This window comes from Agrobacterium sp. SORGH_AS_0440 (genome assembly GCF_031453135.1).
Classification (GTDB): Bacteria; Pseudomonadota; Alphaproteobacteria; order Rhizobiales; family Rhizobiaceae; genus Agrobacterium; species Agrobacterium pusense.
The window spans coordinates 802,954-856,836 of sequence record NZ_JAVIYR010000002.1 but is presented as its reverse complement, the minus strand read 5'-3'; the positions used below and the strand labels follow the sequence as shown (position 1 = coordinate 856,836).

The window sequence follows — 53,883 nt, the reverse complement described above, 5'->3', positions numbered from 1 at the left end:
CGCCGATATGCGGAATGAGCGAGATTTCCACCGGTCGCGCCTCACCGGCAATGGCGCTTGCCATGGGTGTCGAGATGTAGAAATGCGCGATGCCGGAGAACAGAGCGATGGTCAGCCCCTTCAGCGCCAGAAGCGCCGGGCCGAGCCAGAGCAGCAGCGGGCCTTCATGTGCATGTTTCGGGGTCTTTACCGGCTTGCCGAGAAAGGGTTTCAACGCCACTGCAAAGGCGACGGCAAACATCAGCCCGTTGCCGAGAATGGCAATGCCGGTGAACAGCACGGCACGCGGATTGCCATGCGCGAGCGCATAATAAATCTCTTCCTTGGCAAGAAAACCAAAGAAGGGCGGCAGGCCGGCCATGGAAATCGCGGCCGCCAGCGCCGCCGCAAAGGTGACGGGCATGGCTCTTCGCAGGCCGCCAAGCTTCGTCACGTCGCGTGTGCCGGTCTCATGGTCGATGATACCGGCGACCATGAACAGTGCGCCCTTGAACAGGGAATGCGCCACCAGATAGAGCACCGCCGCCTCGATGGCATGGTCGGAGCCGAAACCCGTCAGCATGACCAGCAGGCCGAGCGACGACACCGTGGTATAGGCGAGCATCAGCTTGAGATCGGTCTGGCGTATGGCAAGCAGCGCGCCGGTGAGCATGGTCAGCCCGCCGAAGAAGGGCAGCAGTATCTGCCAGGCGGCGGTATTGCCCAGAACCGGATTGAGCCGCATCAGCAGATAGACGCCGGCCTTCACCATGGTCGCGGAGTGCAGATAGGCCGAAACGGGGGTAGGCGCCTCCATGGCGTTGGGCAGCCAGAAATGAAAGGGAAACTGCGCCGATTTGGTGAAGGCACCGCCGAGCACCAGCAGCAGCGCGGCCAGATAAAACGGGCTGTCACGCAGGATGTCGCCGCTGCGCACCAGCATCGACAGCTGCGTCATCCCGCTCATGTCCCAGATGAAGATCAGCCCGGCAAGCAGCAGCAGTCCGCCGCCGCCGGTCACCACCAGTGCCTGCAATGCGGCGCGGCGCGAGGCGGCACGTTCATGGTCGAAACCGATCAGCAGGAAGGAGGTGATGGAGGTCAGTTCCCAGTAGACGAACAGCATCAGCAGACTGTCCGAGACGACGACGCCCAGCATCGCGCCCATGAACAGCAGCAGGAAAGACAGGAATCGGCCCTGCTGCGGATGCCCCTTCATGTAGCCGCCGGCATAAAGCACGATCAGCAGGCCGATGCCGGTGATCAGCAGCGCAAAGGTCAGCGACAGGCCGTCGATGAACCAGGAAAAGCTGAGATTGAAACTTGGGACCCACGCATAACCGCCCGTCACCACGCCGCCAGCCGCCACCTGCGGCAACATCAGTGCGAAATGGACAAAGGAAAGCGCCGGCGCAATCGCCAGTATCCAGGCGGCATTGTGCCCGAATCTCTTCACCAGCGCCGGTGCGGCGAGCGCCGCGAGAAACGGCAGAAATAGCGACAGAAATGTCATCGGCGTGACATCGGACGTCATTCATATCTCCCGGGGTGTCCCCCACCCCTGCGCGCCATGGCTGGCGTTCTTGTTTCAAAATCGGATTTTTCAGTTAAGGCATAGGCAATGCCTTCTCAACCCAAATCGACTCCCGGTCCCGCATCATAACGGAGTCGTTATGGGATATGTCCTCTTTCAATCCGTCATGGCGATGATTATCTGAGGCATGAACAGAAAGGATCATTCCATGAGCGATCTGACATCCCCAAAAGTGAAGAAGACCGACGCCGAATGGCGTGAGCAGCTGACGCCGGAGCAATATCGCATCCTGCGCGAGCACGGCACCGAGCGCGCCTTTACCGGGCCGTATTGGGACACATTCCAAAAAGGCCTCTACCGCTGTGCGGCGTGCGACGAGCCGCTGTTCCTCTCCGACACGAAATTCGACGCCGGCTGCGGCTGGCCAAGCTATTTCGAACCGGTGAAGCCCGGCGCAGTGACGGAACATCGCGACGCCAGCCATGGCATGGTGCGCACTGAAATCCGCTGCGCCAATTGCGGCGGTCATCTCGGCCACGTCTTCCCCGATGGCCCGCCGCCCACCGGTCTGCGTTATTGCATCAACGGCCATTCGATGGTGTTCGAGCCGGTCTGAGCCATGCCGCGTATTTCTTCTCCCCGGCGGGGAGAAGGTGGCCCGAAGGGTCGGATGAGGGGCTACGTTAGCGATATTCGGAGAGCTTGCCCCTCATCCCGCTGCCGCGGACTTCTCCCCCTCGGGGAGAAGAGACTCGTGACACTCGACCGATCAAAAGATGGCTTAAGCTTCTTGGCTTAACCTAATTTCAGTTCCATACACGTCAGATCCAGCCAGCGCCCAAACTTGGTGCCGACTTCAGAGAACCGGCCCGCGACCGTGAAACCGAGGCTTTCATGCAAGCGGATGGAAGCGGTGTTTTCCGACTCGATGGCGGCGATCAGTACGTGCACGTCGTTGCCGGCGGCATGATCGATGAGCGCCTGCATCAGTTTTTTGCCGATGCCGTGGCCGCGGGCGTCCTTATGCACATAGACGGAATGTTCGCGTGTATGGCGATAACCGTCAAAAGCGCGCCAGTCACCATAGGAAGCGTAGCCCGCGACCTTGCCGTCCAGAACCGCGACGATGACGGGAAAGCCGCGCGACTTGCGGGCGGCGAACCAGTCCTTGCGATTGTCGAGATCGACCACCACCTCGTTCCAGATCGCCGTCGTGTTCACGACAGCGTCATTGTATATCTCCATGATGCCGGAGAGGTCATCAACGGTCGCGTCGCGAAGTTCCACGGTCATTTTCTTAGCTCCGCCTGGTTTGCGAGTACGCGGCTTTGCCGCGCCTGCGCCGAGCCTTAAGCGATGAGACGGAGACATGTCCAGCGCCGCGCTCTCACGATCTTTACGAAGCCAGGGGAACGAGGCTGAAGGCGGTGACCACGGCAAAATAGTGAACCGCAGCGGCTGCGACCACAAAACCGTGCCAGATCGCATTCTGGAAGCGCAGCTTTTCCCAGACATGGAAGATGACGCCGAGCGAATATATGACGCCGCCGGCGACGATCAGCCAGAGCGTGACCGGCGCGAGATGCGACGACAGCGGCTCGACCACCATGACGCCGCTCCAGCCCATGGCGAGATAAAGGCCGATGGCGACCCGGTCGTAACGGCCGGGAAACAGGCATTTGAGAAGGATGCCGCAGATCGCAGCGAGCCAGATCAGCCCCAGCATGACCGCGATCATGGGATCGTGGATACCCCGCATCAGAAACGGCGTATAGGTGGCTGCGATGAGAATGAAGATCGCCGAATGATCCAGCCGACGCAGGAACCATTTCACGTTCGAGTGCGGCCAGATATTATAGGTGAAGGAGACGGATAGGCAGACGACGAGACCGAGGCCGTAAATCCACGCCGCTGCAATGGCGCTGAGCGTACCCCATACCATCGCGTAGAAAATCAGCGCCGTGGCGCCGATAAGCGCCAGCACGATGCCGACCCCGTGGACGATGCCATCGGCGACAATCTCGTGAAAATCATACTGGCGTCCGAACCGCCACAAATCACTCATAGTCCAATCCTGTCTGCGTGCTTTCACCAAAGCATGAAGACAATATTAGACAGGAACAAGACAGCAGCCGGTTAATGGCGATCAAATTGCGTTCGGTGCTGTTGCGAAAGGAGAGGTCCTGGGTTGCCCTGCGACCAGACCAATTGCCTGTGGAGCGAGCGGTATACACTTGTTTCTTCTCCCCGCCGGGGAGAAGTCCGCGGCAGCGGGATGAGGCGGCAGGGTAGATGCATTCGGAGAGCTTGCCCCCTCATCCGGCCCTTCGGGCCACAGTCACGCTTTCCCTGCCGTCACAACGCCGCAGCACATTTCTGACAAAACGGCGTATAGGGAACAGCCTTCAACCGATCCTCCGAAATCTCGCTTCCGCATTTGACGCAGGTGCCGAAAGTGCCCTTGGCGATACGCTCGAGGGCGGCGTCGATAGCGCGCAACTCATCCTGTCCCACCTGCCCCAGCTCGTCCAGCACCTCGTCATTGCTGCGTTCGGTGGCCCTGTCATCGTCATCAGGATTGCGCGGCTCTTCGAAGTCGGCCTCGATCTTATGCAGGCGGCGATAAAGCTCGCGCTGCCGGTCACGCAGGATTTTCTCGTAACTTTCGGTATTCATGGACTTTTCCTCCAGCCGATCTTCTTGTTTTGTCGCATTTCCGGATGGAAAACCGGATTCCACTTTTCCTGGAAATGCTTGGAGGGGCGGGAAACCCGCCCGCAACCCTAAAGCGTCAAACCTTAGCGATCCACCAGCACAGAGCATTTGGCGTGGCGCACCACGCGGTCGGCGGTGGCGCCGATGAAATAGTTGCTGAAGTCAGGCGTGTGCGACGCGATGATGATGAGATCAGCCTTGTGTTCCTCTGCCGCAGCGATGATTTCCCGCGCCGGCGCGCCACTTCTGATTTCATGGCTGCCGTTGAAACCGACCCTGGCCTTGAGGTCCGAGAGTTTTGCCTTGGCGTCCTTGATCGCGTTTTCGATGAGGTCGACAGGAAGGTCGATCGCCATATAGCCCGGCAGTTCCTCGACAACGTTGATGAGAACGATCTCGCCGTCGGGGTCCAGCAGTGCCTTGGCCTTTTCGAGAATCTTTTCTCCCTTGTCAGTGGCGCTGAGGTCTACCGGTACGATGATCTTCTTGTACATGGCTGTCTCCTTTGACGTGATCCGCCGTTGTGTCGGGCTCAAGCTCATATTTGCCGGCCGGCGCAGCCTTCACCTTGATCGAAGTCAAAGCCGAAGCCATGCCGGAACAGGGCATTGTCAACGAATAGTGGACAGTCAATCGCCAGCTGGTGATCTTTGCTGAACGACGAAACCAGCCCATATTCGCCTTCGACAAACGCCGCAAAGCGGCGAAGCCGATCTCGTCGGCAACCGGCCCACCCCTTGGCGCGTCGGAATCAATATGGAGATGATGATGAGTGAAATCAAACAATTCGCCCTGACGCGGCCGGCCTATGTCGGCCAGGCCCATCTCGTCGTTCACGATCTGCCGCGCGTCTCGGATTTCTATCAAAAGATCATCGGTCTTTCCGTTCTTGAAAAGAACCCGAGCGGCGAGGTGCTTGGCGTCGGAGGCCAGCCGCTGCTCACACTTTCCACCTCCAGCACGGCGGAACGCGCGCCGCGCAATGCCGCAGGCCTGTTCCACACCGCGTTTCTGATGCCGAGCCGCGATGACCTCGCGCACTGGCTGGCACATGCCGCTCAGAAAAATGTTCAGCTTCAGGGTGCGTCTGACCATCTGGTCAGCGAGGCCATCTATCTCGCAGATCCGGAAGGCAACGGCATAGAGGTCTATCGCGACCGGTTGCCGGAAGAATGGACCTACCAGCCGGATGGCACGGTGGAGATGGCGACAATCGGCCTCAATCTTCAGGCGCTTTACGACAGCGCTCCGAAAGCGGCCTTCACCGGTGCAGCGGAGGGAACCGCCATCGGCCACATTCACCTGCAGGTCGGCAATATTCCGCAGGCGGATGAGTTTTATCAGGATGTGCTGGGGCTTAAGATCATGGCGCGGTATCCCGGAGCAAGCTTCTTCGGATCGGGCGCGTATCACCACCACGTGGCCGCCAATATCTGGAACAGCCGTGGCGCCGTGGCCCGCAGGGAGAACATGACGGGGCTTTCCGGTTACTCGCTGAAATTCAACGAGCCGGCCGCGCTTGAGACGGCTCTTGCCGCACTCGACCGGCTGGAAATCTCCACCGAAAGGCAAAGTGACGGCATCTTTTTGAAGGATCCGTGGGGCATAGGGCTAAAGCTTTCCGCATAAACGCTGAACGGGGCGGCAGAAATTTCAGCCGCCCCGGAACCGCCGGATTTGTCGGACGTTAACCTCGTTATTGGGGGATAGTCCGATGAATGAGAATGCCAAGCCGGATCTTTCCGGCACTGCGGCCTTGCCAGTAGACAAGGCCGATCCGCTTGCGACACCCGCCTCTGTTTCACAGCGGGATGACGCGCGCAGTCAGCAGCCGCTGGGGCGGGAGGCGCTTGACGTTTTCGTTGCCTGGTCGGTCATCGGCATTTTCCTGATCATGTCCATGGCGGTGATTCACGAATTATCGATGATTCTGATGCCCGTCGTCATGGCTGTCGTCGTTGGCATGATCCTGGGCATCTCCGCCGAAAAACTGGCCTCCTACGGCATTCCGGGTGCCGGTGTCGCCATCATCCTGTCCACACTCGTCGCGGCGGTCATTTTTTTCGTGGTCAATTCCCTGATCGACCCGGTCTCACAGCTGGCATCGGAAGGCCCCGCCCTGATCGAGCGCAGCATCGACCGCTTCCTTCCTTACCTCGAAAATCTGCGGTGGCTGAATATTTCCGCGGCCACGTTCAGCATGGGCTCCATGTCGATGGAATCGCTGCTGTCGCGTAGCGGCGAAATCATTTCCCTGCTTGGCGCGAATGTGACGCCGGCCATCGTTCAGGGACTGATCTTCCTGGCGGCTCTTCTAATGTTTCTCTACAGCCGGCTGCGACTGCGCAAGGCTCTCATCATGGCCTTTCCGGCGCGCCATCAAAGGCTCAGAACCATTCGCATCATCGGCTCGGTGGAGAAGGTGCTGGGCACCTATTTTGCCACGGCTAGCCTCATCTACGCCGCGCTGGGTGTGACGATGATCGTGATCGCCTATCTCGGTGGCCTCGCCATGCCGCTTCTTTGGGGGCTTTTTGCCTTTCTTTCGAGCTTCATTCCGTTTCTCGGCATCACGTTGATGACAATATCGCTGACCGTCGCCGGTATCATCACGCATGACAACATGATCCTCGCGCTGCTGCCGGCGGGAGTGTTCTTCACCATTCACCTCTTGATGGAAAACCTCGCCTTTCCGGCGGTGGTGGGTCGCAACATGGAGATCAACCCTTTCCTCGTCTTTGTGATGATCATCTTCTGGACGTGGATGTGGGGCGCGGCCGGCGCCATGCTGGCCCTGCCGTTGTCGCTCATCGTCATGACGGTGACGCGCGAACTCTTCCCCTCCCGCCGGGTCGTGCCGAACCTGCCGGATTGAACGGCGGATACAGAGGCGGAGGGCGCGACGCGCCTCCGCCAACGGAAAATCTCCTGAAACCCCACAACGAGGCCGCTCAGGAAGCGAGCGGCATCTCGCGCACCTGCCCTTGCGCCATGCGACGCTCATGCTCGATCAGCCATTTCTTGCGCCACAGGCCGCCGCCATAACCGGTCAGACTGCCATCCGCACCGAGCACCCGGTGGCACGGCACGACGATGGCGATCTGGTTGGCACCGTTGGCGCGCGCCACCGCGCGCACGGCGGATGGCCTTTCCATGGCGGTTGCGAGTGCCGAATAGCTGACGATTTCACCCACCGGGATCTGCCGCAGGCTGCGCCAGACATCGCGCTCGAAGGGCGTGCCGTGGCCGGCAAGGCGCGTTTCGAAGGAGGCTGACTGCCCGGCGAAATAGGCCTTGAGCTCGGCTTCGATCTGACCTGTTACCGCCGTTCGGCCGAGCACCATGTCCGCGCCGGTGCGGCTCTTCAGCCGCTTCAGTTCGGCCGGAAGCGCCGGCCGGTCCGCGAATTCTAGCAGATGCAGGGCATGATCGTCGGCAATGGCGAGCATCGGACCAATCGGCGTATCGATCCAGTCACCCTTCAGGAACCCCCTGCCCTTCATGGCGGCGGGAGAGGAGCCGAAGAACTGGTTGATGGCGGCGCGGAAGCCGCTGCCGGAGTCGTAACCGGCGTCGATCTGCGCGCCGATCACCGCTTCGCCGGAAGCGATGCTCTCCACCGCATCGCCCAAGCGGCGCAATCTGGCGATTTCCAGAAAGCTCATGCCGAAACGGCGCTTGAAGGTGCGCCGCACGGTGGAGGGATCATGGCCAAGCGCCACCACATCCTCCTCACGCCAGCGCCGCGCCGGTTCGTTTTCCAGCACCGTCAGCAGTTGCGTTACCGTTTCATCGGCCGTGCCATAGGAGAGCATCGGTTTGCAGCGCTTGCAGGGGCGGAACCCCGCCTCCAGGCATTCGGCGATGGTCTCGCGGAACCGGCAGTTTTCGATCTTCGGTTTGCGCGCCGTGCAGGTGAAGCGGCAGAAGATTTTGGTCGAGGTCACACACACATAGGCCACGCCTTCATAGGCGGGGTCCTTGTTCACAAGGGCGGAATACAGGGTTTCGGTGTCGGGGCGTTTGAACAGCATCATGACGAAGATGCTAGCGCAATTTCGAACGGCACGCCGCCGAAAAACGGGCGTAGATGTGGGGGATTTGTCAGCTCTTTTCCTCCGCGCCGTTTGAAGGAAAAGTCTGCGGCATATTTCTTCTCCCCGCCGGAGAGAAGGTGGCGCGCAGCGCCGGATGAGGGGGCAAGGGCAGAGATATGCGGAAAGCTTGCCCCCTCATCTGCCCTTCGGGCATCTTCTCCCCGGCGGGGAGAAGAAACGGGCGGCAACCTTGGAGATCAATTCCCCGGCGGCGCGAATGACGGGTCGTCCAGCCGCGTGAAAATCACGCCGCGTGCCTTGAGCGCCAACAGGCCCTTCACCACGCCCTCGCCCGCCTCGTGGGTGGGCTGGTTGATGTGGGAGATGATGACATCGCCATTCTTCGCCGCAGCGATATGTTTGGCCGTCGCGGCAGCGCCCAGCAGCGAGCCGCCATCGCCATTGACGGAGTAACCCGCCACGCGCATGCCGAGCCGGTTGATGGTGGCCATGGACGAGCTTGTATATTTGGCCGTCGCACCCCGAAACCATTGCGGCTGGATGCCTGTGGCAGCGACGATGGCCTGACGACCGCCTTCCACTTCCTGCACGACCGCAGCTTCCGATCCCGCAGCAGCGATACCGTAAATCGAAACGGGCTTGTCCACCGCCGGCACATGGTTTTCGCCGTGATTTTCGATCTCGAACAGGTCGGGATTTGCCATCAGCACCGCGAGTGCCTCGCTGTTATGCTTCAGCCATCGGGCGGTCACGAAGATTGTTGCGGGAATACGTTCGCGAACGAGCGTATCGAGAATGCGGTGGTCGGTCTTGCCCATGCAAGCGTCGAGCGTCATCGCCACCCGCACCTTGCCATCATGCTGCGGCGACATTTTCAGCGACGGCTCGACAAGGCCGTTCGCCGCAAAGGCGGTCGCGGCGGCAGAGGCAAACAGGGCAGCGAGGAGGAGACGACGTATCATTTCTGGTTCCGCAATTTCATGCAGTCATGGTGTGTGGCAATCCGCCCGCAAAGCGCCCGAATTATGGCGCGGTTTCCAGCGCGGAGAGCGCCTCCAGCGCCTCTTCCACCCGCTGGCGTTCCGCACTCGTAAGCGGCAGGATCGGTCGGGGCGGTTCGCTGACCGTCAGCGACAGGATATTGGCGGCTGCATAGACTACGCGGATGCTGCCGAATTCCCTAAACAGCGCCCAGAGCGGCTGGAAGACCGCATCGAGCCTTTTTGCCTCCTCCGCATTGCCGGTCTGTGCCGCCCGCATCAATTGCAGCGCCGGAACCGGCAGCAGGCCGCCAATAACACTGTACCAGGTGTCACCGCCGGCGAGTGTGGCCTCGGCGCAGCCCCAGTCACCGCTATAGCCGATGGCGAAATCCTCCGACAGTTTGGGCCTGAGCCGCGCAAGCTCGCCGGCATAATCGGAATCAGCGGGCAGCGGCATCTTGATGGCGCGGATATTGGGAATATAGGCGAGCCGCACCAGAAGTTCGTCGCTGAAGGTGAAGCGGGTGGTCGTCGGGTTATTATAGATGGCGAGCGGCAGGGCCGTCGCACCCGCCACGGCGGCGAAATGGTGATAGGCCTCTTCCTGCGTCAGCGGCGTGTAGGAGACCGGCGCGAGCAGCAGCGCATCGGCACCGGCCGCTTCCGCATCCCTTGCCAGCGCCACGGCTTCATCGGTGCGCAAGGCGCCGACGCCCGCCATCAATATGCGCCTGCCCTTGAGGATGGCGGCGGCCGCTTCGATGGCGCGGCGTCTCTCCTCGCGGGTGAGATACATATAGATGCCGGTGCTGCCGAGAATGCCGACCGAATCAACTGCCGCGACATCCAGCCGCTCGATCAGGGCGGAGAAGGCTTCAACATCGACCCGCCCTGCCTCATCTGCCGGCGTTATCGGAAAAGCAGAAAGTCCCTTGAATCGTCTCGCCATGTCTGTGCCCCTCACTTCGATCAGATGTCAGGGTTACAGAGCCGGTTGCGACGGGGCAACAAAGCGGCGGCTAAACGCCGGTTCGAAACCGAAAAATTCCGTGATCAGTCATAAAGATACAACTTCTTCCACTGCTCCTCGGGAATTTTGTCGCCCACACGGTAGTCGAAGGACTGGATGCTGAGACTATCGCTCTTCAGCTGACACTTGTATCTGAGCTTGTACCATTCGCCCGAACTTCTGAAGACCGCGCCCGGCGCCTTGATGGAGTTTTTTCCCACTTCCGGATCACCGAACGTATAGGCGATCACCTTGTCCGGCTTCATGCCCTTCTGCTCGGTTGCTATCCGCTCCATCGCCTCAATGTCGCAACGCTGCTCCAGACGCTCCTCGGGAGCAAGCGCGTTCAACTGCCGCATGACGCTGGCATCAATCGCAAAAGCGGGGGTAAGGGTCTGCAAGCCAAGGAAAAAGGCAGAAAGGGCAGCGGGAAGAAGCTTTCGCATGGGGTCCTGTCAGTTTTTTCGTTTGTTCTTGACGATGGATGGCCTGCCAGCGGGTGGCACGCATCATCGCTGATTTGCCGGATATTGCCAAAATGTGATCGAAAGCTGACGAAATTGTGCCCGAACGCCATTCCGCCTGTGGAGATTTGAAACTTGATCGGCCGCAAGCCCCGCTCTACATCTTGGTGCCGCTCAAGAATTTTTACAGGAAAGCGAGTTTCCATTGCCGATTTTCAAGAACCTGCCCGCCGCCCCGACCGCCGAAAAACGGCCCGTTCAGGATACGCATCACGGCATTACCCGCACCGACGATTATGCGTGGTTCCGGGCCGATAACTGGCAGGCCATGTTCAAGGACACCTCCATTCTCGACCCGGCCATCCGCGCCCATCTGGAGGCGGAAAACGCCTATATGGAAGCGGCTATGGGCAACACCAAGGCGCTTCAGGAGAAGCTTTTCGAGGAGATGAAGGGCCGCATCAAGCAGGATGATTCCTCCGTGCCGGTCAATGACGGGCCTTATGCCTATGGCACGCTTTTCGTGACCGGCGGCGAGCAGCCGCATTATTTCCGCACCCCGCGCGGCGGCGGTGAGAAACAGGTGCTTTTGAACGGCGACAAAGAAGCCGAGGGCAAGGATTATTTCCGTCTTGCCGGTCTCGACCAGTCTTCCGATCACACACACGGCATCTGGGGTTATGACGACAAGGGCTCGGAATATTTCACCCTGCGCATCCGTAACCTCGAAACCGGCGAGGACCTTGCCGATATCGTCGAAAACACCGGCGGCGGCGGCGCATGGGCGCCCGATGGCAAGAGCTTCTTCTATACGCTGCAGGACGAGAACCACCGCCCTTCCAAGGTCTTCCACCATATTATCGGTGAGCCGCAATCGGCCGACCGGCTGGTCTATGAGGAGAAGGATCCCGGTTTCTTCATGGGTGTCGGTGCGTCCGTTCTCGATGATTTCATCTTCATCGACATTCACGATCATGAGACCAGCGAATATCGCATTCTCTCCACGAAAGACCTGACCGCGGAACCGGCTATCGTGGCGGAACGCGAAGAGGGCATCGAATATTCGATGTGCGAAGGCGGCGATGTCTTCTTCATCCTCACCAATGACGGCGATGCCAAGGATTTCCGCATTGTGGAAGCCCCGGTCACGGCGCCCGGCAAGGAAAACTGGAAAGAGGTGGTGCCGCATGAGCCGGGCCGGCTGATCCTCTCCGTCGATGCCTATGCCCGCCATCTGATCTGGCTGGAGCGCCGTGACGGCCTGCCGCGCATCGTCATCCGCGACCGCCGCACCGGCGAGGAACATTCCATCGCCTTTGCCGAAGAGGCCTATTCGCTGGGCCTGCATGGCGCGGCGGAATATGACACCGACGTCATCCGTTTCTCCTATTCCTCGATGACGACGCCGAGCCAGCTGTTTGATTACGACATGGTGACGCGCGAACGCACGCTTCTGAAGACGCAGGAAGTGCCCTCGGGCCACAATCCTGATGATTACATCACCCGCCGCATCATGGCCCCTGCGCATGATGGTGAGCTGGTGCCGGTCTCTCTGCTTTACCGCAAGGACGTGGCGCTCGACGGTTCCGCCCCCTGCCTGCTTTATGGCTACGGCGCTTACGGCATCACCATTCCCGCTTCCTTCTCCACCACGACGCTGTCTCTGGCGGACCGTGGTTTCATCTATGCCATCGCCCATATTCGCGGCGGCAAGGACAAGGGTTTCGAGTGGTACGAAACCGGCAAGATGGAGCACAAGCAGAACACGTTCAGAGACTTCATTGCCGCTGCCGATCATCTGGTGCAGGAAGGTTTCACGTCTTACGAGCGCATCATCGCCGAGGGTGGTTCTGCCGGCGGCATGTTGATGGGCGCCGTCGCCAATATGGCGCCGGAGAAGTTTGCCGGCATCATCGCCGCCGTTCCCTTCGTGGACGTGCTGACAACGATGCTGGACGACACGCTGCCGCTGACGCCGCCGGAATGGCCGGAATGGGGCAATCCGCTGGAATCGGCAGAGGAATATGGCTGGATCGCCGCCTACAGCCCCTATGACAATGTCGGTGCGAAGCCTTACCCGCCGATTCTGGCGCTTTCCGGCCTCACCGATCCGCGTGTGACCTATTGGGAGCCGACCAAATGGGTGGCGAAGCTGCGCGAAAAGACCACGGGTGAAGCGCCGATCCTGCTCAAGACCAACATGGCGGCCGGCCATGGTGGCAAGTCGGGCCGCTTCCAGCGGCTGGAGGAAATAGCCTTCGAATACGCCTTCGCGCTGAAGGTAGCCGGCAAGGACGCCGTCTGATGCCCGATGCGGGCGGCGTAGGCTGCCGCCCGTATCGTTTCGCACAAAAATACCTCTCGAAAAAAGATTTCAGATTATTTTTTTCACAAATTGCGGCAAAAATTTCTTATTTAAACAAAACTTGAAATTATTGGGAATTTTTATTTCGATCTACTGTATAGTCGATATTTTCTACTGAATAATAAAATACACGCCATGTATTACCCGAACAGGAAAATCGCTCCATAGATCACCTGCATGGCTGCCCTGCGCATTGCCGCGTTGCAATATCACTTTTTGGCCGTATTATGCACGGCGTTGACATATTCATGCGCCTTTTCGCCGCAGTTTCCGCGGCAATCTCGCGGCTTGTTCTGCGGATATTCTCTCGCCGGATTTTCGGCATCTCCACGCGCCATGTCAGTTCGCCCTTGGCAATCCGGGCTTTGCAGTGCTCCCGCTTTGCCAAATGAAAACACTGCATCAGACTTGGAGGTCTCCTCATGAAGAAACTCCTGGCCTCGACCATTCTCGTAACGGGCTTTACCATCGCTGCCGGTGCAGCATCTTCCGCCAATGCCGCAGACAGCTGTGGCAGCATCACCATCGCCGAAATGAACTGGGCATCCGCCGGTGTCGCGGCCTACGTCGACAAGTTCATCATGGAAAACGGCTATGACTGCACGGTCAATGTCGTCAGCGGCGACACCACCCCCACTTTCACCTCCATGAATGAAAAGGGCCAGCCGGATATGGCGCCCGAAATGTGGGTGAACACACTTGGCACCCCCTACGAGGAAGCCGTCAAGAGCGGCAATCTCATTCAGGAAGTCAAAATCCTGAGCGAAGGCGGCGTTGAAGGCTGGTGGATTCCGAAATATCTCGCCGACGAACATCCAGACATCAAGACCGTCGAGGATGCGCTGAAGCATCCTGAACTGTTTCCCGCGCCTGAAGACGCCAGCAAGGGCGCCGTGTTCGGCTGCCCGCCGGGCTGGGGTTGCCAGCCAACCACCGCCAACCTGTTCAAGGCCCGCAAGGCTGATGAGAAGGGCTTTGCATTGATCGATACCGGCTCCGCGGCCGGTCTGGATGGCTCTATTTCCAATGCCTACGAAAAGAAGCAGGGCTGGCTCGGCTATTATTGGGCTCCGACGGCCATTCTCGGCAAATACGATATGGTGAAGCTGGACGATGGCGTTCCGCTTGACCGGGCGGCTTACGACAATTGCATCGCCAAGGCGGACTGCGCCGATCCCAAGCCGAATGCCTATCCGGTGGCGGAGGTCTTCACCGTCGTGACCAAGGATTTCGCCGAAAAGGCGGGCCCTTCCATCGACTACATCCGCAAGCGGCAGTGGGACAACGACACCGTCGCCAAGGTTCTGGCGTGGATGGATGAAAATCAGGGCACCAATGAAGATGGGGCCGAGTATTTCCTCGAGAACCATGAGGAACTCTGGACGAAGTGGGTTTCGCCCGAGGTGGCTGAGAAGATCAAGGCTTCGATGTGACGGGAGGCGGGGTTGGCGCAAGCCGCTTACCCCCCTCTGCCCTGCCGGGCATCTCCCCGGGGGAGATCGACCTGCGGCGGGGGTCTCGCCCATCGCTTACGTTGAGATTTTGGAAAGGGTGCGCCCTGCCGATCTCCCCCTTGAGGGGGAGATGTCCGGCAGGACAGAGGGGGGTGCCCGCACGCACCAACCTCCGCCGCACCATTCCCCAACAACCCAAAGGGAAAACAACAATAATGGCCCTCTGCACCTACCTGCCGGACCTGCTCTGCAAGTTCCCGGCAATCGACAACTCCACCATGCGCGTGGCTCGCAAAACCATCGATGACGGGTTTCGCGATATCGTGCGCAATTACGGCGATGCGATCGACGTCGTCGTTCACCCGCTGCAGCTTTTCCTCAATTCCTCGGAGCGTCTGTTCATCCAGACGCCGTGGATCATTACCATGCTGGTCATTCTCGCCATCGTGCATCTGGCCGGACGCAGCTTCAAGATCACAGGCGGCACCGCCATTTCCCTGCTGATGATCGGCGCGGTCGGCCTCTGGCGCGATGCCATGACGACGCTCTCCATCGTCGCCATCGCTACCCTGATCGCCATCGTCATCGGCCTGCCGCTCGGCATTCTGATGGGTCGTTCCGAACGCCTGCAACGTCTCATCAATCCCGTGCTCGACGTGATGCAGACCCTGCCAAGTTTCGTTTATCTCATCCCCGTGGTGGTGATTTTCGGCATCGGCAAGGTTCCGGGCCTGATAGCAGTGGTGATCTATGCCATTCCACCCGTCATTCGCCTGACCAGCCTCGGCATCCGCCTCGTTGATCGCGAAGTGCTGGAAGCGGCAGACGCCTTCGGCTCCTCCAACGGTCAGAAGCTGTTCAACGTGCAGCTGCCGCTGGCGCTGCCGACCATCATGACCGGCATCAACCAGACCATCATGATGGCGCTCGCCATGGTCGTCGTTGCCTCCATGGTCGGTGTCGGCGGGCTTGGCAAGAATGTGCTGCAGGCCATCAACAACCAGTTCTTCACGGTGGGCTTCCTGAACGGTTTCGCTCTGGTCGCCATCGCCATCATGTTCGACCGGGCGAGCCAGGCTTTCGGCAAACGCCTGCAGAAATACCGCGAGGTCTCCCATGGCTAAAAGCATCGAAATCAGGAATCTTTACAAGATCTTCGGCAAGCATCCCGAGAAGTACCTCGAAGCGGTGCGTAAGGGCATGGACAAGGTCGAGCTGAACGACCGGCACAACCACGTTCTCGGCCTCAACAACATCAACATCACCATGCCGGGCGGCAAGATCACCGTCGTCATGGGGCTGTCAGGCTCCGGCAAATCGACACTGATCCGCCACATCAACCGGCTGATCGACCCGACCGCCGGCGAAGTTCTTTATGACGGCGAGGATATCTGCGGCATGAGCGCCTCGGCGCTCAGGCAATTCCGCCGCCACAAGACGGCGATGGTGTTCCAGAAATTCGGCCTTCTGCCGCATCGCACGGTACTCGAAAACAGCGTCTACGGCCTCGATATCCAGGGCGTACCGCGCAAGCAAAGCGAGGAAAAGGGCCGTTACTGGCTGGAGCGTGTCGGCCTTGCCGGTTACGAGGATTATTATCCGAACCAGCTTTCCGGCGGCATGCAGCAGCGTGTGGGCCTTGCCCGGGCGCTTGCCAATGACGCCGATATTCTCCTGATGGACGAGGCCTATTCGGCGCTCGATCCGCTCATCCGTGTGGATATGCAGACCATGCTGCTCGATCTGCAACAGGAGCTGAAGAAGACCGTTGTGTTCATCACCCATGATCTCGACGAGGCTTTGCGGCTGGGCGACCATATCGCCATCCTGAAAGACGGCGAAGTGGTGCAACAGGGCGACGGCCAGAGCATCATCCTTTCGCCGGCCGATGGTTACGTCACCGACTTCGTGCGCGATGTCAATCGTGGCCGCGTGTTGCAGGCAAACACTGTCATGGAGCCGCTGGAGAGCAAGCCCGAGGGTATGCCGGTCCCCGAGACCGCAACGCTCGAAACCATCGCCCGCGACATGTCGGAAGCCAACGAGACGCAGGCCCATGTGGTGGACGAGGACGGCAAGCCGGTCGGCAGCATCGGGCTCGACACACTGGTGGCTGCGATGGTGACGCCCGCACCGCAGGAGGTTGAGGCGGAGGTGAAGGCGGAGGAGCCGGAAAAGCTCCAGGAAACGGTTATGTCGGTGGAGAAGGAAACGGCGTAATCCGGCACCGGACGGATTGGCCGCGTCCGCGAGATTTCCTCTTTCCGTCATACCGGCCTTGAGCCGGTATCCAGCCAGCCCAAGTCCTTGGGCTGAAAGGACTCTCTCGCCGCGCAGACGCGCGTCGGCTGGATTCCGGCTCAAGGCCGGAATGACGGGAGTGAGGTATTCACGGCGCCAGAAATTTAAACTGGACTGCAATGCCGCGAGGGGACAAAGCTGGCAATTGCCTCCTGCCCCGTCTTCACTATGCCAAAACGAAGCACTACTTCGCCGGCTGTCAACCCTCGACAGTCGCTGCAGCGCAGCAAGCGCAAGTTTCGGACAAGTCGCCGCCGTTAACCATTCGTTAACTTTTGAACGCGGAATCACCGACATGCAGATCGAAAGCAATATTGGCGGATATAACTATCAGGGTCGCATCCGCGACATCGAAAAAGCTGGCAGCGCCCAAAGCGCGCCGGAGGAGCAGGCGGTAAATCGCGGCCCCGGCAACCCCACCGTTTCCAGCACCATTCTTTCCCAGTCGCTGGCCAATGTTCTATGGGCCGTCGGCAACGGCAGCGCGCCGGCCTATCAGGATGCGGCCACCGCCTCCCCCGAGGACAAGGCGGAAGCGCAGGCTGAATGGGTACGCAGCGCCTATTCGGAATATACCGAATAGGCGATTCCAATCAGCCTCTTGCCGGGCTGACTTCCACCGTCACATGCGAGAGTTCATGTATGGCGGCAAGTTTCTGCTTATAAAATGCCGGTGCTTTGGGCGCCTGCGAAAGGATCGCCACGATGGCGGCGTGATGCCCCGGCCCCACCTGCCATACATGCAGATCCGTAATGCGATCCTCTTCCGTCTCCACGCTTTCACGGATTTCCTGCGGCAGATCCTCAGCCGGCGGCAGCGCGTCAAGCAGGGTTGTCGCCGTGGAGCGGATCAGGCCCCATGACCAGCGGGCAATCACCAGACCGCCAACGATACCCATCAACGGATCAAGGAACGACCAGCCGTTCCACTTGCCGAGCAGCAGCGCGACGATTGCCAGAACCGAGGTCAGCGCATCCGCCAGCACATGCAGATAGGCAGCGCGCAGATTATTGTCCCGGCCGCCCTTTGCGCCGTGCCCGGCATGGTGCCCGGCATGGGACCCGTGATCATGGTGGGCGCGGCTGCCGTGCCCATGGTGGGCATGTGAGCCGTGGGCATGACCGTGGCCGTGGCCGTGGCCATGATCGTGGTGATGGTCATCCTTCAAAAGCACGGCGCTGAGAAGATTGACGGCAAGGCCGATGATGGCGACGAGGATGGCCTGGTTGAAATCGATCTCGACGGGACTGACGAGGCGCATCCCGCTTTCCACGGCAATCAGCAACGCCACCACCGCCAGCACGATGGCGCTGGCAAAACCCGCGAGATCGCCGAACTTGCCGGTGCCGAAGGTGAAGCGTGGGTTGCGGGCCTCGCGGCGGGCATAGAGATAAGCGAGTGCCGAAATCAGCATCGCGCCCGCATGGGTGGACATGTGCCAGCCATCCGCCGTTAGCGCCATGGAGCCGTACCAGTGACCGGCGACGATTTCCGCCACCATCATCGCCGCGGTCAGCGCGATGACCATCCAGACGCGCCTTTCATTACGCTCGTGGTTCTGGCCAAGGAAAACATGGTCGTGACCGGCTGCTGCGCGGTATTCGGATGTCGTCGTCATGTCGCTTAATCCTGTCGGTTTTACCGGATGTAGGTCTTCAGCACCTGGGCCAGCTCTTCCGCCGCCCGCGCCCGTTCGTCTTCATTTTCGGCATGCACCACGTGCTCGTGCAGATGCTCCTGCATTACCTCCCCCGTCAGGCCCGAAAGCGCGCCGCGTACCGAAGCGAGCAGCTGCAGCACCTCGCCGCAGTGCTTGGCATCATCGAGCGCACGTTCGACCGCTTCCATCTGCCCTTTCAGGCGGCGGATGCGGGCGAGAAGCTTTTCCTTGTTGCGGATGGTATGGGACATGGCCGACCTCATATACTATAGGGGGGTATAGTATATTTCCCATGTTTTTTGCGCAAGTCGTGTGAGACGCAATCCTCGCGAATGTTTCAGGCATTAAAAAACACCCATCAGAACTTAGGGGACTCAGTCATGACGACTATTGCAGCAACCAGCAGCATCAATTTCACCTCTCCTGCCCGGAGCATCGAGCCGGCGCGGAGCAGGGAGACACAGTCCACCACCGAGGCTTTGCAGGAGCTGACGCGGGCGGCCCATCGCGCCATTTCGGTGGCCGGCAATGTCGCCACGTCCGTGGCTCCGCTCGCCAGCGCTTCCGCGAGCCTTGCTGCGGCCCTCTGGAACATGGATAGCGGCGCCTCCGCCGCAACCGGCGTCAACGCTGATGTGGCCGCCTCCACACAGCCCGATATGGCAAGCCTCGAATCGCAGGTTCTGAAGGCGCTTGCCCAGGCACTCGGCGTGGAGGACGCCGCCTGACCCCATTGAACGACGGGCCGAAAAGCCATATCTCTAGAGACTGGAGATATGGAGAAAGCCATGCTGTCCATCGGTGAACTGTCCAAACGCACCGGCGTCAAGGTGCCGACGATCCGCTATTACGAGCAGATGGGCCTCATCCGCGAGGCGGATCGTTCGGAGGGCAACCAACGCCGCTACGAAAAATCCGATCTCGAACGGCTGGCCTTCATCCGCCACGCGCGCGATCTCGGCCTGAACATAGACGCCATTCGCGAGTTGATCGCGCTCAGCCAGCACCGGGAAATGCCGTGCGAGGGTGCAGACCGCATCGCCGCCGAACATCTTGCCGATGTGCGGGAAAAAATCGCCAGCCTGAAGAAGCTGGAACACGAACTGGAGCGGATCGTCTCCCATTGCCACGGCCATTCCATCGAGGATTGTTATGTCATCCGCGCGCTTTCCGATCATGGCATGTGCGAGGGGGAGCATTGAGCCGAGAAGAGGCTGACATTCGAATGTCACGTGCACCCGGTAATCGCCTCTTGCCCGCCTGAAAAAAGGACGTCAGATGGCCGAGCTCTTTCCTGAAATCACGCCATCAGACACGATTTTCCTTGATGTTTCCGAGGGCCATCGGCTGCACGTGACGATTGCCGGCAATCCGGCGGGGCGACCTGCAATCCTGCTGCATGGAGGGCCTGGTTCAGGATTGTCATCGACAGCGCGACGCTATTTCGATCCTGCCATTTTCCGCATCGTCCAGTTCGACCAGCGCGGCTGCGGTCAAAGCACGCCAAACGCCGCTGATAGTCTTGAGCATAACACCACGCATCATCTGATCGATGACATGGAGGCCATTCGCTGTGCCCTCGCGGTGGAAGACTGGCTGATCTACGGCAGTTCATGGGGTTCCACGCTGGCCCTAGCTTACGCACAGCGCCATGCAGACCATGTTCGCGGCATGGTTCTGGCCGGCGTCACCACCACCCGGCAGAGGGAAATCGACTGGCTGTACAAGGGGCTGGCAATGTTTCTGCCGCAGCAGTGGCAGCGTTTCATCGCCGCGATCCCCGATGACATGTCCAGGCAAGATCCGGTCGGCGCTTATCGCCGGCTTCTGAATGATCCCGATCCCGCCGTGCGCGCAAAGGCCGCCTTAGAGTGGCACCTGTGGGAGGCGGGCTCGATCAGCGCGGAGGGCATTTCGGCCTTTCCGGAGAAATGGCGCGACAGCGCGTATATTCTCGCCCGCGCCCGCCTCTGCGCCCATTATTTCCACCATGCGGCCTGGCTGGATGATGGCGCGCTCCTGCGCAACGCCGGAGACCTCGCCGGTATTCCCGGGATACTCGTTCAGGGCATGCGCGACTTGCAGGGGCCGCCCGTCACCGCTTTCGAACTTGCCGAGGCGTGGCCGGGAAGCGAGCTTGTTACCATCGATGGCGCTGGCCATTCGACGGGCGATGCGGGCGTGGAAGACGCAATCCTGTCGGCAATTGCGCGATTTGCGAATTGACCCGCTTGACAGACGGCGGATTCGGGCGCATTTCATTTTCCATGATCAACGAACGCGCACCCATCTCCTGCTCGTATTTTTGGGCCTTCCTCTAAGGGCGGCTCGACAGATCATATTGTCAACAAGCCGCCGTCAGGCGGCTTTGTTGTTTTCAAACGTCCTGACGGCACCGATAAGACCAAAGGACCGAAAAATGACCGAAGATAGCTCCCTGACACTGGAAAGACCGCCCGTCGTCATCATCCGTGGCGCGCGCAAGACGGATCTGCCCGAACTCAACGAGATGATCACGCTGTTGGCCTCCTACCACGGCGATGCGGCGGCGATCACGCCGGCGAAACTGGAGCGCGACCTGTTCGGCCCGCTGCCCTGGGTGCACGGTCTCGTGGCCGAGGCCGATGGCGCGTTGATCGGTTACGCCCTGCTTCTGCCGCTCTACAGGGCGCAGGAGGGCCGCCGCGGGCTCGAACTGCATCATCTCTTCGTGCGCGACGGCCATCGTGGCCATGGCACCGGCCAGCATCTGGTTTCCCGGGCCCGCGATATCGCCAAGCGTCTCGGCTGCGACTATCTTTCCGTCAGCGCCACAACCGGCAATGTGGCGGCGCATCGTTTCTACGAAAACATGGATTTCGCGCCCCGCCCGGTGACCGGCATGCGCTATATGCAGTCCATCGCCTGATTAAAAAACACGGAGACGACCATGACACGGATCGCCATTGCGCTCGCCCAGGATTTTGCTGACTGGGAGCCGGCGCTGCTTGCCGCCGCGGCGCGCAGCTATCTCGGTGTCGAGATCGTCTATGCCACGCCGGACGGACGGCCGGTAACCTCCATGGGCGGGCTGAAGGTGACGCCGGATACATCCTATGACGCGCTCGATGCCGTTGACATCGATGCGCTCGTCATTCCCGGAGGCCTGAGCTGGGAAAAGGGAACAGCTGCCGATCTCGGCGAACTGGTGCGCCGCTTTCGCGAGAAGAACCGACTGGTGGCCGGCATCTGCGCGGCGGCAAGTGCGCTGGCAGGCACGGGCGTTCTGAACGCCGTTGCCCATACCGGCAATTCGCTGGCTTCGCACAGGGCCTATTCGGCCTATGGCGGCGAGACGCTTTACCGCGACCAGCCGAAAGCGGTCAACGATGGCGGCATCATTACCGCGGCCGGCAGCGCGCCAGTCAGCTTCGCGGTGGAAATTCTGAAAAGCCTCGGCCTCTTTGGTCCGGAAGCCGAGGCCGAACTTCAGGTTTTTGCGGCGGAGCATCGCTGAGGCATAGCCGCCTCGGTTGTTCGCGCTCCCCTACTCCCCGTCATTCCGGCCTTGAGCCGGAATCCAGCCGACGCGCATCTGCGCGGCGAGATGACTTCTTTCAGCCCAAGGACTTGGGCTGCCTGGATTTCGGCTCAGGGCCGGGATGACGGAGGTGAGAACAGCGATGATTATCGCTGATCCAGCACCCGGCACACACGTGCTGCGTGATCGCCGCCCTCCCCGGCAATCGCCCGGCGAATATCGCGGCTGTTCAGATGCAGGCTGCGGCCGGCGGGTAAATTTGCACGTTTGATCTTGGCGAGTGCCGCCGCCACAAAGGCGGCCTGATGGTGTTGGAAAAAGGCAAGAGCCGCCTCATCCGCCGGGCTCGGGCCCAGTACCGCCTTGAAGGCGAGACGATGCACGGCGCAGCAAGCGCCGTGACCGGGAACTGCAAAACGCAGCGCATCGAGTTCCTCACTCCAATCCGCTGCGTCCTCCATGACTTAGGCCGACTGGAAGCGCTTGAGGAAAAACGTGCTCAATGTTCCGAGCAAAGCCCAGAAGACGAAGCTCGTAACCGTAGCGGCGACGATGAACTGACGCTCCAGCGGCAGCGGTGCCAGTGCATGTTCGCCTTCCGGCGGCAGGGGCGCACCCACCACATGCGGCGCGACGATCAGCACCAGCGCCAGGACGATCGACCAGGGTTCGCGACGGAAGGCGATCAGCGCGATGCCGCCGGCTGTTGCGGCAACGGTTGCGAGCCACCAGATCTGCCGTGCCTCAAGTGCTGCGGCGGGGCTGCCCGGCAGTTCCGGCGGCAGGCCGATCATCGGGGCGAGCATGACGGCGGCAAATCCGGCAACGCCCCACAAAAGCCCCTCACGCCAGCCGCCATTGGTGCCGCGCAGCGAAATCAGTCCGGTCAGCACCAGCGCATAACCGATCGCGGTCAGGACATTGGCGGCAACCGTATAGGCAGTGCGTTCGAAACCATCGGCCGGAGCCCAGGCCTCTTCATTGTGCTCGTGGGCGGGAGCCACAGCACCGGGCGCCGTGGCCTCGTGGCTGTGGGCAGCTTCACCGCCCGCGCCCTCATAGGTCTCTGCCTGAAGGATGAGCGGCGTGGTGCCGAAGGCCTGCATGGCTGAAACGGCTAAGCCGCCGAGGATGCCGACGAGAACGGCGGTAAAGACGATATTGCGAAAAGACGACATGACATTCCCCTCAATGGCAGGGGAAGGCATTGGCATGACGGGTGTCATGGGCGGCATTGTGAACGGCTTCCACATGCGAGAAACCGACAAAACCGACAACGAACAGGCCAAGCACGATCGCCGTCAGCGATTGCGCGAAGCTGCCCGTTTTTGCTGAAACGGCTGAATTGGCCGTATTCTGGTGGATGGACATGGTGACCCCTCTCCGGCGCGACCCCGCGCCTCTGGACGCGGTCGAACGGCAAAGCCATGCGACCGCCTGCGATACACTTCACCACGGGGATACGAGACTGACACAGGGGGCATCGATCTTGCCACCCTGACATTCCGCTCTTCCGGACACCCCGCCGGCATGGACATTTTCGTGATGGCAGGTCTCCTGGCTTACGGGTCAAAACCTGAAACACCTTCCCGGCATCACCTCGCCTCAACCGGAAACGCCGGTTCGGTCGAAGGGTCTGCCAGTGGCATTTCGTTTCAGGCTCTCCGCTCACAGTTGCGGGGGCAGCCACGAATGAGGATTTCTCCCTATCGTGTTCCCTTTTCACCTTCCGGAACGCCCGGAAGGAACCATCACAGGGTTGTTATCCGCCGCGTGGGGACGGGAGTCAATGGTGGGCCTGATTTTGAACTGCAAGCCGTCGCCTCCACCTCCGTCACCCCGGACTAGATCCGGGGTCCAGCGCGATCAAGTCCTTGATCGCAAGAGACTCTTCTCACGGCGCAGACGCGCCGCGGCTGGATGCCGGATCTAGTCCGGCATGACGGCTGAGGGTTACCGCGCCGGGATCGCCTTCAGATAGGCGGCGATCGCGTCGCGGTCCTCGGCTGTCAGATGCGCCATGTTCTGCTGCACCTTCACCATGGAACCGCCGACACTGTCGAATTCCGGGGTGAAGCCGGTTTCGAGATAGCTCGAAATATCGGCCTCGGCCCAGCTTCCGATGCTTTGCGAGCCGGGGGTAATGTCCGGAATGCGGCCTTCGCCTTCCGGATTGGGGCCGCCGGCCAGCCACTTGCCCTTCAGGAAGCCACCGAGCGCATTGCGCGGCGTGTGGCATTCGCCGCAATGGCCCGGACCTTCCACCAGATATTGGCCACGCAGAAGTTCGGCATTGGCATTGGCCAGCTCGACGCGCGGCGGTGCCGAAGGGTCGAAATACAGGAACTTCCAGCCGCCGAGCGCCATGCGCATGTTGAAGGGGAACGGCAGATCGTGGTCGGGCGCATCGTTCTGGCTCGCCGGCAGGGCCTTCAGATAACCGAAGAGGTCATTGATGTCCTTCTGCGTCATCCGGGCATAAGAGGCATAGGGGAAGGAGGGATAGAGATGTTCGCCGTTCTTTCCCACACCACGCGTCATGGCATCGCCAAATTCCGCCAGCGTCCAGCCGCCGATGCCGTGCTGCGGATCAGACGAAATATTTGGAACATGAAAGGTGCCGAAGGGGCTTTTCAGTGCCTGCCCGCCTGAAAGCGTCAACAGCGCTTCACCATTAGCATCCGGCGCGGCATGACAGCTTGCGCAGCCGCCCGCCCAGAACAGCGTCTCGCCATTGGCGAGATCCGGCTCACCGAGGCTCACCCAATGGCTGGGCGCCTGGCGCTGCGGCGCGGTCACCCATGCGAAAATCCCGTAGCCCGCAACGGCCGCGACCACGATCCCGCCCACAAGCTTCGTCCAAATGGAAGACATGCCCCTCTCCCCATTCTCCCCTGACATTGTCAGGTGTCATTCGTGACGGAAAAACGCCGCCCGGGAGCGGCGTTTCAAACTCGTTCGATTATTTCTTCAGGCGATAGGTCTGGTGGCAGGTGCCGCAATCGGCGCCCAACGTCTGCATGGCGGTGGTTACACCCGCCTGATCGGTGGGGAGATTGGCGAGAATCTTGTCCGCATCTGCGCCGAGCTTGGCGGACTTGGCCTTGAAGTCATCGAAGTTTTCCCAGATCGCGGGCGCTGCCGCGCTGCCGGTCTCGGTGCCGGCGGGGAACTGGTCGGGGAAAGCCTTGGCATTGGTGCTGATGGTCGTCACGGCGGCCTTGACGGCTTCGGCGTCGAAAGGCTTCTGGCCCTTGGAGATGGCGGCGAGCGCTCCCATGGAGCCACACGATCTGCTTCATCATGCCTTCACGTTTTTCGACTTCGCCGGCAGCATAGACCGCTCCGGCGCAAAGACAGCCGAACAGCGTGGCCGCTGCGATTGTTTTCAGTTTCATACACTCTCTCCTTGATTCCGGCGGGCGCCGGACGCTTGATGGAACGCCGCGAGGATGCCCTTTCCACATGGCGAAAAGAAGTCACATTGCGGTGAATTCCATCGTGAAAACAGAAGCCTAAGACAAGGCTTCCCACAATGTGAGAAGTGCTGCGGCGATCAGCATGAAACCGGCGATGCGGCCGACGACGATCGTAGCCGCGGGAGAGGAAACGAGCCATGCGCGGCTTCTATCCGCCGTCAGCGCCAGCGCGCCATAAACGGTGAACTGCGTTACCGCCACCATCGCACCCATCACCAGCCCCTGCATCCAGATCGGTCCATAGGCGGGTTTGAGAAACTGTGGGTAGACGGCCATCATGAACAGGTAGGCCTTCGGGTTTGACAGGCAGGTCAACACCGCCCGCCAGAATGCCTTTTTAACCGAAGCGCTTGCCTCAGCCTCATCGCCGTTCACGACAATCGCACTGCGCACCAGGCCGATTCCGATCCAGACCATGTAAGCCGCGCCGACGACAAGCAGCGGCAGGAACAGCGACGGCATCCATGCGGCAAGCATGCCGACACCCAGCGCGCCATACAGCGAATGCACGATGCCGCCGGCGCTCATGCCGACGGCGGCGGAAAGGCCGGTTCTCCTGCCACCTGTCAGCGCGCTTGCCAGCACAAAGAGCATGTCCATGCCCGGCAGGATTATGATGCCGAACAGGACAGCAAAGAAAAGCCAGAGATTTTCGGCATAAGTCATGTCAGTATCTTTCATACCGGATAGAGGTGCATTCGAGAAACCCATGTTTCTCAATGTATTTTTCCGTTTATAGGGAACGCCAACTGACAGCGTTGTGTCAGTTGCGTGGGAAAATCCATCGGGAAGACGGCAATGCGCAAGGCCTCAAGACTGTTCGAGATCATCCAGATTTTGCGGCTGGCGCGCCGCCCGGTGACCGCGCAGACGATTGCCGACATGCTGGAGATAACAGTGCGCTCGGTCTATCGCGATATGGCAGCGCTTCAGACCATGCGTGTGCCCATCGCAGGGGAACGCGGCGTGGGGTATATTCTCCGGCCCGGTTTCAACCTGCCGCCACTGATGTTTTCCATCGAGGAAACCGAGGCAATCGTGCTGGCGCTCGCCATGGTCGACCGCACCGGCGATATGGAATTGCGCCGGGCCGCGAAGAAGGCGAGCGACAAGATTGCCGCGTCGCTGCCCGAACCGCTGTCAAAGACCCTTTCCGCCAATGCCCTCCACGCCTGGGGCAGCATCGCGCCGGCACCGGCAGGACTTGATCTCTCGACGATCAGGCGTGCGGTGCGCGACGAGGAGACGCTGGAAATCATCTATCGCGATGAAGCCGGCGCGGAAACGCGGCGGCGGGTTCGGCCAATCGCGGTGATCTATTATTCCGAAACCGTGAATATTGTCGCCTGGTGCGAGCTGCGGCAGGCGATCCGCAATTTCCGCTCGGACCGGGTGCGTAGCTGCCAGGCGACCGGCAGCTTCTTCAAGCTCGAAGGCGAGAAGCTGCGGCAATTGTGGATGGCCGGCTGGCAGAGCAACCAGGCGGCCATCCCTTACTCACAGCCATAAGAGGCGATCCTCCTCCCGCCCGAAACCGCGAATGGCGATTCGGTCGGCAAAGACATCGGCGATGGCGAAGGTGTTCTGGTCGGGCGTGTCGACCATGCCCTTGAAATTCACGAAATATGTATTGCCCGATACGCCGTAATTGCCCTCATGGTTATGGCCGTTGAACCATGCGATGGCGCAAGTATGGGCGTTGAGAAGATCAAGGATGCGCGGCGCGTCCCACATGTTATGAGCGTTTTCCGGATAGACAGGGTAGTGGCACAGCACGATGACTCTTTCGCCCGCCGCATCCGCCTTTTGCAGAACCGCCCGCAGCCAGTCGAACTGCTCGTCGCCAAGCGAGGCGTTCCAGTCCTGCGCGTTGATTGCGCCTACTTCCGAGAGGCGCTTCAGCCGCTCGGCAGCAAGGGTGCGACGCGGATCCCCAACCGGTGGGGCGAAAAGGCTGACGTCGTTGCCATCAAGCACGGCGAAGCGAATGCCGCCGACGGTAAAATCACGCCAGGCGGCGGCCATGCCGAGGCGGGCGTGGACGCCAGGCAAATGCTCGGCGGCGACGGCGAAATCGTGATTGCCCGGCAGCAGGAGCGAGCGGTGGCGAAGCCGGTCGTAAACGGCAAGAATCGCATCGAAATTTTCAAAACCGCGATCGATGATGTCGCCCAGCGTCACGACGAAGGCCAGATCTTCGCGATTGAAGGCATCCACCGCCTCCGCGAGCTTTTTGGGACTTTCGCGATAATGACGGCCCATCTCGGGACGCGGATCGATATCGGCATATTGGGGATCGGCGACTATGCCGAAGGAGAAGAGAGGAGTTGTTTTTTCAGTCATGATGCGCCGCGATAAACCCGGCGGATGACAGGCTTGTGACAGGAGCAGAATATGCTCCAAAGCAAAACACCCGGCCTGAGAGCCGGGTGTTCAATAGGTGGTTCCGCAAGCTTTCCGTCGCCATGCTCGGGCCTGTCCCGGCGCATCTGCTGACATCCCGTTTCAGGGAACATCCGCGGATCCTCGGCACAAGGCCGAGGATGACGTCGCGCAAGAGGTGGCTGCCTCGATCAGCAACCACGCTTGTCGCAAGCCTTACTTGGCAGCAGCTTCGTAACGCTCCAGGACGTAGTCCCAGTTGATGAGGTTATCGACGAAGGCTTCGAGGTACTTCGGACGCAGGTTGCGGTAGTCGATGTAGTAGGAGTGTTCCCATACGTCGACGCCGAGGATCGGTTCTGCACCGTGAACCAGCGGGTTTTCGCCGTTCGGGGTCTTGGAGATTTCGAGCTTGCCGTTCTTGACGGACAGCCACGCCCAGCCGGAGCCGAACTGCGTGGTGCCGGCTGCGATGAAATCGGCCTTGAACTTGTCGTAACCGCCGAGATCGGAGGCAATTGCTTGCTCGAGCTTGCCCGGCAGCTTGTTGCCGCCGCCGCCCTTCTTCATCCACTTCCAGAAATGAACGTGGTTGTAGTGCTGGGCCGCATTGTTGAAGAGACCGGCATTGGTGCCAAAGGACTTCTTCACGACTTCTTCGAGCGACAGGTCGGAAAGACCGGCTTCAGCTGCAAGCTTGTTGCCGTTGTCGACATACGCCTTGTGGTGCTTGTCGTGATGGAACTCGAGCGTCTCGCGCGACATGTAAGGTGCAAGCGCGTCGTAGTCGTAGGGGAGTTCGGGAAGTTCGAAGGCCATGGTTTTTACTCCTTTTTGCAGCGCGTTACCGCTCCTAGAAACCGTGTGAGCGGACCATAGGAGCGAAGCTCTGTTTGGGCAACCTGTGAATTATCAAAATGTTCCGCCAAAAGAGAAAATTCCTCTCGCGCCGGCCGCCACCATATTTGTTTCACATCGCTGGCGTACCGTTTTCCACCCTATCGGTTCGCTTTTGATCGAGATTGCAGGAAGGAAATTCCATGATACGCCCGATGATCCACACAGCCGCCCTTCTTGTTGCCGTCTCGTCGGCTGTCCTGCCTGTGTCCGCATCTTCGGACGATGCGTGGAAGGAATTCGTGGCTGATGTGCAGACTGCCTGTCTTGCCGCAGCCGGAGACATGATCGACGACTCCAAGGCGGTCGTCGATCCCGTTGGCAGCGAGAATTACGGTCTTGCCATCCTGACCGGCAGGGCAAAGGGCGCGGATGTGACGGTCAGCCATATCTGCGTCTATGACAAGAAGACAAAGGCCGTGGAACTCGGCAGCGAACTTGCCGGCGATACGCTGAAGGTGGAAATTCCCGGCTCCACCAAGCCCTGACGCGGGTCAGAAACGCGGCGTGGTATCGCCTTCGCCCAGTGCGCGCTGCATCAGCACCGTGTCCAGCCATTGACCGTGTTTCCAGCCGATGGATTTGAAGGTTCCGACGTGCTCGAAACCGGCGGCGCGATGTACGCCGACCGAAGCCGCATTTGCGCTGTCGCCGATGACGGCGATCATCTGCCGGAAGCCGCGCACGGTCGCCTCCTTGATGAGCGCGTCGAGCAGCTTGCGGCCAATACCCATGCCTTTCATCGAAGGGTCGATGTAAACGGAATCCTCAACCGTCGCGCCATAGGCCGGGCGGGCGCGATAGGCCCCGGCATAGGCATATCCCGCCACCTTGCCGTCACGCTCAGCGACGAGATAGGGGAAATTTCCCTCCACCAGAAGGCGGCGGCGCTCCGCCATCGTTTCGGCCGTTGGCGGATCGATCTCGAAGCTGGCGCGGCCATGCAAAACGGCGTCCCGGTAAATTTCGGTAATGGCTGGGATATCCGCCTCTTCACAGGGGCGGATCAGAAGGCTGGAAACGGTGGAAAGGGTCATTCTCTTGTCCTGCGGATCATTCACGCCGTCATTGTGCATTGCGGCGCAGCCAAAATAAAGATTATCTGACTTATACAAACGATAAGGTTTTCTTTGATGATGGATCTCGACCTTCGGCAAGTGCGAAGTTTCATGGATGTGGCCGATCTCGCCAGCTTTTCCGCCGCCGCCGACAAGGCCGGAGTGACGCAGCCGGCCATCAGCCTGCACATAAGGCTGCTTGAAAAACAGCTGGGTGTGCGGCTGATCGAGAGGGTGGGCAGGCGCGCCCAGCCGACGGCGGCGGGCCGCGACTTCCTCATTCATGCAAGGCGGATTGCAGAAGAGGTGGCGCACGCCATCGATACGGTCGCGCCGCATCGCAGCGGGGTGACGGGACGCCTGCGCATCGGCACGGGCGCCACCGCCTGCATCTATCTCCTGCCGCCGGTTCTGGGGCGGATTCGCGCAGCCATGCCTGGCATCGAGATCGTGGTGCAGACGGGCAATACCCACGATATCCTGCGGCTTCTGGAGGCCAACACGATCGACGCCGCCGTGGTGGCCCTGCCCGCCAGCGGCCGCAGCCTCGATATCAGCGATATCCATTTCGATGAGATGGTCGCCGTCTTCCCGAAAGATATGATCGCGGACACAGGGCTGCTCACCGCAGATGTGCTCTCGACCAAGCCGCTGTTGCTCTACGAGGGCGGCAATACGCGCAGGCTGGTGGATCAATGGTTCGCTGCAAGCGGTCGTGCCGTGCAGCCGACGATGGAACTCGGCAGCGTGGAAGCCATCAAGAAACTTGCAGGCGCCGGGCTTGGCCTTGCCATCGTTCCACGCATGGCAGTGGAACAGGACGCCACTCCATCGGGGCTGCAATGGCGCTCACTCAATCCGCCGCTCGAACGCCGGATCGCTCTCGCGATGCGGCGCGACAAACACATGACTGCGCCGCTGCGGGCGCTTGCCGCAGCACTGCCGGATGTGCGGAAAAGGTGAAGTCCGCGCCGGTTGCGAGGGCCGGCTTCGACCTGTTGACGACATGGAACCGTACTCTTTCATCCGTCATGCCGGACTGGATCCGGCATCCAGCCACGGCGCGTCTGCGCCGTGAAGAGAGTTTTTCGCGATCAAGGACTTGATCGCGCTGGACCCCGGATCCAGTCCGGGGTGACGGAGCCCATAACCAAGCCTCCACCCACACATTCAGTCCACGAGTTTCGTTCTCAGAACTCCGTCCAGTCGTCACCCTTCACGGCCAGTGCCGCATTGCCGCGTGCAACGATCGGGCGGGCTTTCGGGGCGGAGGTGACCGGCGCAGGGGCCGGGCTTGCAGCGCGCTGCATCTGCCGCGCCGTCTCCCGCAGGGCCGAGGTCTGGTGGCCGAGCTGGAACTGCGCCAGCAGCGCCTGGAGGTTGGCGCATTCCTGTGCGAGCCCCGCACCGGCCGCATTCATTTCCTCGACCATGGCAGCATTCTGCTGCGTGGCCTGATCCATGTGGTTGACGGCGGTGTTGACCTCGGAAAGGCCGGCAGACTGTTCCTGTGCTGCGGTCGCGATGGCGTCCATGTGGCTGTTGACGGAAAGCACCAGCTGCTCGATCTCGGAAAGCCCGACGCCGGTATCGGCCACCAGCTTCACGCCTTCGCCCACCGCGACGGCTGACGTATTGATGAGCTGCTTGATTTCCTTGGCCGCATTGGCGGAGCGCTGCGCCAGTTCGCGCACCTCCTGTGCAACGACGGCAAAGCCCTTGCCGGCATCGCCCGCCCTCGCCGCTTCAACGCCGGCATTCAGCGCCAGAAGGTTGGTCTGGAAGGCGATCTCATCGATCACGCCGATGATCTGACCGATCTGACGCGAGGAATGTTCGATGCGTTCCATGGCGGCAACGGCATCGCGCACCACCTTGCCGGAAAGATCGGCCTTCGTCCGCGCTTCCCGTACCGTGTCGCGCGCTTCGCCGGCGCGTTTGGACGTGGCGGACACGTTGGCGGTGATTTCTTCCAGCGCGGCGGCTGTCTCTTCCAGGGAGGCGGCCTGCTGTTCGGTGCGGCGGGAAAGATCGTCGGATGCCGACGACACCTCGTGTGCGCCGCCATTCACCGTCTGCACGGACTGGCCGACGCTGGTCAGCGCTTCGCGAAGCTGGTGCACGGAGCTGTTGAAATCGTGCCGTAGCGCCTCGAATTGCGGCGCGAATGGCGTGGCGATCTCGCAGAGCATATCGCCCGAGGCGAGGCGGCGCAGGCTGCCTGCCAGCGAACCCGTCGCCTGGTTGAGCCGTGCTTCGGCTTCGGCCTCGGCACGCTGCTGCAGCTCGATGCGGTCGCGTTCGGCCTGTTCCCGGTTTGCGACGGCATCCGCCTCCAGCTGCCGATTGCGGATGGCGGCCTCACGGAAAACTTCCACGGCCCGGGCCATCTCGCCGATCTCGTCACCGCGTTTTGCGCCAGCGATATCGATTGCTAGATTGCCGCCCGACAGTGCCATCATGGCATTGGTCAGCCGGCTGATCGGCCGGGTGACGCGGCCGACGATGACGGCGAGCGAGACAATGCAGAGGGCAAGCGTGACCACGAAGACCGCGAGAAAGATCACCGCATCGGTGAAGGCTTCCTGTTTCGCCTTCTCGGCGTTGGCATCCAGCACGTCCATGGCGGCAGAAGCGATCTTGGCAGTCGTGCCGAGATTTTCCGTGACGGTGGTGCGCCAGCTATCCATGGTAAAGGACGGCGTGCGGCCATTGTTCAGGTCTTCGATGAGCTTGGTTCGCTGGGCGTTGAAATCGCCCTTGAAATAAGTCTTGTCCGCAGTGGCGTAGATGTCCTTGAGCGATTGCGGCGCCGATTCATGCGCCACGAGATCGCCCGTTGCTTTCCACGCGAAAGCCGCGCCGGCATCGAAGGCGCCGAGCTGCTGCATTTCCTGGGCGGTAAGAGGACGGTTCTGCGCCACAGCAGCGTTGAGGACAACGGTGGCGCTGCCACCAAGCGCGCGGGCGGACCAGCCGTAGGATCGCAGCTGAATGAGGCCTGTCTGGCCCTGATCCAGCGAACGGACGGCGCCTTCCAACGCAGTCGAGCCGGCTTCGAGAGACGCAAGGAAATCGGCGCCCAGCGTCATCACGGTCTTGTCGAGGCCGTTTTCGCGCCGATCAAGCGGCTGGGAAATATTGGCGTCCACCTTCTTTCGCAGGTCGACGAACTGTGCGTAGACATCGCTCACGCGCTTGAGCGGCCCCTGGAGCTTCGCATCTGCAATCGACGGAGACTGCGCGATAAAGGCCGTCATGGCGGCATCCACCTTCTGACGCGCCGCCTGCACGCTGGCGACGCTGCCCGCCGATTTCGAAGGATCGACAGTGAGCGCGGTGGCGCTGTCGCCGCGCTCACTGCGGAAATTCAGAAGCGCGTTGAAGAGAAGCTTGTCGAGCGCGACAAGCTGCGCAACCTCAGAAAAGGCGCTGGCGCGATTGACCGAGCGCCAGGCTTCGTTGCCGACCAGACCGGCAAGTGCAAGGCTGATGGTGAGAAAAAAACCTACAAGTACATTTCGAATGCTGAAAGACATCTGGCGGCCCCCGCTGCCCGGAAGTGAAGATGTCGCAAGTTACAATTCTGTTTTCTAAAATTGGATTAAATTACCCCCTGTTTTCAGGGTTTTTTTGCATCGCAAAAAAATGGCCATGACCGACCGAATGTCTGTCATGGCCGTTTCACGCGAATAGATGCAGAATTCAGACGTCTGCGCCGAGACGTGCCCATTCCATATAAAGATCAAGCGCCTTGCGGGCGACCGGGCCGGCCTGCAGCTCGCGGTCGTCGAGCTTCACGACAGGCGAAACCTTGGAATAGTTGCCGGAGCAGAAGATTTCGTCGGCCTCACGGAAATCCTCAACCGAAAGCGTCGCTTCCCGCACGTCAAAACCGGCCTGGCGCAGAAGACCGATCACGCGTGAACGGGTGATGCCGGCAAGGAAGGTACGGTTCGGGACCGGCGTGAGAACGACGCCGTCCTTGACCATGAAGATGTTGGCGGAGGCTGACTCCGCGACATTGCCGTTCATGTCCCGCATCAGGGCGTTGTCGAAACCGCGTGAGCGCGCTTCCAGAATCGCGCGGCCGCTATTCGGATAAAGGCTGCCTGCCTTCGCGTCCGTCATTGCCGTTTCCGGCGAGGGGCGGCGCAGCGGCGAGACGGTGAGCGTCAGCGGCTTGCCGGCGTCCATCGGCGCTTCGAAAAGGCAGAGCGCAAACCGGGTGGAACTGGCATCCGGTGCAACGACGCTGCCGGGCATGCCGTGTTCGGCCCAGTACATCGGCTTGATGTAGATCGCCATCTTGCCATCAAATTTCTTGACGCCCTCGAGCGCCAGGGCCTCGATTTCCTCGGCGGTCATGGTCGGCTTCATGCCCATGTTGACGGCAGAGCGATTGACGCGCTGGCAGTGCAGATCAAGATCAGGCGCGACGCCATCGAACCAGCGTGCACCATCGAATACCGTAGAGGCCAGCCACATGGCATGCGAGGTTGGCCCGATGAGCGGCGGATTGCCAGGCAGCCATTGACCGTCAACATAGGTCCAGGTGGTTGATCGGGGTGCGGTATCGACGCTCATGATGGTCTCCTGTCTCGAGCGTTTCCGTTCGGTAAAAACGCTCCGTCTTTTTGTTCTGATGCATTGCCGGATGAGGAACGCTGTGCGCGCGCAACCTGGCATGTGCGGGAAATCGGCCGGAGTGAATGCCTCTCCCTCAATGAGGTCAAGTTTTAATTGCCGCGATTTCTGATTTTGATGGAAAATAACAAAGCAGCGGCCCCGGCAGGATGTTTTATGAGGCGAAACAAAAGGTTGGTGAATAGATTCATCACAATAATTCATCGATTGAATGATGGCGGGGCGATTTCGCCCATGCGATGCTGACGATCTGACGGCAGTCCGCAGGAGAAAAATCATGGCATGGTCCGCACAGCAATATCTGAAATTCGAAGACGAGCGGACGCGCCCGGCGCGGGATCTCCTGGCCCAGGTGCCGCTGGAGCGGGTGCTGAACGGCTATGACCTCGGTTGCGGTCCCGGCAATTCCACCGAGCTTCTGACCGACCGTTACGGCGTCAATGTCATCACCGGTATTGATAGCGATGATGATATGCTGGCGAAGGCAGCAGACCGGCTGCCGACCACCCGCTTCGGCAAGGCCGACCTCGCGCATTGGAAACCGGCGCAGAAGGCGGACCTGCTTTACGCCAATGCCGTTTTCCAGTGGGTGCCGGATCATCTCGCCATTCTTTCGCAACTGATGGACCAGCTGGAAAGCGGCGGCGTTCTGGCCGTGCAGATGCCTGACAATCTGCAGGAGCCGACGCATATCGCGATGCATGAGACAGGTGACGAAGGCCCATGGAAGCAGACTTTTTCCGATGGCCGGTTGCGGCGCAAACCCCTGCCCGCACCTTCGGATTATTTCAACGCGCTTTCACCGAAATCCGTGCGGGTGGATGTGTGGCACACGATCTATAATCACCCGATGAAAGATGCGGATAGCATTGTCGAATGGGTGAAGGGCACGGGGCTGCGCCCCTATCTCGCCGCCGCCGGCGAGGAGAACCGCGAAGCCTTTCTCGCCGACTATACGCGGCGTATCAGGGAGGCCTATCCGCCGATGGCGGATGGTCGGTTGCTTCTGCGGTTTCCCCGCCTTTTTGTCGTGGCGGTCAAGACGTAGGGCATCAGATGCGACGTGCGATTTTCACACGCGGACGCCTCCCCACCGCCCTCATTCCTGTGCCTGTCCCAGGAATCCAGCCAGCCCAAGTCCTTGGGCTGACAGGGCTCTCCCCTCCGCGCAGACGCGCGTCGACTGGATTCCTGTGACAAGCACAGGGATGAGGAGAGTGCGGAGCAGGAGCGTGCGGAATACCGCGTGCGTGGACGAGGATGGCTTTGTTTGACCAACCGGCCAAGCCGCTTGTCATCAGCTCGCGAAGGCATAGACCCGGAGGCGATGGCTGTCCGGGTCGGCGGCCGTGAAGGTATAACCGAACTCCATTTTCGCTGGCTGCTGCAGCATGGCGACGCCTCTTGCCTTCCAGCTCGCGAAAGTCTCTTCCACCTGAAGGTCGTTTTCGACGCGGAAGGCGAGTTCGACGCCGCCGCCCGTAACGGATGCCTTCGGTTCCACCGTGTGCCGCGACCAGAGGCCGAGCTTCATGCCGTTGGCAAGGACGAAGAGGGAAAATGTCGGGGAGGCTTCGACGGGATCGACGCCCAGCAGGGCCTTGTAGAACTCGGTGCTGGCCGGCGGATTATCGACGTAAAGAATGGTGAAATCGGGGTGGGTCATGGTTGTTCTCCTGTGTTGCGGATGAACGGTTTCTAGACCCCGATGCTGTCAGTTTTTGTCAGCATGTTGCCGCCGCCGCTGTTTTTCCCGTTCGCGCCATTCTTTCAGCAGCACCTGGCGGCGGCGCGGATAACGGCCGTCGAGGGGACGAAAGCTTTCGATGCGGTCAGCCCGGAAACTGCGGTAGTCCTGGCGTGTCTCGCACCAGCCCAGCACCACCCGCACCAGATCGAAAAAAGCGAGTGCGAAAGGCCAGATAACCCGCTCCGTCACGTCTCCCTTTTCGTCGCGATAGGTGATGACGACCCTGCTTTCCCTGCGAATCGTATCGCGAATGGCCGCCAGATCGACATGGATGGCCGCAAGCCCCTGCCCCGGACCGACAAGCAGGGTGGAGTGATCGAGTTCCTCCCGCAGGGCTTCGGGCAGAACGGCGCCGATCTTGACGAGTGCGGCGCGCGCAGCCTCCGCCAGTCCGGCATCGGCGCGGCCCGCCACCCAGCGCGAGCCGAGCACCAGCGCCTCGATTTCGTGCTGGGAAAACATCAACGGCGGCAGCAGGAAACCGGGACGCAGCACATAACCCACGCCCGCTTCGCCCTCGATATCGGCGCCCTGCGCCTGAAGCGTTGCTATATCACGGTAGAGCGTGCGCAGGCTGACGCCGGTCTTCGCGGCAAGGGCTGCACCACTCACCGGCATGCGGTGGGAACGAAGAATCTGCAACAGATCAAGAAGCCGTTGTGAACGTGACACGCGACATTTCCTTCCACCCCGCACGGTCGGATCATCTATTGACGATGCCTGCGATAGACGCGTAGCGCTGCCAGCCGCCGTGCGCAACCACGCAGAAAAGGGTGGACAAGGCCGCGTAGCCAGCATGTAGATAGGGTCGGGCATTTTCACGCGCCCCACCCGCCACAGGCATTTCGAGTTTCCACCATGATCGTTCGTCCAAAACCGAACCTGCTGCAGCTTTTCCTCATCGTGCGCGGCTCCATCATCGTCCGCATCTTTCCGCAGGTGCTTGCGGTTTTCCTGCTGTCGACGCTGGTGGTCTGGGCGCACAAGGATCGCCCGGATCTGGTGCCGGCGCTAAATGGAGCGCCGTTCTCGCTGCTCGGCATCGCGCTTTCGGTGTTTCTCGGTTTTCGCGCCAATGCCTGTTACGATCGCTGGTGGGAAGCACGCAAGCAGTGGGGCGCGCTGATTACCGTGGCCCGCACGCTCTCGCGCCAGACCGTGATGCTGGAAGGCCGGCAGGATGTGGCCGATCCCGTCACCCGCAGACGGATCACCGATCTTGTCATCGCCTTCTGTCACGCGCTGGTCTCACATCTGCGTCCGGCGAATGCGACGGTCGCCACCTGCCTCATTCCGGAGGACCTTTCGCAGACCTATGCCCGCAGCCGCAACAGGCCGGACATGCTGCTGCGGGAAATATCCGGCGCCATCGTCTCCGCTCATGACAAAGGCCAGATCAGCGATATACAGTTGCAGATGCTGGATGCGACCGTGCAGCAGATGGGCGCCGCACAGGCTTCGTGCGAGCGCATTCGCCACACGCCGGTTCCTTTCGGTTATTCGCTGCTGCTGCACCGGACCGCGCATCTTTTCTGCCTTCTCCTGCCGTTCGGTTTCACCGATCTGCTCGGCTGGGCGACGCCTTTCACGAGTACGTTGATCGCCTATACGTTTTTCGGCCTCGATGCGCTGTCCGACGAGCTGGAGGACCCCTTCGGCACCGGCCTCAACGCGCTGCCGATAAATGCCCTTGCCACCACAATCGAGATCAATCTGCGCGAGGCGATCGGCGATACCGACCTGCCGGCCGATCCGCGTCCGGTGGATTACGTGCTGATGTGACTGGCGTCGCCGGGTTGAAACCGATCGTGCGGATACCAGTTAATGAAAGACGGCTTCCCTGCCCCCCGGCGTCCGCGCCGGCCATGTTTCAGCAAACAGGAGAGACATCCCATGTATGACGTCAGCGCAAATGGCGCGAACATTCCCGCCCTCGGTTTCGGCACCTTCCGCATTCCGGAAGACGATGTCAGGCGCATTCTGCCGGAGGCGCTGAAGCTCGGTTTCCGCCATGTCGATACCGCGCAGATCTACAAGAACGAAGGGGCCGTGGGCGAAGTCATCGCCAAGTCGGGCATTTCCCGGCACGATATATTCCTGACCACAAAGGTCTGGGTGGACCGCTATCGCCACGACGATTTTCTCGCTTCCGTCGATGAGAGTCTTGCAAAGCTGAAGACCGACTATGTCGACCTTTTGCTGCTGCACTGGCCAAAGAGCGATGTGCCGCTTGCCGAGCGCATGGGCGCGCTGAACGCGGTGCGCAAGGCCGGAAAGGCGCGCAATATCGGCATTTCCAACTTTAACGTGGCGCTGACCGACGAGGCGGTGAAACTGTCCGACACGCCGCTTGCCACCAACCAGATCGAATATCACCCCTATCTCGACCAGACCAAGGTGATTGCGGCTGCGCGCAAGCACGGCATGTCGGTGACAGCCTATTACCTGATGGCCGACGGCAAGGTGCCGAACGACCCTGTTCTGAAGGATATCGGCGCGAGGCATGGCAAAACCGCCGCGCAGGTAACCCTTCGCTGGGCGGTGCAACAGCCGGATATCGTGGCGCTTTCCAAGACGGCGACGGAAAGCCGCCTCAAGGAAAATTTCGATATTTTCGATTTCGCGCTCTCGGAAGAAGAAATGCAGGCAATCCATGCGCTGGCAAAGCCGAATGGCCGCATTGTCAGCCCCGGCCACCTCGCGCCCGACTGGGACAACTGAGGCGACGGGGCCTTGCGGTCCCGTTTTATCGCTCGGTCAAGGCCAGCTTTGCCCCCAGCGCCACGAATGCGGCGGCGAAGCTGCGTCTCAGCCAGGCGAGGACCGCTGGGCGTGATATCACCTGACGCCTTACGGAGGCGGCAAAGCTGCCATAAAGCGCAAAGACCAGAAAGGTCATGGCCATGAAGATCAGGCCGAGATCGACCATGCGCCATGTCGGCAAAGCCTCATCCGGCGCGATGAACTGCGGCAGGAAGGCAAAAAAGAAGATCGACAGTTTCGGGTTCAGCAGATTGATGAGGATCGCCTCACCGATGACGCGGGCGGCTTTTTGCGGCTGCCTCGTCTCATCGATCTTCAGCGCGCCATTCTCCTGCAGCGTGTTCCACGCCATGTAGAGCAGATAGGCGACCCCCAGATATTTGACCACGCTAAAGGCCAGCGCACTGGTGTGCAGGATCGCGGCAAGACCGGTGATGGCGGCGAGCAGATGCGGCACGATACCGAGCGTGCAGCCGAAGGCCGCAATGACGCTCGCCCGCGCCCCCTGCGAAAGGCCGGCAGCCAGCGTGTAAACCACGCCGGTGCCCGGAGAGGCAGCGACGATGAAGGATGTGATGAGGAATTCGGGTGTCATGATGCGGTGTCCTGTGGGTGAAGGACGAGAGCATGGTGATGACTGGGGCGGGTGTCTTGGATGAAATTGCAGGGCCAAATCCGCACACCGTCACCCCGGCCCCCGAGCCGGGGTCCAGCGTGGTCAAGTCCTTGACCACGAAAGACTTCTTTCACGGCGCAGACGCGCCATGGCTGGATGCCGGATCTAGTCCGGCATGACGGAAGAGAGCGACGATCCGCCGCCCGTCGCCGCCCGGTAAACCGCCGGCGTCACCCCGAACTGGCGCACGAAAACCCGGTTCAGATGGCTCTGGTCGGCAAAACCGGCAAGGAAGGCAACCTCGGCCGGCGGCTTACCTCCGGCCAGCGCGTGCCGGGCCAGATGGACGCGCCGCTGGAGAAGATAGCTGTGCGGCGTCAGGCCGGTTGCTTTTGCGAAGGCGCGCAGGAAACGGAATTGGCTGATGCCGGCTTCCGCGGCCAGATCGGCAAGGCGGAACGGGTGGGCAGGGTCGTCATCGATGCTGCTTTTCGCGCGCCTGATGGTGTCGGGCGAGGTCACCACGGGCGGTTTAGCCGCCGTCTCCATCGCAGCCGCCAGAAGCATCAGCAAGGTCTCGTCGCTGTGCAGGGTTTCGCCCGGTCGTTCCTTCGCAGTGACGGCGGAAAAGACAGCGTTGAACCGCTCCGCCAAAGGCCTTGCATCAACAGGATAGGCGAATTCGAAAAAGCCGCGATCCTTCTCACAGACATCGGCAATGACATCGCGCACGATATCGATGTCGAGATAGAGCATCCGCCAGGCGCGGCCGCCCTCCCCGAGCGGGATACCGTCATGTATCTCGCCGGGATTGACGGTGATGACCTGACCGGCGGCCGCTTCCACCATGCCACGGCCGGAAAGCGATTTCTGCGCGCCGCGTTCGATGACGCCGATACCGAATTGATCATGCATATGGCGTGGGAAAGAACGATCGCTATCCGCCACTACGGCGACGACACCGGGCATGCTGGTTTTCGGCATCAGGAACCGGCCTTGGGCCATGAAAGCGCGCACTCCTCAGATAGGAGCGCGACGCTATCACAGGATGTCCCCATGCGACAGACGCTGCCGCTCAAGGATGCATATGGTTGATCATGGCGAAGACCTGATCGAAATTTCCGTTCTGCGCGGCAAACCGCAGCGGCTTGCAGCGTTCCACCACCACTTCCTTCTCGTCCGGACGATTTTCGAGGATATCCATGACCTCGGCAATGAAGGCATCAAGCGGCATGGCTCTTTCATCCTTCGCCTGCCCCTCACCCATCAGCGTCGTCTGCACGTAAGGCGGCACGATTTCGATGACTTCCACCGGCGTCTCTTCAAGCTGCTCGCGCAGAGCAACCGAATAGGCATGAATGGCGGATTTGGTGGCGCTGTAGGTAGGGGTCAGCACCATCGGCACGAAGGCGAGACCGGAGGAGACCGTCAGCACCGTCGCGGCGGGTTGCTTGAGGAAATGCGGCAAAAGCGCCGCCGTCAGGCGGATGGGTGCAAGAAGATTGGTGGCGATGGTTTCTTCGGCCGTGTCCAGATAATCCGGGGCTGCGGCGATGTCTTCCGGCCGCATGATGCCGGCATTGTTGATGACGGCGTTGAGAGTGGGATGGGCCTTTACCAGAGCCTCTGCGAAAGCGCGGATGCCTGCCGCGTCCGTCGCATCCATCACCATCGAGGCCATGCCGGGATTGGCGGCCGTCACCTCGTCGAGCACGGCCTTGCGCCGGCCGGAAATGATGACCCTGTTGCCGACCTTGTGAAAGGCCTCCGCCAGAGCACGACCGATGCCGGAACCGCCGCCGGTGATGAGAATGGTATTGCCAGAGATTTTCATGGGAACATCCTTTGCTTGTTGGCTGAAGGAAGTTAGCTATGATACTCTCCAATCGAAAGTAGGCACCCAAAAGATTTATACTTACCAAATGGAGAGTGTAAGATGAAGCGGCGTGCAGCCGACCCGGCCATCGAGAACCGGCGCAAGGTTCCGCCACCGACGGATACAGATCCGGCAATAGAGGCGCTGGTTCAGGACATCATTGCCAAGGTGGCCGACAAATGGACGATGCTCATTCTCGAAGTGCTGGAAGAGCACGGCACGCTGCGCTTTACGCAGATTGGCAAACATGTGGGCAATATCAGCCAGAAGATGCTGACGAAGACGCTGCGGCAGATGGAAAGCGACGGGCTGGTGCGCCGCACGGTGCATCCCGTCATTCCCCCACATGTGGATTATGGCCTGACGAACCTTGGCCGCACGCTGGGCAGCGCTTTTTGCGGGGTGTGGATATGGGCGGAAACGCACCATGCCGAAATAGAAGAGGCGCGGCGCCTGTTCAACGAACAGCCGCCACGCCCCGCGATGGAATAGTCCGGCTCAGGCGAACTGGCTGAGGCCCGGGACCGAGGCGATCACCTGATCGACGGTTTCATCGCCGGCATGCTGGCGGGCAGCAGCGATGGTTTCCTTGGCGAGGGTGGAAATCTCGCTCATGCCAAGGCCCTGGCTCATCAGCTGCTGGCCAAGCCCCATGATGCCGCCGCCGCCGATGGCGCTCATCAGGCCACCGAGCAGACCGCCGCCGCCGGCACCTTCGCCATTATACTGCGCCACCAGCTCGCTCGCGCCGGGAATGGCTTCGATCATCCGCGCGATCGGGCCGTCTGCAGCCTCGCGCTGGAGAAAACCGAGAATCATGCCAATGGCCTTTTCAGCCAGTTCAGGGTCGATCCCCGCCTTTGCGGCGATCTGATCCACGACTTCGTTCATTCTTGCCTCCTGTTGAAAAACGACGTCAACTTCTGCGAACTGACGTTAACGTCAACGTAAAACAATCTCATGTGGCATTCAAGCGGCCATGAGCGGTGCGGCAACTTTCATCAAGCGCTTTTTCTTCATCGCCATCAAGCAGTTGTTGCGCCTTGAAACTGTCCTTATAAGATCATCGCAACCAAACTATGAAAGGGCTGCTCCCTGCCGGAGTCTCCCTATCATGCCGGAACACTTTTAATTCGGACATGACTTTTGCAAAATCCGCCGCGATTTTAGGGGTCGTGTTTCAGCCGCAGGAGAAATTGGTCGATGTTGCAGGACGGACAGCTCTATATCGGCACCAGCCGCAATCCGGATGACAGCCTGAACAAGGGCGAATATCTGGAACTGAAATTCGGCAACCGGCACGGCCTCATCACCGGCGCGACAGGCACGGGCAAGACCGTGACGTTGCAGGTTCTGGCAGAAGGTTTTTCGAAGGCCGGCGTTCCGGTCTTCTGCGCCGATATCAAGGGTGACCTTTCCGGAATCGCAGCCGAAGGCGAAGCGAAGGACTGGGTGCAGAAGCGCGCCGAACAGATCGGCTTTACCGATTTTTCCTACGGCAAGTCGCCTGTCATCTTCTGGGATCTCTATGGCGAAAAAGGCCATCGCGTGCGTGCCACCATCGCCGAAATGGGGCCGCTGCTGCTCGCCCGGCTGATGGATGCTTCCGAGGCGCAGGAAGGCGTTCTCAACATCGCCTTCAAGATCGCCGATCAGGGCGGGCTGCCGCTGCTCGATCTGAAAGACCTGCAATCGCTCCTCAACTATATGGGCGAAAACGCAACGGAACTCTCCAACCAGTTCGGCCTGATTTCCAAGGCTTCGGTCGGTTCGCTGCAGCGCGGGCTGCTGGTTCTCGAACAGCAGGGCGCTGCCAATTTCTTCGGCGAGCCGGCGTTGAAGATCGCCGACATCATGCGTGTGGGCACGGATGGGCGCGGCACGGTTTCGGTCCTCGCCGCCGACAAGCTGATGATGAACCCGCGCCTTTACGCCACCTTCCTGCTCTGGATGCTCTCCGAACTCTTCGAAGAGCTTCCCGAGGTCGGCGATCCGGAAAAGCCGCGTCTGGTGTTCTTCTTCGATGAAGCGCATCTGCTGTTCAACGATGCGCCGCGCGTGTTGGTGGAGCGTGTGGAGCAGGTCGTGCGCCTCATCCGCTCCAAGGGCGTTGGCGTTTATTTCGTGACGCAGAACCCGCTCGACGTGCCGGAGACCGTGCTTGCCCAGCTCGGCAACCGCGTGCAGCATGCGCTGCGCGCCTATACGCCGCGCGAACAGAAAGCCGTGCGCACGGCGGCGGATACTTTCCGCCAGAACCCCGCCTTCAGCACCGCCGATACCATCACCACGCTCGGCACCGGTGAAGCATTGATCTCCACCCTGCACGACAAGGGCGCGCCCTCCATTGTCGAGCGCACGCTAGTGCGCCCCCCTTCCGGCCGCGTCGGGCCACTGACGGATGCGGAACGCAAATCGCTGATCGATCTCAGCCCCGTCTCCGGCCAATATGACAAGGATATAGACCGGGAATCGGCTTTCGAGATTCTTGCCGCCCGTGCCCAGAAGGCGGCGGAGGCCGAGGCTGCGAAGCGTGCTGAAGAAGAAAATGCCCAAAACCAGTCCGACAACGCCTCCGGCCGCTGGCGCCTGCCCGGCTTCGGTGATGACGAACCTGCGCAAAATTCCAGCGGCTCACGCAACGGCGGCACGCGCCGTTCCGGCTACCAGCGCGAAACGGTGATCGAGGCCGCGATGAAAAGTGCTGCCCGTTCGGTCGCGACTTCGGTAGGCCGCGCCATCGTGCGCGGGATTTTGGGTAGTTTGAAGCGCTGAACAGAGACGCCGCCCGCTCTTGATGAACGGGCGGCGGCCAATTTTCGGTGCGGTCACTTCTCGCGGTAGAAGATCATGCCGCCGTGGTAGAGAATGTCGTCCACGAATTCGCCATCGGCCGTAAAGCCGGTATCGTCCCAATAGTCGATGTGGTTTCCCTTCACCTCATATCGTCCCTGATAGGCGCTCTTGCGGTTACCCCGCGCCTCGTCATAGCGGCCATTGGGCAGAAGTTCCTGACGAATGTGGCCATCGCCGGTGACCCACATGCCGACATACGGATGGTTCTGGATCTCCGCGTTTTCGGTCATGTTCACTTCCGTGGCGTTGCTAGATTTGCGGTTCTCCCCTTCGGCGGAAGCCGCCGCAAGCAGAAGCGCAACCGATGTCGATACGATGTTCATTGTCTCTCCACTCCCGTTGCGGCATTGGCGCGGCGCTCCTCGAACAGTTCCGCAAGCGTGCGTGATGCGGCGATGGCTTTTGGGAAACCGGCCGGGACGGTGATCAGATAGATCATCTCCTTCAGTTCCTCGTCGGTTGCGCCCACATTCAGCGCATAACCGGCATGGACTTTCATCAGATCGCGCTCGCCAAGGGCCGCCATGACAGCGACGGCGGCCAGCTGGCGGGTGCGGTTGTCCAGACCCGGCCGCGACCAGACCTCACCCAGGGCATATCCCTCCGTTGCCTGCGCCAGGAACGGAAACTCCTGCCGCATGCGCTCCAGATTGGCTTGCGGCTGGCCATTATTGAGACTGCGGACGACATCATCGCCACGTTTCAACCGGTCATCCGGATGCTGCGTATTTGCGAGCGCGACGGCATTTCCCACGAGCATTGCAATCGCAAGTGCACTTGAAAAAATGGCTTTCATCTCAATCTCCTCAGGCAGCGGTTGGGCGGACGACGATTTCGTTGACGTCCACATCGTCAGGCTGTTCGATGGCGTAGCGCACCGCGCGGCCGATCGCGTCCGGCTTCAGGGCGATGGCCCTGTAGCTCTGCATCAGTTCGGCGGCGGCCGGGTCGGTGATGGTATGGGCGAGTTCGCTTTCCACCACGCCGGGGTGAATGCAGGTGACACGCAGATCGCGGTTTTCCTGCCGCAGCCCATCCGAAATCGCCCGCACGGCAAATTTCGTGGCGCAATAAACGGCCGCCGTTGGCGAGACCGCGAGCGCGCCAATGGAAGCGATGTTGATGATATGGCCCGAGGCGCGGGCGGTCATCTCGGGCAGAACGGCCGCGACGCCATAAAGCACGCCCTTGATGTTGACGTCGATCATGCGGTCCCATTCATCGACCTTGAGCGACGACATCAGCGACAGCGGCATGATGCCGGCATTGTTGACGATGACGTCGATCTCGCCAAACGCCTTGCGGCCTGCCTCGGCAAAGGCCTCGACGCTGTGCCTGTCGATGACGTCAAGCGGATGGACGACGACTTCAGCCCCTGTCTCGCGCAGTTCTTCGGCCAGCGCCTCAAGGCGATCCAGCCGGCGCGCGCCGAGCACCAGTTTTGCGCCGGCGGCGGCCAGCTCTCGCGCAATGCCTTCACCTATCCCGCTCGATGCACCCGTGATGAGAACAACTTTGTTCAATGTCATGGCTATCTCCTTGCTGTTACGGTCGGCTTTTTCGAAATCGACCGTTGCAGGGAAGATAGCGCTCAGGCATTGTCGCGATAACCACCTTAATAGTTACCTCAATGGATAGAATTTCTAACCAATGAACATTGATCTCAATGCTGTTTCGACGTTCTGCCTTGTTGCCGAGGAACGGAATTTTCGCGCCGTCGCGGACAGGCTGGGCGTCACCCGCTCCGCCGTCAGCCAGACCATCCGCAAGCTTGAGGAGACAATGGGAATTGCGCTTGTCCAACGAACCACCCGCAGCGTGAGCCTGACGGAAGCGGGGCAGCAGCTTTACGCTGATGTCTCGTCTTCCATAGGCGCGATCTCGCAGGCGGCGCAGGCGGCCTCATCGCTTGGCGGCACGGTGCGCGGTCAGCTTCGGCTGGCGGTGTCGTCCATTGCAGAACGTTTCTTGTCGGGACCTCTGCTCGCAAGCTTTGCCGAGGCACATCCCGAAGTGCAGCTCGACATCGTCGTGACGGATGAAGAATTCGATATTGTCGCCGAGCATTACGATGCCGGCGTGCGTTTGGGAGAGCTTATCGAACAGGATATGATTGCCGTTCCGGTATCAGTTCCCCAGCGGCAGCTTGCCGTCTGTTCTCCCGGATATCGGAACAGTTTCGCCCTACCGACGCAGCCGCGCGAGTTGATCGAGCACAGGTGTATCGGCTGGCGGCCTCGTCCGGGTATTGCGCCATACAGATGGGAATTTGCCGAAAACGGTCGGGAATTTGCGGTGGCGGTGGAGCCTGCTTTCACCACCAACGACATGCATCTGATGATCAAGCTGGCCTGTGCCGGTGCAGGCATTACCTTTGGCATGGAAGAGACATTCCGGCCCTATCTGGAGCGCGGAGAGCTTGTTTCCATGCTGGAAGACTATTCGCCCAGCTTCGCAGGGTTTTATCTCTATTATCCCAGCCGTCGCAACCTTGCGCCGAAGCTGCGGGCCTTTATCGATCACGTTCGCCTGTCGAGAGAGCGATGATCTGCCGGACGTTGCCCCGGCAGATCATCAGCAACAGACTTATTTCTTCTGCGAGACCAGCGAGAAATAGGCACCCTGCGGATCGACGCAGTTAACGATCCAGCTGTCGCCGGGCACTTCCATCGGGCCGTTGACGACCTGTCCGCCGCCGGTACTGACGCGGGTGATGGCGTCATCGATGCCATCCACATTGAAGTAATAACCCCAATGGCAGACGGGAACCTGCGGCATGCGTTTCATGATGCCGCCAACGGCTTTGCCGTTATGGGCGAAGATGCGGTACGGGCCCATTTCGCCCATGTCGAAATCATGGTCCTTGGTCCAGCCGAAGACATCGCCGTAGAAGGCCATCGCTTCATCGACATTGTCGGTGAAGAGTTCGTACCAGCCGACATGGCCCTGTTTCGCCTGCGTATCCTCAGGGAAACCGCCGGTTTCCATTGGCTGCGGCGTCATGATGCAGAGCACGGCGCCATAGGGATCGGCCACCACGGCAAAGCGGCCGATTTCCGGGATATCCTGCGGCGGACGTCGGATCGCGCCACCTTTTTCGGCAAAACGTTTTGCCGTCGCGTCCACATCGTCGACATCGACATAGGCCGTCCAGTTCGGCGGAATGCCCTGGCCCTTGTGCTCGTCGGTCAGTTCCATGACGCCGCCCATGCCCTTGCCGTCGGCTTCCAGCACGAGATAAGGCATTTCCGGCGAGCCGAAATCCTTGGTCTGCCAGCCAACGACATGACCATAAAAGCGGGCGGCCGCTTCCATGTCGGGTGTCATCAGCTCGACCCAGATGAATTTTCCATGCGTATCGGACATTGTCGTCTCCTATGGAGGGTTTGGCGGGTGTTTCGGCAAGCGCCCGCCGCAGGGCGCGGCGGCACGTTCGTTCAGATCAAGTCCCGGCGAGCTTTACGACTTGCGCCGGAACTCCGATGTCATGAAGGTCTTGAATGTGCCGTCCGGCTGCCTGACGCTGCCGGAGAAACTGCGGTGATTGTCATCATGCAGCACCAGCACGTCGTGATAGGTCGCGGTGCCGCCGGAACCGTCGAAAGCGGGGCCTTCCGCTTCCAGCGTCAGGGTCTTGCCGTCCTCTTCCAGCCAGCCCTTGTAGACCCAGAGATGCGTCATCATCGACCCTACCCAGGTGCCGACAAAATTGCCCTTGGCCGGATCGAAGCCGACCGTTATGACGGCCGTCATCCGGTCGCCGTCAGGCATCCTGCCGGAGCCTTCGCCGATGATCCATAACCCGCCGATAGAGCGGACGGTCTCCGTAAAACGCTGGTCCGGATCATCAGGATCGTATCCTTCATGGCCGGCAACCATTACCCAGTCGCCGACGAGCCTAGACAGGAATTCGTGTTCCTTCTGCGGCTTGACGCTTTCCATTTCCATTGTCGTCTCCTCCTCTCGTCTTGCCGTTTTCAGTGGCAGCAGGATGCGGCTTTCGGCGCGTCCTCATATTGGTCGTGGCGGCGCACCCAATCCATTACACCCTCTTCATTACGGCCTTTTGGCACCAGATCGAGCAGCATCAATGTGCCGAGCGTCTGCTCCGCGCCGCGGGCGTAAGTGGAATAGGTGTGATAGATCTTGCCGTCCTCGCCCCTGGCGAAAACGCTGATGCCGTGCAGGTCCTTCAGGTCGCCATAGGGCGCCATGTCGCGGTAATTGTAGGTGATTTCGCCGCTTGCCATGTCCTCGTCGCGAAACGAGGCCTGATAATCGTAATTGAAATCCGTGCCTGCTGCTGAAACCCAGGGGAATTTCCAACCCATGCGGTTTTTGTAGCTTTCGATCTTTTCAAGCGGTGCCCGCGACACCGCGACGAAGCCAGCATCGCCATGCTTGAGATGGATCAGCGCGCCATCGACGTGATCGGCGAAGAAGGAGCAGCCAACGCAGCCCTCCTCCCAGTCCGGCGCCAGCATGAAGTGGTAGACGATCAGCTGACTGCAATCACCGAACAACTCCTGCAGCGATTTGGGGCCGGAAGGCGCGTCGAAGATATAATCCTTCGTCACCTCCTCCCACGGCAATGCGCGACGGGCTTCGTTCAGCCTGTCACGGGCACGGGTCAATTCCTTTTCCTTCACCAGCAGATCGCGGCGGGCCGCAAGCCACTCCTCTTTCGAAACGACGGGATGAGACATGATCTTTCCTCCTTGGATCCGTCCTTCACCTCGGCGCCGCTCCGTCCCAACGGCCGGCACCGCCTATTTCTGTGCTGAAAGGCAACAAACAGTCTGCAGAGCACCAAGTTCCGCTTGACTAATTAGGTTGATATCAACACATTTAGCGCATGTCAAACGTCAGCGTGATTCCTTTTGCGACAACCATTCTCGTGCGTGATTCCTGCCTGTGCCTGCATGCACAGCGTGCGGCACGGGCGCTGGCACGGCTGTTCGACAATGCGTTGAAGCCGGTGGGCATCAACAATGGTCAATTTTCGCTGCTGATGTCGCTGAACCGCCCGGAGCCACCGCCGATGGGGCCGGTCGCCAATCTTCTGGCGATGGACCGCACGACGTTGACGGCGGCGCTGAAGCCGCTGGAGCGGCGCGGGCTGGTCAGCATCGAACAGGACCCGAAGGACAAGCGCGGCAAACGGCTGCGGCTGACGGCTGAGGGGATGGCCGTACTCGCCGCCGCGTTCCCGATATGGGAGCAGACCCATGCGGAAATCGAAGCAAAGATTGGAAGCGGTGACCCTGAAAGACTGCGCCGCGACCTCATCGATCTTGGCTGACAGGGGCGGAGCCCCCCGGCAAGACTGTCATCCGGTTGTCGCGCCGGAGAGCGAAACTGAACGAAACGCAATCCAGGAGGAATGATCATGCGTGCAATCGTTTTTGTAAAAGCCACAAAAAGCAGCGAAGACGGCGTGATGCCGACGACGGAACTGATGGAGGCAATGGGGAAATTCAACGAAGAACTGGTCAATGCCGGCATCATGCAGTCCGGCGACGGCCTGCACCCCTCCTCCAAGGGTAAGCGCGTGATCTTCGACGGCGACAGCCGCACCGTGATCGACGGTCCCTTCCCGCACACCAACGAGCTGGTCGCCGGTTTCTGGATCTGGAACGTGAAGGACATGGACGAGGCGGTAGAATGGGTAAAACGCTGCCCGAACCCGATGTTGGAGCGCAGCGAAATCGAAATCCGCCCCATGTTTGAAATGGAAGACTTCGGCGACGCGGTGACACCTGAAATCGCCGCTCATGTCGAAGAACTGCGGGCGCGTGTCGGCAACCAATGACGCCAGCGGGCCAAACGAGCCCGGCTGAAAGGATCAGGTGCGGCATCGACTAAATCTCACACCGGGTAGGCCTTGCCGCATCGGCCCTACCCACCCCTTCTCAAAGTGGGTTGCAACGGATCGCCGCCGCTGTTAATGGTCGGGCGGTTCAACCCGTTTCAAGAAAGGAGGCTTCGCATGGATATTTCCTGCTTCTGGCGCAATCGTCAGCTCTGCCACCTTTTTGCCCTGCGGACACGTTTGCAGGGCTGACCGGAACATCACCCTCTGGTTTGCCTAAAAGGCCGCGCAGGACGCAGTTCGTCTGCCATTGCGCATAGTTTCACGACGGATCACCAATAACCGAACCCACGTCCTGCACGCGCAGGCAACGGTGCGGGTCCGTCTTCGCCAGAGACGACATCATGACCATCATTACGCTGCGCAACCTCGGTATCATCCTTGGCAAACCGCTTTTTTCCAATCTTAGCCTCACCGTGAATGCGGGCGACCGCATCGGCATCGTCGCCGCCAATGGTTGCGGCAAGTCCACCCTGCTCAATTGCCTGGTGGGCGACATGGAGCCCAGTAGCGGCGACATCACCCGGCTGCGCGGGCTCACCCAGTCCATCGTGCGCCAAAATCCGCCTGCCGCCCTGATGGAGCTGACCATGCGGGATGCTGTGCTCTCCGCCCTGCCGGCGGATACGATCGATAGCGAAAGCTGGCGCGCAGACATCATCTTCGATGACATGCTGGTGCCGGAGCCGTTTCGCGAGCGTCGCCTGAAAGAACTGAGCGGCGGCTGGCAGAGGCTTGCCATGCTGGCCAAGGCCTGGATCACAGAGCCTGACGTGCTGCTGCTCGACGAGCCGACCAACCATCTCGACCTTGAAAAGATCAACGTGCTGGAAAGCTGGCTGGGCGCCCTGCCGCGCGACACGGCCGTCATCATCGTCAGCCACGACCGCGCCTTTCTCGACAATGTCACGCGGACGACGCTTTTCCTGCGGCCTGAGAACTCGGCGCTGTTTCGCCTGCCCTATGGCCGTGCGCGCGCGGCGCTGGAGGAGGAGGACGCCGCCGATGAGCGGCGTTTCCAGCGCGACATGAAAACCGCACAGCAGTTGCGCCGGCAGGCGGCCAAGCTCAACAATATCGGCATCAATTCCGGCAGCGATCTCCTGACCGTTAAAACCAAGCAATTGCGCGAGCGTGCGGAAAGGATCGAGGAGAAAGCGCGCCCTGCCCATATCGAACGATCCGCCGGCAAAATCCAGCTCGCCAATCGCGGCACCCATGCCAAGGTTCTGGTCACTCTGGAGGATGTTCCCGTCTCGACGCCGGATGGAACAGTGCTGTTCCGCACTGGCCGGCAATTCATCCGCCAGGGCGACCGCATCGTCATTCTCGGTCGCAACGGTGTCGGCAAGACGCGGCTGATGTCACTGCTGCAGGCGGCGGTGACGGGTGATGGCCATATTCAGGAGGGCATCAAGGCCACGCCCTCGCTAGTAGCCGGATATGTCGACCAGTCGCTTGCCGACATCGATGACGACAGCACGCCGGCGACGCTTCTCTCGCATCGCTTCGACATTGGCGACCAGCGCATCCACGGCCTGCTCGCCGGCGCCGGCATCGACATGGAAATGCAGAAACGCCGGATCGCCACGCTCTCAGGCGGGCAGAAGGCGCGACTTGCCATGCTGGCGCTCAGGCTGGCGGAGCCGAATTTCTACCTGCTGGACGAGCCGACGAACCATCTGGATATCGAGGGACAGGAAGCGCTGGAGGCGGAAATCATCAGCCGTGAAGCCAGCTGCGTCTTCGTTTCGCATGACAGGAGTTTTGTGCGGACGGTAGGTAACCGCTTCTGGCTGATCGACAAGCGCAGGCTGGTGGAAGTTGACGACCCGGAAGCGTTTTTCGCTTCCGCCTGACATCATCGGCCCACCAAGAGGATGAAACAGAGAACGCCCGTCAGCCCAGCAGGCTGGCGAGGCGTGGATCACCGGCAAAATCCGCGGCCGAAAAACCGGTTCGCCGCATCGGGAATTCGCACAGCGCCTGCACCCCGGTTTTCGAAAGATGGATGCGCCAGCTCATCCGCTCCACCGGCGATTTTTCGGCAAAGGCCTTCGGCGACAGGATGGCAATGTTGAGGCCGCCTGCCGGATCGCGCACCGAGCGGTAGAGGATGGCCTCGATCCGGGCGAGACGCGCCTGATCCGCCAGTGTCTGACAAGCTTCGTAATTCGTGGGATCAGTCCACAGGGCCTCGTCGCGGTTGAGTGCCGGTTCGGTCAGATCCAGCGCGGCATCGGTGGCGACGCGGGCGGCAAAGGCGGAATAATCGGCTGGATTGGCAGGCAGCGGCGTACCGGGCGATTCGGCGTAAAACAGCAGCCGGTAAAAGGCCATTTCAGCAAGCGCCGTTTCCACCTTCGCGGCGGCGTAATAAACGCCTTCGGTATAACCCGCGCGGCGGAACCGCGAGCCATGCGGATAGGCTGCGCCATAACGGAAGGGCGTCGCGAGAAGATAATCAAAACCGGCGCATTCGGGTGGAAACGGCCGCTTGCTCGCCTCCAGAATATCTTCCAGCAGCGATTGCTCTTCCACCGTATCCACCAGCTTCATGGTGGAAACCTGGTGCTGCGCCTCCACCAACCGCCAGTATTTTCCCGCCGCAGCGCGTTTTTCAGACAGGAGCGCGTCGGGCGTCCAGATAGGAGAGGACATCGATCAATCCGGTAATGGTAGTCAGCTTGTCGGCAGGTACGGCGCCGAGCGCCGTATTATGATTGCGCAGCCAGCTTTTCGCCACGGCCTCGTCGCCGCCGGCAATCGCATCCAGCGAACGGAAAACCCGGATCAGCAACACAGCCAGTTCAAAGGATTTGGCACCCGGCTCCAGCAGGAAATCAAGCCGCTTCATACGCGACACCGTGGGCGCGGAAACGCCAAGAATATCCGCCGTGCGGGCGGCATTCAGGCCGAGCCGCTCCGCGGCGGCGATGACAGCCTTGGTGACGACCCTGCCTTGCGATGCGGGGTCCGCCGTGGCCTTGGTGTGAATATTCATGGGTCTATCCTTTCCTTGGAAAGAATATAGCACATTTCTTTCTGCAAACAAGAAGGGCGGAATGAACGCAGGAATGACGATCCAGTGCCCAAGCCTGATATTTATCGTGTGCAGGGCGCCCCGCCCCGTCACCCCGGACTAGATCCGGGGTCCAGCGCGATCAAGTCCTTGATCGCGATAGACTCCTTTCAAGGCGCAGACGCGCCGGGGCCTGGATGCCGGATCTAGTCCGGCATGCGGAGGAGACGTCGCGGTCCACTTCAGGCCGGGATGAACCCGCCCCACATTTCAGACCTGAAAAATCAGGCTACCGAGACCGGCACTTCCGTGGAGGTGCGCATGGCGTGGCTGTAGGGGCAGACGATGTGCGCAGCAGCAACCAGTTTTTCAGCAACTTCGCGCTCGACACCAGGAATATTGGCCTTCAGCGAGACTTCGATGCCGAAGCCGCCGCCGTCTTCGCGCGGGCCGATACCGACGGTTGCCGTCACAGTGGTGTCTTCAGGAATCTTTACCTTTTCCTTGCCGGCGACGAATTTCAGGGCGCCGAGGAAGCAGGCGGAATAACCGGCTGCAAAAAGCTGTTCCGGATTGGTGCCGCGGGCGCCATCACCGCCCAGTTCCTTGGGAACAGTGAGCG

General features: G+C 60.5%; 62 protein-coding genes, 1 pseudogene and 1 riboswitch (2 of these 64 cut by a window edge). Of the genes and pseudogenes, 25 read left to right on the top strand and 38 right to left on the bottom strand.

What is annotated here, in order from left to right:
• Positions 1-1,513, bottom strand: partial view of a putative monovalent cation/H+ antiporter subunit A gene (locus QE453_RS13475; protein WP_309777268.1) — the 5' portion only. The gene continues 854 nt to the left of window position 1, outside the view; 1,513 of the gene's 2,367 nt are visible here — the first part of the coding sequence; it begins with the start codon at positions 1,511-1,513; the stop codon falls past the left edge of the window.
• Between the two features lie 208 nt (positions 1,514-1,721).
• Here QE453_RS13475 and msrB point away from each other — a divergent pair, with 208 nt between their 5' ends.
• Positions 1,722-2,129 (top strand): peptide-methionine (R)-S-oxide reductase MsrB, encoded by a 408-nt coding sequence (msrB, locus tag QE453_RS13470; protein WP_004440632.1) that lies wholly within the window; start codon positions 1,722-1,724, stop codon positions 2,127-2,129.
• Between the two features lie 179 nt (positions 2,130-2,308).
• On the opposite strand, the gene QE453_RS13465 is transcribed toward msrB, so the two are convergent.
• The 5 genes from QE453_RS13465 to QE453_RS13445 form a co-directional block, all read right to left on the bottom strand.
• Positions 2,309-2,806: a GNAT family N-acetyltransferase gene (locus QE453_RS13465; protein ID WP_006700062.1), complete on the bottom strand. Its 498-nt coding sequence runs from the start codon at positions 2,804-2,806 to the stop codon at positions 2,309-2,311.
• A gap of 103 nt (positions 2,807-2,909) precedes the next feature.
• The gene (locus QE453_RS13460; protein WP_004440627.1) at positions 2,910-3,578 is read right to left on the bottom strand and encodes a hemolysin III family protein; all 669 of its coding nucleotides are present in this window, start codon (positions 3,576-3,578) and stop codon (positions 2,910-2,912) included.
• A 290-nt stretch (positions 3,579-3,868) separates the two neighbouring features.
• The gene (locus QE453_RS13455; protein ID WP_309777266.1) at positions 3,869-4,189 is read right to left on the bottom strand and encodes a TraR/DksA C4-type zinc finger protein; all 321 of its coding nucleotides are present in this window, start codon (positions 4,187-4,189) and stop codon (positions 3,869-3,871) included.
• A gap of 122 nt (positions 4,190-4,311) precedes the next feature.
• Positions 4,312-4,722 carry a universal stress protein gene (locus QE453_RS13450; protein ID WP_004440622.1) on the bottom strand — a complete coding sequence of 137 codons (411 nt, stop codon included), beginning with the start codon at positions 4,720-4,722 and terminating at the stop codon, positions 4,312-4,314.
• On the bottom strand, positions 4,679-5,014 hold the full coding sequence (locus QE453_RS13445) for a hypothetical protein (RefSeq protein ID WP_223216925.1): 336 nt from the start codon (positions 5,012-5,014) through the stop codon (positions 4,679-4,681). Before QE453_RS13445 ends, QE453_RS13450 begins: the two co-directional genes overlap by 44 nt.
• Between QE453_RS13445 and QE453_RS13440 the strand changes: the two genes are divergently transcribed.
• Entirely contained in the window at positions 4,997-5,857 is an 861-nt protein-coding gene (locus QE453_RS13440; protein WP_184285340.1) for a VOC family protein, read from the top strand. The genes QE453_RS13445 and QE453_RS13440 overlap by 18 nt on opposite strands.
• 85 nt (positions 5,858-5,942) lie before the next feature.
• Positions 5,943-7,103, top strand: a complete 1,161-nt coding sequence (locus QE453_RS13435; RefSeq protein WP_004440617.1) for an AI-2E family transporter — start codon at positions 5,943-5,945, stop codon at positions 7,101-7,103.
• A gap of 76 nt (positions 7,104-7,179) precedes the next feature.
• On the opposite strand, the gene QE453_RS13430 is transcribed toward QE453_RS13435, so the two are convergent.
• The 4 genes from QE453_RS13430 to QE453_RS13415 form a co-directional block, all read right to left on the bottom strand.
• A complete protein-coding gene (locus QE453_RS13430) occupies positions 7,180-8,265 on the bottom strand; it encodes a bifunctional transcriptional activator/DNA repair enzyme AdaA (RefSeq protein ID WP_072494160.1) in 1,086 nt (361 codons plus the stop codon).
• Positions 8,266-8,522: 257 nt separating this feature from the next.
• On the bottom strand, positions 8,523-9,248 hold the full coding sequence (locus tag QE453_RS13425; RefSeq protein ID WP_035210808.1) for a polysaccharide deacetylase family protein: 726 nt from the start codon (positions 9,246-9,248) through the stop codon (positions 8,523-8,525).
• 61 nt (positions 9,249-9,309) lie between these two features.
• Entirely contained in the window at positions 9,310-10,218 is a 909-nt protein-coding gene (locus QE453_RS13420; RefSeq protein ID WP_309777264.1) for a dihydrodipicolinate synthase family protein, read from the bottom strand.
• Between the two features lie 104 nt (positions 10,219-10,322).
• Positions 10,323-10,724 (bottom strand): DUF930 domain-containing protein, encoded by a 402-nt coding sequence (locus QE453_RS13415; protein ID WP_004440606.1) that lies wholly within the window; start codon positions 10,722-10,724, stop codon positions 10,323-10,325.
• Between the two features lie 223 nt (positions 10,725-10,947).
• On the opposite strand from QE453_RS13415, the gene QE453_RS13410 reads away from it, so the two are divergent.
• From QE453_RS13410 to QE453_RS13390, 5 genes are all read left to right on the top strand, one after another.
• The gene (locus QE453_RS13410; RefSeq protein WP_309777262.1) at positions 10,948-13,047 is read left to right on the top strand and encodes a S9 family peptidase; all 2,100 of its coding nucleotides are present in this window, start codon (positions 10,948-10,950) and stop codon (positions 13,045-13,047) included.
• A 482-nt stretch (positions 13,048-13,529) separates the two neighbouring features.
• Positions 13,530-14,540, top strand: coding sequence for an ABC transporter substrate-binding protein (locus QE453_RS13405; protein WP_004440603.1), 1,011 nt, complete (start codon positions 13,530-13,532; stop codon positions 14,538-14,540).
• A gap of 236 nt (positions 14,541-14,776) precedes the next feature.
• Positions 14,777-15,685, top strand: coding sequence for a proline/glycine betaine ABC transporter permease (locus QE453_RS13400; protein ID WP_004440601.1), 909 nt, complete (start codon positions 14,777-14,779; stop codon positions 15,683-15,685).
• Positions 15,678-16,781: a glycine betaine/L-proline ABC transporter ATP-binding protein gene (locus QE453_RS13395; RefSeq protein ID WP_004440598.1), complete on the top strand. Its 1,104-nt coding sequence runs from the start codon at positions 15,678-15,680 to the stop codon at positions 16,779-16,781. The genes QE453_RS13400 and QE453_RS13395 overlap by 8 nt, the downstream gene beginning before the upstream one ends.
• 376 nt (positions 16,782-17,157) lie before the next feature.
• Positions 17,158-17,445 (top strand): hypothetical protein, encoded by a 288-nt coding sequence (locus QE453_RS13390; RefSeq protein WP_309777259.1) that lies wholly within the window; start codon positions 17,158-17,160, stop codon positions 17,443-17,445.
• Positions 17,446-17,455: 10 nt separating this feature from the next.
• Here QE453_RS13390 and dmeF read toward each other — a convergent pair whose 3' ends face one another.
• Positions 17,456-18,481: a CDF family Co(II)/Ni(II) efflux transporter DmeF gene (gene dmeF / locus QE453_RS13385; protein ID WP_309777257.1), complete on the bottom strand. Its 1,026-nt coding sequence runs from the start codon at positions 18,479-18,481 to the stop codon at positions 17,456-17,458.
• 20 nt (positions 18,482-18,501) lie between these two features.
• Complete coding sequence (gene dmeR / locus QE453_RS13380) at positions 18,502-18,774, bottom strand: Ni(II)/Co(II)-sensing transcriptional repressor DmeR (protein WP_309777255.1); 273 nt, start codon at positions 18,772-18,774, stop codon at positions 18,502-18,504.
• Between the two features lie 129 nt (positions 18,775-18,903).
• Between dmeR and QE453_RS13375 the strand changes: the two genes are divergently transcribed.
• From QE453_RS13375 to QE453_RS13355, 5 genes are all read left to right on the top strand, one after another.
• Positions 18,904-19,251 carry a hypothetical protein gene (locus tag QE453_RS13375; RefSeq protein ID WP_004440589.1) on the top strand — a complete coding sequence of 116 codons (348 nt, stop codon included), beginning with the start codon at positions 18,904-18,906 and terminating at the stop codon, positions 19,249-19,251.
• Positions 19,252-19,311: 60 nt separating this feature from the next.
• Complete coding sequence (locus QE453_RS13370) at positions 19,312-19,725, top strand: helix-turn-helix domain-containing protein (protein ID WP_004440587.1); 414 nt, start codon at positions 19,312-19,314, stop codon at positions 19,723-19,725.
• A gap of 76 nt (positions 19,726-19,801) precedes the next feature.
• Positions 19,802-20,749: a prolyl aminopeptidase gene (gene pip, locus QE453_RS13365; RefSeq protein ID WP_309777253.1), complete on the top strand. Its 948-nt coding sequence runs from the start codon at positions 19,802-19,804 to the stop codon at positions 20,747-20,749.
• Positions 20,750-20,942: 193 nt separating this feature from the next.
• Positions 20,943-21,431, top strand: coding sequence for a GNAT family N-acetyltransferase (locus tag QE453_RS13360; RefSeq protein WP_003509304.1), 489 nt, complete (start codon positions 20,943-20,945; stop codon positions 21,429-21,431).
• Positions 21,432-21,452: 21 nt separating this feature from the next.
• On the top strand, positions 21,453-22,019 hold the full coding sequence (locus QE453_RS13355) for a type 1 glutamine amidotransferase family protein (protein ID WP_004440580.1): 567 nt from the start codon (positions 21,453-21,455) through the stop codon (positions 22,017-22,019).
• A 170-nt stretch (positions 22,020-22,189) separates the two neighbouring features.
• Here the strand turns inward: QE453_RS13355 and QE453_RS13350 are convergent, their stop codons facing one another.
• The 6 genes and pseudogenes from QE453_RS13350 to QE453_RS13325 form a co-directional block, all read right to left on the bottom strand.
• Positions 22,190-22,504: a hypothetical protein gene (locus tag QE453_RS13350; protein ID WP_004440577.1), complete on the bottom strand. Its 315-nt coding sequence runs from the start codon at positions 22,502-22,504 to the stop codon at positions 22,190-22,192.
• Positions 22,505-22,507: 3 nt separating this feature from the next.
• Positions 22,508-23,221, bottom strand: coding sequence for a CbtA family protein (locus QE453_RS13345; RefSeq protein ID WP_309777250.1), 714 nt, complete (start codon positions 23,219-23,221; stop codon positions 22,508-22,510).
• 10 nt (positions 23,222-23,231) lie between these two features.
• The gene (locus QE453_RS13340) at positions 23,232-23,414 is read right to left on the bottom strand and encodes a CbtB domain-containing protein (protein ID WP_004440573.1); all 183 of its coding nucleotides are present in this window, start codon (positions 23,412-23,414) and stop codon (positions 23,232-23,234) included.
• A gap of 158 nt (positions 23,415-23,572) precedes the next feature.
• Positions 23,573-23,811: riboswitch (cobalamin riboswitch) on the bottom strand.
• Positions 23,812-23,996: 185 nt separating this feature from the next.
• Positions 23,997-24,917 carry a c-type cytochrome gene (locus QE453_RS13335; RefSeq protein ID WP_037091658.1) on the bottom strand — a complete coding sequence of 307 codons (921 nt, stop codon included), beginning with the start codon at positions 24,915-24,917 and terminating at the stop codon, positions 23,997-23,999.
• An 88-nt stretch (positions 24,918-25,005) separates the two neighbouring features.
• Positions 25,006-25,441 (bottom strand): annotated as a pseudogene (locus QE453_RS13330) (c-type cytochrome).
• Positions 25,442-25,558: 117 nt separating this feature from the next.
• Complete coding sequence (locus QE453_RS13325) at positions 25,559-26,188, bottom strand: LysE family translocator (RefSeq protein ID WP_244405138.1); 630 nt, start codon at positions 26,186-26,188, stop codon at positions 25,559-25,561.
• Between the two features lie 132 nt (positions 26,189-26,320).
• Here QE453_RS13325 and QE453_RS13320 point away from each other — a divergent pair, with 132 nt between their 5' ends.
• Positions 26,321-27,031: a YafY family protein gene (locus tag QE453_RS13320; RefSeq protein WP_309777248.1), complete on the top strand. Its 711-nt coding sequence runs from the start codon at positions 26,321-26,323 to the stop codon at positions 27,029-27,031.
• Here QE453_RS13320 and QE453_RS13315 read toward each other — a convergent pair.
• Together QE453_RS13315 and QE453_RS13310 are read right to left on the bottom strand one after the other, a co-directional pair.
• Positions 27,020-27,865, bottom strand: coding sequence for a metallophosphoesterase (locus QE453_RS13315; protein ID WP_309777246.1), 846 nt, complete (start codon positions 27,863-27,865; stop codon positions 27,020-27,022). The genes QE453_RS13320 and QE453_RS13315 overlap by 12 nt on opposite strands.
• 255 nt (positions 27,866-28,120) lie before the next feature.
• On the bottom strand, positions 28,121-28,723 hold the full coding sequence (locus QE453_RS13310; RefSeq protein WP_006700042.1) for a superoxide dismutase: 603 nt from the start codon (positions 28,721-28,723) through the stop codon (positions 28,121-28,123).
• A 221-nt stretch (positions 28,724-28,944) separates the two neighbouring features.
• Here QE453_RS13310 and QE453_RS13305 point away from each other — a divergent pair, with 221 nt between their 5' ends.
• A complete protein-coding gene (locus QE453_RS13305; RefSeq protein ID WP_037091660.1) occupies positions 28,945-29,289 on the top strand; it encodes a hypothetical protein in 345 nt (114 codons plus the stop codon).
• A 6-nt stretch (positions 29,290-29,295) separates the two neighbouring features.
• Here the strand turns inward: QE453_RS13305 and QE453_RS13300 are convergent, their stop codons facing one another.
• Positions 29,296-29,838 (bottom strand): GNAT family N-acetyltransferase, encoded by a 543-nt coding sequence (locus QE453_RS13300; protein WP_022555811.1) that lies wholly within the window; start codon positions 29,836-29,838, stop codon positions 29,296-29,298.
• 96 nt (positions 29,839-29,934) lie between these two features.
• Between QE453_RS13300 and QE453_RS13295 the strand changes: the two genes are divergently transcribed.
• A complete protein-coding gene (locus QE453_RS13295) occupies positions 29,935-30,822 on the top strand; it encodes a LysR family transcriptional regulator (protein WP_309777243.1) in 888 nt (295 codons plus the stop codon).
• 227 nt (positions 30,823-31,049) lie between these two features.
• Here QE453_RS13295 and QE453_RS13290 read toward each other — a convergent pair whose 3' ends face one another.
• On the bottom strand, positions 31,050-33,398 hold the full coding sequence (locus QE453_RS13290; protein WP_309777241.1) for a methyl-accepting chemotaxis protein: 2,349 nt from the start codon (positions 33,396-33,398) through the stop codon (positions 31,050-31,052).
• 166 nt (positions 33,399-33,564) lie between these two features.
• Positions 33,565-34,446, bottom strand: coding sequence for a branched-chain amino acid aminotransferase (locus QE453_RS13285; RefSeq protein WP_004440555.1), 882 nt, complete (start codon positions 34,444-34,446; stop codon positions 33,565-33,567).
• Positions 34,447-34,783: 337 nt separating this feature from the next.
• Between QE453_RS13285 and tam the strand changes: the two genes are divergently transcribed.
• Positions 34,784-35,554, top strand: coding sequence for a trans-aconitate 2-methyltransferase (tam, locus tag QE453_RS13280; protein WP_004440553.1), 771 nt, complete (start codon positions 34,784-34,786; stop codon positions 35,552-35,554).
• Between the two features lie 249 nt (positions 35,555-35,803).
• Here tam and QE453_RS13275 read toward each other — a convergent pair whose 3' ends face one another.
• Positions 35,804-36,172, bottom strand: a complete 369-nt coding sequence (locus QE453_RS13275) for a VOC family protein (protein WP_004440552.1) — start codon at positions 36,170-36,172, stop codon at positions 35,804-35,806.
• Positions 36,173-36,220: 48 nt separating this feature from the next.
• The gene (locus QE453_RS13270) at positions 36,221-36,928 is read right to left on the bottom strand and encodes a YafY family protein (protein WP_060942517.1); all 708 of its coding nucleotides are present in this window, start codon (positions 36,926-36,928) and stop codon (positions 36,221-36,223) included.
• A 186-nt stretch (positions 36,929-37,114) separates the two neighbouring features.
• Between QE453_RS13270 and QE453_RS13265 the strand changes: the two genes are divergently transcribed.
• Both QE453_RS13265 and QE453_RS13260 read left to right on the top strand, forming a co-directional pair.
• Positions 37,115-38,038, top strand: coding sequence for a bestrophin family protein (locus tag QE453_RS13265; RefSeq protein WP_244405144.1), 924 nt, complete (start codon positions 37,115-37,117; stop codon positions 38,036-38,038).
• Positions 38,039-38,149: 111 nt separating this feature from the next.
• The gene (locus tag QE453_RS13260) at positions 38,150-38,977 is read left to right on the top strand and encodes an aldo/keto reductase (protein WP_153776727.1); all 828 of its coding nucleotides are present in this window, start codon (positions 38,150-38,152) and stop codon (positions 38,975-38,977) included.
• A gap of 25 nt (positions 38,978-39,002) precedes the next feature.
• Here QE453_RS13260 and QE453_RS13255 read toward each other — a convergent pair whose 3' ends face one another.
• The 3 genes from QE453_RS13255 to QE453_RS13245 all read right to left on the bottom strand — a co-directional run bounded on the left by QE453_RS13255 (position 39,003) and on the right by QE453_RS13245 (position 41,469).
• Positions 39,003-39,614 carry a LysE family translocator gene (locus tag QE453_RS13255; RefSeq protein WP_174150762.1) on the bottom strand — a complete coding sequence of 204 codons (612 nt, stop codon included), beginning with the start codon at positions 39,612-39,614 and terminating at the stop codon, positions 39,003-39,005.
• Between the two features lie 186 nt (positions 39,615-39,800).
• Positions 39,801-40,640, bottom strand: coding sequence for an AraC family transcriptional regulator (locus tag QE453_RS13250; protein WP_037091675.1), 840 nt, complete (start codon positions 40,638-40,640; stop codon positions 39,801-39,803).
• 70 nt (positions 40,641-40,710) lie between these two features.
• Positions 40,711-41,469 (bottom strand): SDR family oxidoreductase, encoded by a 759-nt coding sequence (locus QE453_RS13245; protein WP_309777237.1) that lies wholly within the window; start codon positions 41,467-41,469, stop codon positions 40,711-40,713.
• A gap of 102 nt (positions 41,470-41,571) precedes the next feature.
• Between QE453_RS13245 and QE453_RS13240 the strand changes: the two genes are divergently transcribed.
• Positions 41,572-42,003 carry a helix-turn-helix domain-containing protein gene (locus tag QE453_RS13240; RefSeq protein ID WP_309777235.1) on the top strand — a complete coding sequence of 144 codons (432 nt, stop codon included), beginning with the start codon at positions 41,572-41,574 and terminating at the stop codon, positions 42,001-42,003.
• Between the two features lie 6 nt (positions 42,004-42,009).
• On the opposite strand, the gene QE453_RS13235 is transcribed toward QE453_RS13240, so the two are convergent.
• A complete protein-coding gene (locus QE453_RS13235; RefSeq protein ID WP_045532513.1) occupies positions 42,010-42,402 on the bottom strand; it encodes a hypothetical protein in 393 nt (130 codons plus the stop codon).
• Positions 42,403-42,714: 312 nt separating this feature from the next.
• Here QE453_RS13235 and QE453_RS13230 point away from each other — a divergent pair, with 312 nt between their 5' ends.
• The gene (locus QE453_RS13230) at positions 42,715-44,286 is read left to right on the top strand and encodes a DUF853 domain-containing protein (RefSeq protein WP_309777233.1); all 1,572 of its coding nucleotides are present in this window, start codon (positions 42,715-42,717) and stop codon (positions 44,284-44,286) included.
• Between the two features lie 53 nt (positions 44,287-44,339).
• Here the strand turns inward: QE453_RS13230 and QE453_RS13225 are convergent, their stop codons facing one another.
• From QE453_RS13225 to QE453_RS13215, 3 genes are read right to left on the bottom strand one after another with little or no spacing between them, the layout of a single operon-like run.
• The gene (locus tag QE453_RS13225) at positions 44,340-44,690 is read right to left on the bottom strand and encodes an Atu4866 domain-containing protein (protein ID WP_282454996.1); all 351 of its coding nucleotides are present in this window, start codon (positions 44,688-44,690) and stop codon (positions 44,340-44,342) included.
• Positions 44,687-45,163 (bottom strand): carboxymuconolactone decarboxylase family protein, encoded by a 477-nt coding sequence (locus QE453_RS13220; RefSeq protein ID WP_309777228.1) that lies wholly within the window; start codon positions 45,161-45,163, stop codon positions 44,687-44,689. Before QE453_RS13220 ends, QE453_RS13225 begins: the two co-directional genes overlap by 4 nt.
• 10 nt (positions 45,164-45,173) lie before the next feature.
• Positions 45,174-45,896 carry an SDR family oxidoreductase gene (locus QE453_RS13215; protein ID WP_037091684.1) on the bottom strand — a complete coding sequence of 241 codons (723 nt, stop codon included), beginning with the start codon at positions 45,894-45,896 and terminating at the stop codon, positions 45,174-45,176.
• Positions 45,897-46,017: 121 nt separating this feature from the next.
• Between QE453_RS13215 and QE453_RS13210 the strand changes: the two genes are divergently transcribed.
• Positions 46,018-46,914, top strand: a complete 897-nt coding sequence (locus tag QE453_RS13210) for a LysR family transcriptional regulator (RefSeq protein ID WP_309777225.1) — start codon at positions 46,018-46,020, stop codon at positions 46,912-46,914.
• 39 nt (positions 46,915-46,953) lie between these two features.
• On the opposite strand, the gene QE453_RS13205 is transcribed toward QE453_RS13210, so the two are convergent.
• The 3 genes from QE453_RS13205 to QE453_RS13195 all read right to left on the bottom strand — a co-directional run bounded on the left by QE453_RS13205 (position 46,954) and on the right by QE453_RS13195 (position 49,073).
• Complete coding sequence (locus QE453_RS13205) at positions 46,954-47,733, bottom strand: VOC family protein (protein WP_037091688.1); 780 nt, start codon at positions 47,731-47,733, stop codon at positions 46,954-46,956.
• A gap of 93 nt (positions 47,734-47,826) precedes the next feature.
• The gene (locus tag QE453_RS13200) at positions 47,827-48,315 is read right to left on the bottom strand and encodes a DUF1579 domain-containing protein (protein ID WP_035209477.1); all 489 of its coding nucleotides are present in this window, start codon (positions 48,313-48,315) and stop codon (positions 47,827-47,829) included.
• A gap of 29 nt (positions 48,316-48,344) precedes the next feature.
• On the bottom strand, positions 48,345-49,073 hold the full coding sequence (locus tag QE453_RS13195) for a thioredoxin family protein (RefSeq protein WP_004440526.1): 729 nt from the start codon (positions 49,071-49,073) through the stop codon (positions 48,345-48,347).
• 149 nt (positions 49,074-49,222) lie between these two features.
• Here QE453_RS13195 and QE453_RS13190 point away from each other — a divergent pair, with 149 nt between their 5' ends.
• From QE453_RS13190 to QE453_RS13180, 3 genes are all read left to right on the top strand, one after another.
• Positions 49,223-49,669: a MarR family winged helix-turn-helix transcriptional regulator gene (locus QE453_RS13190; protein WP_006700023.1), complete on the top strand. Its 447-nt coding sequence runs from the start codon at positions 49,223-49,225 to the stop codon at positions 49,667-49,669.
• A gap of 87 nt (positions 49,670-49,756) precedes the next feature.
• Entirely contained in the window at positions 49,757-50,179 is a 423-nt protein-coding gene (locus QE453_RS13185; RefSeq protein ID WP_004440523.1) for a YciI family protein, read from the top strand.
• Positions 50,180-50,583: 404 nt separating this feature from the next.
• On the top strand, positions 50,584-52,098 hold the full coding sequence (locus QE453_RS13180; RefSeq protein ID WP_077986734.1) for an ABC-F family ATP-binding cassette domain-containing protein: 1,515 nt from the start codon (positions 50,584-50,586) through the stop codon (positions 52,096-52,098).
• Between the two features lie 40 nt (positions 52,099-52,138).
• On the opposite strand, the gene QE453_RS13175 is transcribed toward QE453_RS13180, so the two are convergent.
• The 3 genes from QE453_RS13175 to QE453_RS13165 all read right to left on the bottom strand — a co-directional run.
• The gene (locus QE453_RS13175; RefSeq protein ID WP_004440518.1) at positions 52,139-52,900 is read right to left on the bottom strand and encodes an RES family NAD+ phosphorylase; all 762 of its coding nucleotides are present in this window, start codon (positions 52,898-52,900) and stop codon (positions 52,139-52,141) included.
• Positions 52,860-53,243, bottom strand: a complete 384-nt coding sequence (locus tag QE453_RS13170) for an MbcA/ParS/Xre antitoxin family protein (RefSeq protein ID WP_004440515.1) — start codon at positions 53,241-53,243, stop codon at positions 52,860-52,862. Before QE453_RS13170 ends, QE453_RS13175 begins: the two co-directional genes overlap by 41 nt.
• Before the next feature lie 302 nt (positions 53,244-53,545).
• Positions 53,546-53,883, bottom strand: partial view of an organic hydroperoxide resistance protein gene (locus QE453_RS13165; protein WP_003509379.1) — the 3' portion only. The gene runs 85 nt beyond the window's last position; only the last 338 of its 423 coding nucleotides appear in the window; its start codon lies beyond the right edge, outside the window — the gene reads right to left on this strand; the stop codon is at positions 53,546-53,548.

Bases quoted from the DNA above. Each gene is read 5' to 3' on its own strand.
- QE453_RS13325 (WP_244405138.1), bottom strand. From the start codon at position 26,188: ATGACTTATGCCGAAAATCTCTGGCTTTTCTTTGCTGTCCTGTTCGGC.
- QE453_RS13460 (WP_004440627.1), bottom strand. From the start codon at position 3,578: ATGAGTGATTTGTGGCGGTTCGGACGCCAGTATGATTTTCACGAGATT.
- QE453_RS13400 (WP_004440601.1), top strand. From the start codon at position 14,777: ATGGCCCTCTGCACCTACCTGCCGGACCTGCTCTGCAAGTTCCCGGCA.
- QE453_RS13305 (WP_037091660.1), top strand. From the start codon at position 28,945: ATGATACGCCCGATGATCCACACAGCCGCCCTTCTTGTTGCCGTCTCG.
- QE453_RS13245 (WP_309777237.1), bottom strand. From the start codon at position 41,469: ATGAAAATCTCTGGCAATACCATTCTCATCACCGGCGGCGGTTCCGGC.
- QE453_RS13435 (WP_004440617.1), top strand. From the start codon at position 5,943: ATGAATGAGAATGCCAAGCCGGATCTTTCCGGCACTGCGGCCTTGCCA.
- QE453_RS13285 (WP_004440555.1), bottom strand. From the start codon at position 34,446: ATGAGCGTCGATACCGCACCCCGATCAACCACCTGGACCTATGTTGAC.
- QE453_RS13225 (WP_282454996.1), bottom strand. From the start codon at position 44,690: ATGAACATCGTATCGACATCGGTTGCGCTTCTGCTTGCGGCGGCTTCC.
- msrB (WP_004440632.1), top strand. From the start codon at position 1,722: ATGAGCGATCTGACATCCCCAAAAGTGAAGAAGACCGACGCCGAATGG.
- QE453_RS13390 (WP_309777259.1), top strand. From the start codon at position 17,158: ATGCAGATCGAAAGCAATATTGGCGGATATAACTATCAGGGTCGCATC.
- QE453_RS13200 (WP_035209477.1), bottom strand. From the start codon at position 48,315: ATGGAAATGGAAAGCGTCAAGCCGCAGAAGGAACACGAATTCCTGTCT.
- QE453_RS13335 (WP_037091658.1), bottom strand. From the start codon at position 24,917: ATGTCTTCCATTTGGACGAAGCTTGTGGGCGGGATCGTGGTCGCGGCC.
- QE453_RS13375 (WP_004440589.1), top strand. From the start codon at position 18,904: ATGACGACTATTGCAGCAACCAGCAGCATCAATTTCACCTCTCCTGCC.
- QE453_RS13465 (WP_006700062.1), bottom strand. From the start codon at position 2,806: ATGACCGTGGAACTTCGCGACGCGACCGTTGATGACCTCTCCGGCATC.
- QE453_RS13450 (WP_004440622.1), bottom strand. From the start codon at position 4,722: ATGTACAAGAAGATCATCGTACCGGTAGACCTCAGCGCCACTGACAAG.
- QE453_RS13290 (WP_309777241.1), bottom strand. From the start codon at position 33,398: ATGTCTTTCAGCATTCGAAATGTACTTGTAGGTTTTTTTCTCACCATC.
- QE453_RS13370 (WP_004440587.1), top strand. From the start codon at position 19,312: ATGCTGTCCATCGGTGAACTGTCCAAACGCACCGGCGTCAAGGTGCCG.
- QE453_RS13310 (WP_006700042.1), bottom strand. From the start codon at position 28,723: ATGGCCTTCGAACTTCCCGAACTCCCCTACGACTACGACGCGCTTGCA.
- QE453_RS13190 (WP_006700023.1), top strand. From the start codon at position 49,223: ATGTCAAACGTCAGCGTGATTCCTTTTGCGACAACCATTCTCGTGCGT.
- QE453_RS13170 (WP_004440515.1), bottom strand. From the start codon at position 53,243: ATGAATATTCACACCAAGGCCACGGCGGACCCCGCATCGCAAGGCAGG.
- tam (WP_004440553.1), top strand. From the start codon at position 34,784: ATGGCATGGTCCGCACAGCAATATCTGAAATTCGAAGACGAGCGGACG.
- QE453_RS13320 (WP_309777248.1), top strand. From the start codon at position 26,321: ATGCGCAAGGCCTCAAGACTGTTCGAGATCATCCAGATTTTGCGGCTG.
- QE453_RS13340 (WP_004440573.1), bottom strand. From the start codon at position 23,414: ATGTCCATCCACCAGAATACGGCCAATTCAGCCGTTTCAGCAAAAACG.
- QE453_RS13300 (WP_022555811.1), bottom strand. From the start codon at position 29,838: ATGACCCTTTCCACCGTTTCCAGCCTTCTGATCCGCCCCTGTGAAGAG.
- QE453_RS13180 (WP_077986734.1), top strand. From the start codon at position 50,584: ATGACCATCATTACGCTGCGCAACCTCGGTATCATCCTTGGCAAACCG.
- QE453_RS13345 (WP_309777250.1), bottom strand. From the start codon at position 23,221: ATGTCGTCTTTTCGCAATATCGTCTTTACCGCCGTTCTCGTCGGCATC.
- dmeF (WP_309777257.1), bottom strand. From the start codon at position 18,481: ATGACGACGACATCCGAATACCGCGCAGCAGCCGGTCACGACCATGTT.
- QE453_RS13355 (WP_004440580.1), top strand. From the start codon at position 21,453: ATGACACGGATCGCCATTGCGCTCGCCCAGGATTTTGCTGACTGGGAG.
- QE453_RS13440 (WP_184285340.1), top strand. From the start codon at position 4,997: ATGAGTGAAATCAAACAATTCGCCCTGACGCGGCCGGCCTATGTCGGC.
- QE453_RS13240 (WP_309777235.1), top strand. From the start codon at position 41,572: ATGAAGCGGCGTGCAGCCGACCCGGCCATCGAGAACCGGCGCAAGGTT.
- QE453_RS13235 (WP_045532513.1), bottom strand. From the start codon at position 42,402: ATGAACGAAGTCGTGGATCAGATCGCCGCAAAGGCGGGGATCGACCCT.
- QE453_RS13315 (WP_309777246.1), bottom strand. From the start codon at position 27,865: ATGACTGAAAAAACAACTCCTCTCTTCTCCTTCGGCATAGTCGCCGAT.
- QE453_RS13430 (WP_072494160.1), bottom strand. From the start codon at position 8,265: ATGATGCTGTTCAAACGCCCCGACACCGAAACCCTGTATTCCGCCCTT.
- QE453_RS13395 (WP_004440598.1), top strand. From the start codon at position 15,678: ATGGCTAAAAGCATCGAAATCAGGAATCTTTACAAGATCTTCGGCAAG.
- QE453_RS13250 (WP_037091675.1), bottom strand. From the start codon at position 40,640: ATGGCCCAAGGCCGGTTCCTGATGCCGAAAACCAGCATGCCCGGTGTC.
- QE453_RS13185 (WP_004440523.1), top strand. From the start codon at position 49,757: ATGCGTGCAATCGTTTTTGTAAAAGCCACAAAAAGCAGCGAAGACGGC.
- QE453_RS13360 (WP_003509304.1), top strand. From the start codon at position 20,943: ATGACCGAAGATAGCTCCCTGACACTGGAAAGACCGCCCGTCGTCATC.
- QE453_RS13205 (WP_037091688.1), bottom strand. From the start codon at position 47,733: ATGTCCGATACGCATGGAAAATTCATCTGGGTCGAGCTGATGACACCC.
- QE453_RS13455 (WP_309777266.1), bottom strand. From the start codon at position 4,189: ATGAATACCGAAAGTTACGAGAAAATCCTGCGTGACCGGCAGCGCGAG.
- QE453_RS13255 (WP_174150762.1), bottom strand. From the start codon at position 39,614: ATGACACCCGAATTCCTCATCACATCCTTCATCGTCGCTGCCTCTCCG.
- QE453_RS13210 (WP_309777225.1), top strand. From the start codon at position 46,018: ATGAACATTGATCTCAATGCTGTTTCGACGTTCTGCCTTGTTGCCGAG.
- QE453_RS13230 (WP_309777233.1), top strand. From the start codon at position 42,715: ATGTTGCAGGACGGACAGCTCTATATCGGCACCAGCCGCAATCCGGAT.
- QE453_RS13425 (WP_035210808.1), bottom strand. From the start codon at position 9,248: ATGATACGTCGTCTCCTCCTCGCTGCCCTGTTTGCCTCTGCCGCCGCG.
- QE453_RS13195 (WP_004440526.1), bottom strand. From the start codon at position 49,073: ATGTCTCATCCCGTCGTTTCGAAAGAGGAGTGGCTTGCGGCCCGCCGC.
- QE453_RS13415 (WP_004440606.1), bottom strand. From the start codon at position 10,724: ATGCGAAAGCTTCTTCCCGCTGCCCTTTCTGCCTTTTTCCTTGGCTTG.
- QE453_RS13295 (WP_309777243.1), top strand. From the start codon at position 29,935: ATGATGGATCTCGACCTTCGGCAAGTGCGAAGTTTCATGGATGTGGCC.
- QE453_RS13260 (WP_153776727.1), top strand. From the start codon at position 38,150: ATGTATGACGTCAGCGCAAATGGCGCGAACATTCCCGCCCTCGGTTTC.
- QE453_RS13265 (WP_244405144.1), top strand. From the start codon at position 37,115: ATGATCGTTCGTCCAAAACCGAACCTGCTGCAGCTTTTCCTCATCGTG.
- dmeR (WP_309777255.1), bottom strand. From the start codon at position 18,774: ATGTCCCATACCATCCGCAACAAGGAAAAGCTTCTCGCCCGCATCCGC.
- QE453_RS13220 (WP_309777228.1), bottom strand. From the start codon at position 45,163: ATGAAAGCCATTTTTTCAAGTGCACTTGCGATTGCAATGCTCGTGGGA.
- QE453_RS13275 (WP_004440552.1), bottom strand. From the start codon at position 36,172: ATGACCCACCCCGATTTCACCATTCTTTACGTCGATAATCCGCCGGCC.
- pip (WP_309777253.1), top strand. From the start codon at position 19,802: ATGGCCGAGCTCTTTCCTGAAATCACGCCATCAGACACGATTTTCCTT.
- QE453_RS13215 (WP_037091684.1), bottom strand. From the start codon at position 45,896: ATGACATTGAACAAAGTTGTTCTCATCACGGGTGCATCGAGCGGGATA.
- QE453_RS13350 (WP_004440577.1), bottom strand. From the start codon at position 22,504: ATGGAGGACGCAGCGGATTGGAGTGAGGAACTCGATGCGCTGCGTTTT.
- QE453_RS13405 (WP_004440603.1), top strand. From the start codon at position 13,530: ATGAAGAAACTCCTGGCCTCGACCATTCTCGTAACGGGCTTTACCATC.
- QE453_RS13175 (WP_004440518.1), bottom strand. From the start codon at position 52,900: ATGTCCTCTCCTATCTGGACGCCCGACGCGCTCCTGTCTGAAAAACGC.
- QE453_RS13420 (WP_309777264.1), bottom strand. From the start codon at position 10,218: ATGGCGAGACGATTCAAGGGACTTTCTGCTTTTCCGATAACGCCGGCA.